Raw genomic sequence first — 54,983 nt, 5'->3', positions numbered from 1 at the left:
GTCGAGGTTGTTCAGGAGAACATCCATGCTGCGTGCCCTTTCATCGGGGAGGTGGAAGCGGTCGCCGGTGCGGCGCGGGGCAGAGGAGGTCCCGGGGCGAGGCGCGACGCGCCGCCCCGGGACTCCTCAGGGGTGTCGGCCTAGTACGCGTCGACTGCGGGCTGCTCGACCGTGGTGCCGGACTGGCCGAGGGTCTCGTCGTAGATCGCGCTCCAGGTGTCACCGCCGTCGGTCAGCATCTCGTTGATGAAGCCGCGCAGTGCGGTGTCGTCCTTCGCGAGGCCGATGCCGTAGAGCTCGGTGCTGAAGGGCTCGCCGACGACCTTCAGGTCGTCCGGGCGCTGGGCGGCGTAGCCGATCAGGATCGCGCCGTCGGTGGTGACCGCGTCGACCTGGCCGTCGGCCAGGGCGTCGACGCACTGCGAGTAGGTGTCGAACTCCTCGGTCGGGACCTCGGGGTAGTTGGTGCGGATGTTCTGGATCGGGGTGGAGCCGGTCGCGGAGCACACGGTGGTGTCGGCCGAGAGGTCGTCCGGACCCGTGATGGTGTCGTTGTCCGCCGCGACCAGCAGCTGCTGCCCGGTCTCGAAGTACGGTCCGGCGAAGCCGACCTGCTCCTTGCGCTTGTCGGTGATCGAGTAGGTGCCGACGTAGTAGTCGATGTCGCCGTTCACGATCGACGCCTCGCGGTTGGCCGAGGGGATCGGCTGGTACTCGATCTTGTCCTCGGAGAAGCCGAGGGAGGCGGCGATCCACTTCGCGATCTCGATGTCGAAGCCGGAGCGCTCGCCGGTCGCGGCGTCGAGGTAGCCCAGACCGGGCTGGTCCTCCTTGACGCCGATGGTGACCGTGCCGTCCTCCGTCATGGCGTCGAAGGTCGGGCTGCCCTCGAGGGTGACGTCGGTCGCGACCTCGTAGGCCGCTCCGCTCCCCTCGGAGCCGGAGTCCGAGCCGCCGCCGGTGCCGGAGTCACCGGCGCAGCCGGCGAGGGTGAGGGCCGCTGCGGCGAGTCCCGCGGTCATGAACATGAGCTTGGTGCGCATGATCGTCCTTCCTGGGGTGTGGCCCGCTGGAGCGGGCGATGTCCGGTCGCTCCCGGGGGTTCGGGGGGCGACCTGTCGAACGGCGGCCGAGGCGGAGTCCGTCCGCGGCGCCGGAGACCTAGTGGGTGATCAGCTTCGAGAGGAAGTCCTTGGCGCGGTCGGTCCGGGGGGCGGTGAAGAACGACTCGGGGTCGGTGTCCTCGAGGATCTCGCCGTCGGACATGAAGACGACCCGGTGCGCGGCCTTCCGGGCGAAGCCCATCTCGTGGGTGACGACGATCATCGTCATGCCCTCTTCGGCGAGGCCGACCATGACGTCGAGGACCTCGTTGATCATCTCGGGGTCGAGCGCCGAGGTCGGCTCGTCGAAGAGCATCACCTTCGGCTTCATCGCGAGGGCGCGGGCGATGGCCACGCGCTGCTGCTGACCGCCGGAGAGCTGGGCGGGCGTCTTGCCCGCCTGGTGCCCGACGCCGACGCGGTCGAGCAGCGCCTGCGCCTCCGCCTCGGCCGCCTTCCGCGAGAGCTTGCGGACCTTGATCGGCCCGAGCGTGACGTTCTCGAGGATCGTCTTGTGCGCGAAGAGGTTGAAGGACTGGAAGACCATGCCGACGTCGGCGCGCAGGGCGGCGAGCCCCTTGCCCTCCTCCGGCAGCGTCTGACCGTCGATCGAGATCGTGCCGCCGGAGATGGTCTCCAGGCGGTTGATCGTGCGGCAGAGCGTGGACTTGCCCGACCCGGAGGGACCGAGGACCACGACCACCTCACCGCGGTTGATCGCCAGATCGATGTCCTTCAGCGCCTGGAACTCGCCGTAGTGCTTCTGGACCCCGTCGAGGACGACGAGGGGCTCGCGGGCGGCAGCGGACGATCGCCCGGCCTGGGAGGGTGCTTCCATTCCGTCAGAGAATCACACGGGCATGGGTGGGTCAAATCATGAGCGGATTCTTAACCAGAGCGCAACAACCGAGGCTCGCTCCCAGCCTCATACCATGCCGAGGTGGTCTTCTCTCAGTTCTGGCGTGAAACGTCTCAGGTCGACTGCGCGTCGGGTCGTCAGGAGCGGAGCGCGAAGGCGCTCTCGTAGAGGCAGACCGAGGCGGCGGTGGCGAGGTTCAGCGACTCCGCGGCGCCGTAGATCGGCACGGCCACGACGCCGTCCATCAGCTCGAGCGACTCGTCCTCGAGGCCGCGGGCCTCGTTGCCGAACACCCAGACCGTCGGCTGCGCGAGGTCGCCCCGGGCGCGCACGTCGAGCAGGCCCTCGCCCTTGACGTCGGCGGCGACGGCGCGAAGGCCCGCGGAGCGCAGCCGCTGCAGCACGTCGGGCAGCTCGGCGCCGACCGCGACGGGGAGGTGGAACAGCGAGCCCGTGGTCGAGCGGACGACCTTGGGGTTGTAGAGGTCGACCGAGCGGCCCGTCAGCACGACGGCGTCGGCGCCCGCGGCGTCGGCCGCGCGGATGATCGTGCCGAGGTTCCCGGGGTCGCGGACCTCCTCCAGCACGGCGACGAGGCGCGGCTCGGAGGCGACGACGTCCTTGAGCGAGGTCGGGAACTGCCGGCAGACGGCCACGAAGCCCTGCGGCGTGACGGTGTCGGCCATCGAGTCGAGGACGTCCTCGGTCACGTACTCGATCTCGACCTCGGCCTCCTCGGCCGCGGCGACGATCTCGGGGTGGCGCTCGAGCGCCGTGGGCGTCGCGAACGACTCCATCAGCAGCTCGGGCCGGTAGCGCAGCGCCTCGGACATCGCCTGCGGGCCCTCGAGGAGGAAGAGCCCCGACTCCTGCCGTGCCGGACGCCGGGTGAGCTTGGCGACGGAGCGGACACGGGGAGAACGGGGGTTGTCGAGCATGCGGCGAGCCTATCGGCGCACCGTCGCGGGGCCCGGTCGACACGTCGCCCGCGGGGAAGGCCGACCCGCGGGAACGCGGTCCTGCGAGAACCGGGTCCTGCGGGAACGACGAAGGGGGCCACGACTCTCGTCGTGACCCCCTCCGGGGAAGTGCTGCGGACTACGCGGCCTTCGGGGCCGAGGTGTCGGCGGGCAGTGCGGCCTTCGCGCTCGCCACGAGGGCGGTGAAGGTCGCGGGCTCGGTGATCGCGAGGTCAGCGAGGATGCGGCGGTCGACCTGGATGCCGGCCAGGGCGAGGCCCTGGATGAAGCGGTTGTAGGTCAGGCCGTTGGCGCGGGACGCGGCGTTGATGCGCTGGATCCAGAGGCGGCGGAACTCGCCCTTCTTCGCGCGGCGGTCGCGGTACGAGTAGACGAGGGAGTGGGTGACCTGCTCCTTGGCCTTGCGGTACAGACGCGAGCGCTGGCCGCGGTAGCCCTTGGCGCGCTCGAGGATGACGCGACGCTTCTTGTGGGCGTTGACCGCCCTCTTGACTCTTGCCATTTCTCTTTCTTCCTTACGATCCGGGTCGGTTGTCGAGGACTACGGCGGCAGCGGGCTGCCGCGGTGGTCGACTACAGGCCGAGAAGCTTCTTGGCGACCTTGGCGTCCTGCGGGGCGAGGACCTGGTCCTGGTTCAGGCGGCGGGTGCGCACGCTGGACTTCGACTCCAGGTTGTGACGCATGCCGGCCTGCTGCTTCATAAGCTTGCCGGAGCCCGTGACCTTGAAACGCTTCTTGGCACCCGAGTGGGTCTTCATCTTGGGCATGTTCTCTCCTTGTCGACGTCGCACGCGCACTCGGCGGGCGAAACTGGTGCCCCGCGAGCGGGGCGTCCACCGGCCCCGAGGACGGGGCGGCGAAGTATCAGACGGATTCGGACTCGGCCGATTCCTCTTCGGGGGTGTTGGCCTCGCGACGAGCGGCGCGGACGGCGTTCGCCTCGGCCTTCGCCTCGGACTTGTTCTTCAGCGGGCCGATGACCATCACCATGTTGCGACCGTCGATGGTCGGGGTGGACTCGACCTGGCCGAACTCGGACACGTCCTCCGCGAAGCGCTGCAGGAGCCGCACGCCCATCTCGGGGCGGGACTGCTCGCGACCGCGGAACAGGATCATGGCCTTGACCTTGTCACCGGCCTTCAGGAAGCCCTCGGCGCGCTTGCGCTTGGTCTCGTAGTCGTGCTTGTCGATCTTCAGGCGGAAACGGACCTCCTTGAGGATCGTGTTCGCCTGGTTGCGACGGGCTTCCTTCAGCTTCTGGGCCTGCTCGTACTTGAACTTCCCGTAGTCCATGATCTTGGCGACGGGAGGCTTGGAGTTGGGAGCAACCTCGACCAGATCCAGGTCTGCGTCCTGCGCGAGTCGCAGGGCGACCTCGATTTTCACGACGCCGACCTGTTCTCCGGCGGGACCCACGAGGCGGACCTCGGGGACGCGGATTCGGTCGTTGGTACGGGGATCGCTGATTGCGTTTCTCCTCTGATCTCGGTGAGTTGCTGCTCTGCGGCCGGATTCTTCGTCCGGCGCATCCCGAGAGAGGTGATTCCCTGTGCGAAGCGCGTCTACTGCGCTGCGCTGCACCCTACGACGCGCTCCCCGAGACGTGTCTCGAGGACCGCAGCCCTGCCCCCGTTGCCGGAGGCGGAGTGCTTCTGACCCGGTAACCTAGTGAAGCGGTCAAGCGCGGGTGGGAGAATCTCCACTTTCGAACCGAGGACATGCCTCGGAGCCCGCATCACCATAGCAGACTTCCGGCCGGAAGGGCAGCGGGCGGCGCCCGCCACTCGCCCTCCCCCGCGAGCGCCCCCTCGAGCACCGCCTCGGGGTCCTCGCGAGCGCCGGACTCACCGAACGAGGGACCCATGGCTCAGCACGACGACGACTACGCCCGACGGTTCGGCGACGACTCCGACGTGGGGGCGGCCCGCGACATCGCCGAGGTGCCGGCGGTCGAGATCATCACGACCGCCGCGGTGCACCTGATGAGCGCCGCCGCGGTGAAGTGCGGTCTGGCCGACGAGCCGGGCGCGCAGGTCGACCTCGACGAGGCGCGCAAGCTGATCAACGCCCTGGCCGGACTGGTCACGGCCGGTGCCCCCGACATCAGCGACATGCACGCGCGCAGCCTGCGCGACGGACTCCGGACGCTGCAGCTCGCCTTCCGCGAGGCCTCCCCGATCGCCGACCCGATCGGCAAGGGCCCCGGCGAGAAGTGGACCGGCCCGGTCACCTGAGTCGGGAGGCCCCGCGTCAGCTCGGAGGAGCGGACGCCAGCTGGAGGGTCATCGAGTCGACTCGGGCGGCGACGATCTCGTCGGCGGCCCAGCGCTCGCCCAGTCGCGCGACCAGCTCGCCGAGCGCCGCGCGGTCGAGGCCGGGCCGCAGCTCCAGCACGATGACGAGCTCCGGTCCCGTCAGCCGCTGACGGGCGTCGCCCGGCCGCACGGCGAGCGAGACGACGGCGTCCTCCCCCTCGGCGCTCGCCCGCAGCGCGGCGAGGACCTCCGGATCGGCCGGGCTCGACCGCCACGGCGAGCCCTCGGCGATCGCCCAGAGCGCGGGGCGCCGGACGGCGAACTCGTGCGGCGAGGCGGGGTCGAGGACCATCAGCTCGGTCTCCTCCGCCACTGCGGCCAGCGCCGCGCGCCGGCCGTCGACCGGGACGGGGCGTGCGAGGCGGTCCCAGCGCCGCATCGCCTCGACGTCGCTGAAGACCGGGAGCACGGTGCGGCCGTCCGGACCGGCGACCGTCACGATCGAGAGCTCCTGCGACTTGTCGGCACGCAGGCCGTCGACACCCTCGGCCTCCTCGCCGAGCTTTGCGACCAGCGGGATGAGCAGGCGCGAGACGCGCAGCGCGTCGACCACCTCCTCCGGGCCCGCGTCGCCGGCGCCGAACGAGCGAAGGGCCCGGACCAGGGCCTCGGGCGCGCTGCCGTCGTCGTCCGTCGAGGCGCTCTGCTCGAAGTGGCGGCCGGCCCACGGGGTCCCGGCCGAGTCGGTCAGGTGCGCGGGGAGCGCCCGGCCATCACCCGAGGGCGATCCGGTCACTCGGAGGCGACGTCGAGCGCCTCGGCGAGCGTGAACGCTCCGGCGTAGAGCGCCTTGCCGACGATCGCGCCCTCGAGGCCCTGCGGCACGAGGTCGCGGAGCGCGGCGATGTCGTCGAGGTTGGAGATGCCGCCCGAGGCGATGACGGGGCGGTGGGTGCGCGCCATGACCTGCTCGAGCAGCTCGAGGTTCGGGCCCTTGAGGGTGCCGTCCTTGGTGACGTCGGTGACGACGTAGCGGGTGCAGCCGGCCTCCTCGAGGCGCTCGAGGACCTGCCAGAGGTCGCCGCCCTCCTTGGTCCAGCCGCGGGCCGCGAGGGTGGTGCCGCGCACGTCGAGGCCGACGGCGATCTGGTCGCCGTACTGCGCGATGACGCTGGCGGCCCACTCCGGGTTCTCCAGGGCGGCGGTGCCGAGGTTGATGCGCTTCGCCCCGGCGTTGAGCGCGGACTCCAGGCTGCGGTCATCGCGGATGCCGCCGGAGAGCTCGACGTTGACGCCCTTGACCTGGCGGATGACCTTCTTCATGATGCCGTGGTTGTCACCGCGGCCGAAGGCGGCGTCGAGGTCGACGAGGTGGATCCACTCCGCGCCCTGGTCGGCCCAGTCGCCGGCCGCGTCGATCGGGTCGCCGTAGTTCGTCTCGGTACCCGCCTCGCCCTGCGTCAGGCGGACGGCCTTGCCGCCGGCCACGTCGATCGCGGGGAGAAGGACCAGGCCCGGGGCCTTGGTGAACTCGCTCATCGTCATCCTCAGTCTCGGAGCTGGTGCGGCCGCGGCTCCACCGGAGCCGCCGACCACCGGCCGATCCTAGTTCGTGCGGAGCCCGCCCAGCCAATTCGAGAGCAGGCGCAGGCCCGCGGCGCCGGACTTCTCGGGGTGGAACTGCGTCGCCGAGAGCGGGCCGTTCTCCACCGCGGCGATGAAGGGGCCGCCGTGGTCGGCCCAGGTGACGGCCGGACGCTGGAACGGCGGCATGACGTCCAGCGTCCACTCCCGGGCGCCGTACGAGTGCACGAAGTAGAAGCGCTCGTCCTCGATGCCGTCGAACAGCCGCGAGCCGGTCGGCACCGCGACGGTGTTCCAGCCCATGTGCGGCACGACCTCGGCGGGGAGCAGGTCGACCGTCCCCGGCCACTCCCCCAGGCCCTCGCTCTCGACGCCGCGCTCGACGCCGCGCTCGAAGAGCACCTGCATCCCGACGCAGATGCCGAGCACCGGGCGACCGCCGGCGAGGCGCTTCTCGATGATCTCGCCACCGCGCGCCGCGGTCAGCGCCGACATCACCGCACTGAACGCGCCGACCCCCGGGACCAGCAGGCCGTCGGCCTCGAGGGCGCGGGTGCGGTCGGAGGTCAGCTCGACGTCGGCGCCGGCGAGCTCGAGCGCCTTGACGGCCGAGTGGACGTTGCCGGAGCCGTAGTCGTAGACGACGACGGACGGCCGGGCGCCGCTCACAGCGCGCCCTTCGTCGACGGCACCCCGGCGACCAGCGGGTCGAAGGCCTTGGCCTGGCGGAACGCCCGCGCGAACGCCTTGAACTCGGCCTCGGCGATGTGGTGCGGGTCGCGCCCGCCGAGCACGGTGACGTGCACGGTCAGGCCGGCGTTGAAGGCGATCGCCTCGAAGACGTGGCGGACCATCGATCCGGTGAAGTGGCCGCCGATCAGGTGCAGCGCGAAGCCCTCCGGCTCGCCGCCGTGCACGAGGTAGGGGCGGCCGGAGATGTCGACCACGGCCTGGACGAGCGCCTCGTCGAGCGGCACGAGGGCGTCGCCGAAGCGGGAGATGCCGGCCTTGTCGCCGAGCGCCTGCTTGATCGCGGTGCCGAGCACGATGCCGATGTCCTCGGCGGTGTGGTGGATGTCGATCTCGATGTCGCCGGTGGCGCGGACGGTCAGGTCGGTCAGCGAGTGCTTCGCGAACGCCGTCAGCAGGTGGTCGAAGAAGGGCACGCCGGTGGAGAGGTCCGCGACACCGGTGCCGTCGAGGTCGATCGACAGCTCGATGCTCGACTCGCTGGTGGCACGACGGAGGGAGGCGGTGCGCCCGGGAGCGGCGCTCGAGGAGGTCATGGTCTCCAGTGTATTCGGGGGCCGCCGACCCTCCGGGCGGCTACTCGCGGGCCAGGGCGACCGCGGGGTCCACCGACGGGGCGGGCAGCGCGGCGACCGCCTCGAGGAAGGCGGTGGTCTCGGCCTCGGTGCCCGCGCTCACCCGCAGGTGGTTCGGGATGCCGACGTCGCGGATCAGGATGCCGCGGGCGAGGAGCGCCTCGAACATCGCGCCGGGGTCGGCGACGCCGCCGAAGAGGACGAAGTTGCTTCCGGTCTCGTGCGGGGTGTAGCCGCGCTCGCGCAGTCCGTCGATCATCCGGTCGCGCTGGACGATGATCTCGCCGACCATCGCGAGCATCTCGTCCGCGTGGGCGAGCGCCGCGGTCGCGGCCGCCTGGGTCAGCGCGGAGAGGTGGTACGGCAGGCGCACCAGGCGGAGAGCGTCGACGACGGCGGGGTCCGCGGCGAGGTAGCCGAGGCGGACGCCGGCGAAGGCGAAGGCCTTGCTCATCGTGCGGGAGACGAGCAGGCGCGGGCGGCCCTCGAGCAGGCTGAGGGCGGTCGGCGCGTCGCGTCCGGCGAACTCGGCGTAGGCCTCGTCGACGACGACGATGCCGTCGGTCGCGTCGTAGACGGCGGCGATCGTCTCGAGGTCGAGCGGGGTTCCGGTGGGGTTGTTCGGCGCGCAGAGGAAGACGATGTCGGGGCTCTCGCGGCGCACCGCGGCGGCGGCGTACGAAGCCGACACGCGGAAGTCGGCCTCGCGCTCGACGCCGATCCAGCGCGTGCCGCTGCCCGAGGCGAGGATCGAGTACATCGAGTAGGTCGGCGAGAAGCCGAGCAGCGACCGTCCGGGGCCGCCGAAGGCCTGCAGGATGTGCTGGAGCACCTCGTTCGAGCCGTTGGCGGCCCAGATCGAGTCGGCGGTCAGGCCGTGGCCGAGGTAGCCGGCCAGGGAGTCGCGCAGCTCCCGGAACTCGCGATCGGGGTAGCGGTTCACCGTGCGGAGGGCGACGGACACCCGCTCGACGATTTCGGCGATGACGTCGTCGGGAACGGGGTGGGTGTTCTCGTTGACGTTGAGGGCCACGGGCACGACGGCCTGCGGAGCGCCGTAGGGCTGCTGACCGCGCAGGCCGTCGCGGAGGGGGAGATCGTCGAGAGTCGTCACCCCGGAATGGTACCGGGGCACTCGATGCGCTCGATCAGTCCGCGAGGTCGTACTGCGCCGGGATCGCGAGGCGCTGCCCGGGCTCGAGGCCGGCGTTCGCCAGCTGGTTGAGCGACTGGATGTCGTAGACGACGTCGCGCGGGTCGGAGTCCGGTGCGAGCTCCTCCGCGAGGGACCAGAGGGACTCGCCGGCGCGGACGGTGACGTACTGGAACTCGACGTCGGCGCTCTCGCCCGAGGCGACGGCTCCGCCGCCGTTGAGTCCGAAGACGAAGGCGCCCGCGACGAGGGGCAGGGCGCCGAGCGTCGCGAGGACGGCGCGGCCACGACGGGTCAGGCGCAAGCGGGTGCGCGCACCGGGCTGCTCGGCAGCGGTGACGTGCTGTGCGGAGCTCTGGTGCTGCGCGATGGTGGAGGGCTGTGCGGTCATGGTGATCGCTCCTTTCAGCAGGGGTTCGGGCCGGGTCCTCGGCCGGGAGGACCCGGTCCGAACCTCTGTTCCGAATATATCTTCGAATACCGCGCCGGGCAAGACCCGGTCGCGTCGCATCCGTTGCCGGATCGCGCGACACACTCGAACGAATGTTTCGAACGCGGACCCCCGCCGGATACAGTTTCGAGAGTCCGCAGTCAGTACAGCAGCGACCACCGACATCGGTGCTCGACGCGGACGGAGAGGGCGCGCACGCGGCGTGCGCACCGAGAGAGGGACGATCGTGAGCGACGCGCAGACGGCCGGGGCGAAGGCGGCCAGGACGACGACTCCGGCGCCGAAGGCGAAGGCGGCGAAGCCCGCGGCGGGCCGCCGCCGGAAGAACCTCAGCGCGAAGCAGCTCGCGATCCTCGACGCCATCCAGCGCTCGGTGTCCAGCCGCGGCTATCCGCCGAGCATGCGCGAGATCGGCGACGCCGTCGGGCTCGCCTCGCTCTCCAGCGTGACCCACCAGCTCAACCAGCTCGAGCTGAGCGGCTACCTGCGCCGCGATCCCAACCGCCCCCGGGCGCTCGAGATCCTCATCGACGTGCCGAGCTCGACCGAGGACGACGGCTCGTTCGAGTCGACGGCGACGGTCGCCGACGCGGCGATGGTGCCGCTGGTGGGCCGGATCGCGGCCGGCGTGCCGATCATGGCGGACCAGCAGATCGACGAGGTCTTCCCGCTCCCCCGCCAGCTGGTCGGCAAGGGCGAGCTGTTCATGCTCAAGGTGGTCGGCGAGTCGATGATCGACGCCGCCATCTGCGACGGCGACTGGGTCGTCGTCCGCTCGCAGCGCACCGCGGAGAACGGCGAGATCGTCGCCGCGATGCTCGACGGCGAGGCGACCGTCAAGGTCCTCCGCCAGCGCGACGGCCACACCTGGCTGCTCCCCCGCAACTCCAACTTCGAGCCGATCCTCGGCGACGAGGCCGAGGTCCTCGGCAAGATCGTCGCGGTGCTCCGCTCCGTCTGACGCGGCGGCGCACACGCGCAGGAGGGGCGGACGGCATCGAGCCGTCCGCCCCTCCTGCATTCACCGGGACGCACGGCGAGCAGCTCGCGCAGCGTGACGACGAAGCGCCCGCGACCGCGGAGGTGATCCGTGGTCGCGGGCGCTTCGGGCGCGGGTGCCGGCTCCGCCGCTACGCCTCGACGGCGGCGACGGGGGCCGCGAACTCACCCAGCGAGCCGGCCAGGTCCTCGTGCACGAGCGCGTGGACGTGCGTGCCGCCCTCGACGTACTGCGTCGAGAGGATCCGGCCGTTGCGGTGCAGCGCGGAGACCACGTCGCCGCGGTCGTAGGGCACGAGCAGGTCGATCTCGATCTGCGGCTCCGGCAGGATCTCGGCGATCTTCGCCTGGAGCTCGTCCATCCCCTCGCCGGTGCGCGCCGACACGAAGACGGCGCCGGGGGCGAGACCGCGCAGCACGAGCCGCTGGCCCTCGTCGACGAGATCGGACTTGTTGAACGCGATGATCTCGGGGATGCTCCGTGCGCCCACCTCGCCGATGACGTCGCGGACCGTCGCGATCTGCCCCGCGGGGTCCGGGTGCGAGGCGTCGACGACGTGGACGATGATGTCCGAGTCGGCGACCTCCTCCAGGGTCGAGCGGAACGCCTCCACCAGCTGGTGCGGCAGGGCGCGCACGAAGCCGACGGTGTCGGCGAGCGTGTAGCCGCGCCCGTCCGGGGTCTCGGACTTGCGGATCGTCGCGTCGAGGGTCGCGAAGAGCGAGTTCTCGACGAGCACGCCCGCGTGCGTCATCCGGTTGAGCAGGCTGGACTTGCCGGCGTTGGTGTAGCCAGCGATGGCGACCGACGGCACCGCGTTGCGCTTGCGGTTGGCGCGCTTCGCCTCCCGGGCGGGCTTCATCGCGGTGATCTGCTTGCGCAGGCGCGCCATGCGGGTGTGGATGCGGCGGCGGTCGAGCTCGATCTTCGTCTCACCCGGGCCACGCGAGCCCATGCCGGCGCCGGCGCCGACCTGGCCGCCGGCCTGGCGGGACATCGACTCGCCCCAGCCGCGCAGGCGCGGCAGCAGGTACTCGAGCTGCGCGAGCTCGACCTGCGCCTTGCCCTCGCGGCTCGTGGCGTGCTGGCTGAAGATGTCGAGGATGACGGCCGTGCGGTCGATGACCTTGACCTTCACCACGTCCTCCAGCGAGCGGCGCTGGCTCGGAGCCAGCTCGGTGTCGGCGACGACCGTGTCGGCGCCGAGGGCGGCGACGAGCCCGGCGAGCTCCTCCGCCTTGCCCTTGCCCAGGTAGGTGCTCGGGTCGGGGTGCGGCCGGCGCTGCAGCAGGCCGTCGAGGACGGTCGCTCCCGCGGTCTCGGCCAGGGCGGCGAGCTCGTGCAGCGAGTTCTCCGCGTCCTCGATCGAGCCCTGCGAGTAGACGCCGATCAGCACCACGTTCTCGAGGCGCAGCTGGCGGTACTCGACCTCGGTGACGTCCTCGAGCTCGGTCGAGAGGCCGGCCACGCGCCGCAGCGCCTGCCGGTCCTCGCGATCGAACTGATCGCCGTCGCTGGTCTGCTCGGCGTCGCGCTCGACGTCGCCTCCGGCGCTCTGCAGCGCCTGGGCTCCGCCCGCGACGAACCGCGAATATCCCGACGAGCGCGACTGCGCGTTCGCCAGGACCCGCGAGACGACGTCCACGGCCTCGGTCGTGTCGGTCTCGTTCAGGTCTTCCGTCATCCGGATAACACTAACTCCTCAGCTGTTGATAAGTTCACTTCTCATGGCCGCCGAGCACTACTTCACCAGCACTCCCGACGGCGACCTCCGACCCCGGAGGATCAGCGCCCGGATCGCCGGCCGCGACCTCGAGGTCACGACCGCCGGCGGGGTGTTCAGCCCCGGCCACGTCGATCTCGGCACCCGGGTCCTGCTGGACGCGGTCCCCGACGCCCCCGCGAGCGGGGACCTCCTGGATCTCGGCTGCGGCTGGGGACCGATCTCGCTCGCCCTGGCGCTCGGCTCCCCCGACGCCCGGGTGTGGGCGGTCGACGTCAACCAGCGGGCGCTCGAGCTCGTCCGCCGCAACTGCGCAGAACTCGGTGTCTCCAACGTCAACGCCGTGCTGCCCGAGGATGTTCCCGAGGACGTCCGCTTCGCCGCCGTCTGGTCGAACCCGCCGATCCGGGTCGGCAAGGCCGAGCTGCACGCGCTGCTCGAGCGCTGGCTGCCGCGCCTCGAGCCCGATGCGGAGGGCTGGCTCGTCGTGCAGCGCAACCTCGGCGCCGACTCGCTGCTGACCTGGCTGACCGAGACGTTCGAGGGCCGGCTCGAGGTCGATCGGATCTCCTCGGCCAAGGGCTTCCGCGTCATCCGCACCACGCGCACCGCCTGATCGCAGGAGTCGGCCGCGCGCGCCGGAACGGATCGGTGCCGCGCCGGTCGATCGATCGCTCGACCGGCCGATCCCGAGCTAGTCGATCCGGATCGTGCCGGTGTAGACGAGGTCGGCCGGGCCGGACAGGCCGACGTGCTCGCCCTCCTCGGTCGGGAACATCGTGACGCCCAGCGTGCCGCCGGGGACCTCCACGCGCCAGGACTGCGGAGCGCGCGCTCCGGCCCAGTAGCGCACGGCGAGGGCCGCCGCGGCGGCGCCCGTACCGCAGCTGAGCGTCTCGCCGCTGCCGCGCTCGTGGACGCGCATCCGGATCCGGCCGATGCCGTCGTGCACCAGCGGCTCGCCCGGCACGACGAACTCGACGTTCGCCCCGTCGGCCGGCTCCGGCTCGATCTGCGGGATGTAGCTGAGGTCGGCCTCGTCGAGCTCCTCGTCGTTGCTCAGCGCGACGACGATGTGCGGGTTGCCGAGGTCGAGCCCGAGACCGGGACGCGGCACCTTCAGCTCCTTGGCCCGCACGAGCGGCTCGCCGCCGGCCAGCTCCCAGCGGCCGAGGTCGACCTGGAAGCCGGCGCCGCTGCGGGTGACGTCGCGGACCCCGGCGCGCGTGCCGATGGGGAGGGTGTCGCCCTGCTCGAGGGCCGCGAGACCGCCGGCGAGCAGGAACGCCGCGTAGACGCGGATGCCGTTGCCGCACATCTCGGCGATCGAGCCGTCGGCGTTGCGGTAGTCCATGAACCACTCCGCCTCCGGCTCCTGCTCGAGGGCGGCGGCACCGTCGGCGAGGGACCGGGAGCGGACCGCGCGGATGATGCCGTCGGCACCGACGCCGAAGTGCCGGTCGCAGATCATCGCGATCTGCGCGGGCGAGAGGTCGACCTCACCGTCCGGGTCGCTGAAGAGCACGAAGTCGTTGCCGGTGCCCTGGCCCTTGGTGAAGTGCAGCTCGATCGTCATGGCGCTCAGCCTACCGAGGCGCTCGAGCCCCGACCTGGGCGAGGGCGAGCGCCTGCTCGAGGAGGTCCGGAGCGTCGAACGGGAGCCAGTGCGCCGCCTGGTAGCGGCGGAACCAGCTGTTCTGCCGGCGGGCGTAGCGGCGGGTGAGCGCCTGGGTGGAGGCGACGGCCTCCGCTTCGGTCAGCTCCCCCGAGCGCTGTGCGAGCGCCTGGGCGTAGCCGATGGCGCGGCTGGCGGTGACGCCCCGCTCGATGCCGAGCGGCACGAGGCGCTCGACCTCGTCGAGCATGCCGCCCGCCCACATCCGCTCGACGCGGCGGTCGAGCCGCTCGACGAGCACGTCCCGCGGCGCGGCCAGCGCGAGGACCGTGCTCGGGCGCCACGGGACGGGGGTGTCCGACATCAGCGCGCTGTTCGGCGAGCCGGTGAGCTCGGTGATCTCGAGAGCACGCACGATCCGTCGGACGTTGTGCGGGCCGATCCGGGCGGCGACCTCGGCGTCGACGGCGCGGAGCCGCTCGAAGAGCACCGCGGACCCCTCGCGCTCGGCCGTCTCCTCGAGGGACCGCCGGAGCGCGGGGTCGGTGCCGGCGAAGGAGAACTCGAAGATCACGCTCGAGACGTACAGACCGGACCCGCCGACGAGGATCGGGGTCGCGCCGCGCGCGAGGACACCGTCGATCACCGCGCGGGCCTCGCGCTGGTACCGGGCGACGGAGGCGTCCTCGGTGACGTCGAGGACGTCGAGCAGGTGGTGCGGAACGCCCTGGCGTTCCTCCGGCGGGAGCTTCGCGGTCCCGATGTCCATGCCGCGGTAGAGCTGCATCGCGTCGGCGTTGACGACCTCCGCGGCACCGCCGGACGCGCGGATCGAGCCGGCGAGGGCGAGCGAGAGGTCGGACTTGCCGGTGCCCGTGGCGCCGACGACGGTGAGGAGGGCGGGCGCCGCCCGCTCAGCGCTCGCCATCGAGAACGTCGTAGATCGGCGTGGTCAGTGTCTCCGGCGCGACCGGCGTGATCGGGCGGAGGCGGAGCGACGGCAGGCCGAGCGAGACCTTCGGTGCGCCGCTGGCGCCCGGAGCCGCAGGGACTCCGCACGACTCCGCCTGCGCGCGGTCCCAGGCGTCGCCGGCGCGAGTGCGGCGGACCTGCAGCGGAGCACCGTCGGTCGAGTCGGCGATCAGGTAGAAGGGTGCGGCGCGGGTGACCTCGACGCTGACGACGTCGCCCGGGCGCGGCTGCTCGGAGCCGGCGGGCACATCGAAGTGCACCAGGCGGCTGTCCTCGGCGCGGCCGCTGAGGCGGTGCGTCGTGCTGTCGCGGCGGCCTTCGCCGGTCGCGACGAGCACCTCCACCCGGCGCCCGACGACCGTGCGGTTCTCGCTCTCGCTGATCGAGTCCTGCAGCGCGGCCAGGCGCTCGAAGCGCTCCTGGACGACCGCCTTCGGGATCTGGTCGGGCAGCGTCGCCGCGGGCGTCCCCGGGCGGATGGAGTACTGGAAGGTGAAGGCGGAGGCGAAGCGGGCCGCCTCGACCACACGGAGGGTCTCCTGGAAGTCGGCCTCGGTCTCACCGGGGAAGCCGACGATGATGTCGGTGCTGATCGCCGCGTGCGGGATCCGGCCGCGGACGCGGTCGAGGATCCCGAGGAAGCGCTCGGAGCGGTAGGAGCGGCGCATCGCCTTGAGGATGCGGTCGGAGCCGGACTGCAGCGGCATGTGCAGCTGCGGCATGACGGCCGGCGTCTCGGCCATCGCGTCGATGACGTCGTCGGTGAAGGCGGCCGGGTGCGGGCTGGTGAAGCGGATCCGCTCGAGGCCCTGGATCGTGCCCGCGGCGCGGAGCAGCTTCGAGAACGCCTGCCGGTCGCCGAACTCGACGCCGTAGGAGTTCACGTTCTGGCCGAGGAGGGTCACCTCGATCGCGCCGTCGTCGACGAGCGCCTGGATCTCGGCGAGCACGTCGCCGGGACGGCGGTCCTTCTCCTTGCCGCGCAGGGCGGGGACGATGCAGAAGGTGCAGGTGTTGTTGCAGCCGACGGAGATGGAGACCCAGCCGCTGTACGTCGAGTCGCGCTTGGTCGGCAGCGTCGAGGGGAAGACGTCGAGCGACTCGAGGATCTCGAGCTGGGCCTCGTCGTTGTGCCGGGCCCGCTCGAGCAGTCTCGGCAGCGCCCCCATGTTGTGCGTCCCGAAGACGACGTCGACCCACGGAGCCTTCTCGAGGATGACGTTCTTGTCCTTCTGCGCGAGGCAGCCGCCGACGGCGATCTGCATCCCCTCGTGCCGGCGCTTGACCGAGGCGAGGTGGCCGAGGTTGCCGTAGAGCTTGTTGTCCGCGTTCTCGCGGACCGCGCAGGTGTTGATGACGACGATGTCGGCCTCGGCGCCGTCGGCCGAGACGTAGCCGGCCGCCTCGAGCGAGCCGCTGAGCCGCTCGGAGTCGTGGACGTTCATCTGGCAGCCGAAGGTGCGGACCTCGTAGGTCCTCGGCCGCGCATCGACGAGGGGGGAGGTCACCGGACCGAGCGTGCTCATGGTGTGCGATTCTACGCGCCGCTCCGGCCGCCTCTCGGCGACCGGGCGGCGCGGTCGTTCAGCGGAAGCGGACGCTCGAGCCGGGCTTGCGCACCGTCTCGCGGACGACGCGCTGGACCAGTGCGCCGGCGTAGCCGCGACGCGCGAGGAACCCGGAGAGGCGGCGCTCCGCGACCTCGTCGGAGAGCGACCGCAGGCTCGGCAGGCGCTTGCGCGCGAGCTCCATCGCCGTGCGGTACTCGTCGTCGCCGTCGAACTCGTCCAGCGCGGTCGCGATCGCGTCGGGGTCGAGCTTGCGGGCGCGCAGCTCCTGCATGATCGACGAGCGCCCGAGCTTCTTGCGCTCGCGCAGCTGGATCACCAGCGACTCCGCCATCTTGTAGTCGTCGAGGTAGCCGAAGCGGGTGAAGCGCTCGAGGATGTCGATCGCGTCCTTCTCGGCGACGCCCTCGGTGTAGAGGCGCGCCTCGACCTCGGCGACCGAGAGGCTCTTGCGCGACAGGCCGCGGACGATGCGGTCGGCGATCTGCTCGGGGTCGGGCTCCTCGGGGAGATCCTCCGCGAAGGAGTCCTCCTCCGGGGAGTCGTCCTCTGCGACGTCCGCCGCGGAGTCGTCCGATCGGGACGACCGGCCCGGAGCCCTCGAGGGCGCGGCGTCCCGCCGCGCGACGTGCGCCGAGAGCTCCGCGATCGCGTCGACGGCGGGCTCGACCGCCTCGGCGGCCGCCCCGTCGTCCTTGACCCAGGGGAGGAAGGCCACGGGCCGACCCTGTGCCCCCTCCGCAGCCTTCTCCCCCACGGGCTAGGCGCCCTTGCGGACGGGCGGCTTGGTCTCGCGGACCGGCTGCTTCGTCTCGATCGCGACCGGGGCGGCGTCGACCACGGCGTTCGGGTCGGCGACGACGCCGAGCTTGATCAGGATGCGCTTCTCGATCTCCGCCGCGATGTCCGGGTTGTCGATGAGGAACTGGCGCGCCTTCTCCTTGCCCTGGCCGAGCTGGTCGCCGTCGTAGGTGTACCAGGCGCCCGACTTGCGGACGATCTCGTGCTCGACACCGAAGTCGATCAGGCTGCCCTCGCGGGAGATACCGATGCCGTAGAGGATGTCGAACTCGGCCTGCTTGAACGGCGGCGCCATCTTGTTCTTGACGACCTTGACGCGAGTGCGGTTTCCGACCGCGTCGGTGCCGTCCTTCAGCGTCTCGATGCGGCGGATGTCGAGGCGGACCGACGCGTAGAACTTCAGCGCCTTGCCGCCCGCGGTGGTCTCGGGGCTGCCGAAGAAGACGCCGATCTTCTCGCGGAGCTGGTTGATGAAGATCATCGTGGTGTTCGTGGTGTTCAGGCCACCGGTAAGCTTGCGGAGGGCCTGCGACATCAGGCGGGCCTGGAGGCCGACGTGCGAGTCGCCCATCTCGCCCTCGATCTCGGCGCGGGGCACGAGCGCTGCGACGGAGTCGATGACGATGAGGTCGATGGAGCCGGAGCGCACGAGCATGTCGGCGATCTCGAGCGCCTGCTCGCCCGTGTCCGGCTGCGAGACGAGGAGCGAGTCGATGTCGACGCCGAGCTTCTTGGCGTACTCGGGGTCGAGCGCGTGCTCCGCATCGATGAAGGCCGCGATGCCGCCGTTGCGCTGGGCGTTGGCGATCGCGTGCAGGGTCAGCGTGGTCTTTCCCGAGGACTCGGGGCCGTAGATCTCGACGATGCGGCCGCGCGGGAGTCCGCCGATCCCGAGCGCGACGTCGAGCGCGATCGAGCCGGTCTGGATCACCTCGACGGGGGCGCGGTCGTCGCTGCCGAGGCGCATGACGGCGCCCTTGCCGAACTGGCGGTCGATCTGGGCGAGTGCGGTCTCGAGGGACTTCTCGCGGTCTGAGGAACTGGGCATGGCCGTCTCGCTCTCGTGTCGTGGTGGTATCGCCTACAGGCTGTCGTGTCGTACCGGAGCCGTTCGCGGGCGAGTGCCCCTGAATGCGGTCCCGGCCGGTTGCGACAAGGCGGTGAAGCAGTCCGTGTGACTGATGTCGACGGTAGGCCCGACCACCGACATCGGCGCCGAGCCGGACCGCTTCTGTGGAGACGGAGGCGATCCTGCTTCTGGTGAGGAGCTTAGACCCGTTCGAACAGGGATTCGATGGTGGCGCGCCCGGCGTGTCGAACACGACTTCGGGCGGCGGGCGACAGCGCGAGCCGCCCGGCGTCAGTGCCGGCGCTTCGCCGGGTCGATCCCGTGCCAGCGGCCCTCGGGGACGTCGTTGGCGCGGCACAGCGCGATCCAGACCTCTCGGGGCTCCGCGCCGTCGCGGAGGGCCTTCTGCGCGGTCCTCCCGCCGAGCTCGGTCAGCACGAGGTCGGAGACGAGGACGCGCGCGTACGCGTCGCCGAACTCGTCATCGACCAGCTGCTGGAACTCGCTCAGGCGCATGCGTCCACGGTAACAAGCCGAACCGGGGCGGAAGCCTGGAGGGTTCGGGCGGGTGCGTCTCCGGGAACGATGAAGGGCGCCGGAGCCGGAGCTCGGGCGCCCTTCGCGAGGTGCGGTGCGGTGGGTGGGAAGAGGACGGATCCGCTACTGCGAGACGAGGTCCGCGTCGAATCCGGCGACCATGTCGGCCGGGATGGTGTCGGGGATCGTGTCGATCCCCTCGATGACCGCGAGACGGTCGCCGACCTCGCGCATGATCACCGAGATCGGAGTGTCGAGCGCATCGGCCACCGAAGCGAGGATCTCGGACGACGCCTCCTTCTGACCGCGCTCGACCTCGCTGAGGTAGCCGAGAGCGACACTCGCCTTGCTCGCCACCTGGCGCAGGGTGCGACCTTTCTGCAGGCGAAAGTCCCTGAGGACATCGCCGATCTCCTGACGAACTAGAACCACTGGACCCTCCTTCTCCACGTCAACCGCTTCTCGCGCACCGCTTCGAGGAATGCCGGAGCATCGGATTCGAAGGGGATGTGTACGAGAGAGCCGGATAGCTGTTCACTACCCGGCTCGTGTGAGTCGACTCTAATACCGGATGACTGGACTTTGCGTGTGAGCGACGTCAGATGTAACCCGGCCGAAACCCTGCGCATTCCACGATTCCGAGGCGGTTCGGGGACTCTCGGACGTCACACGGCCGAGGCCGCGAGCTCGCCGGCCAGATCGAGTGCCGCGGCGACGGACGCGGCGCGGATCTCGGGCCGCCCGCCGTCGAAGCGGTGCTCGCGCACGAGCTCGGCCTCGCCCAGGACCGCCGCGACGAACACGGTGCCGACGGCCGCTCCGCCCTGCGGCTCCGGGCCCGCGACCCCCGTCGTCGCGACGCCGACGGTCCTCGCGCCTGCCTCGCCGAGCTGCCGGGCGGCGCCGCGCGCCATCTGCACGGCGACCACGGGGTGGACGGGTCCCTCCTGCGCCAGGAGGTCCGCGTCGACCCCGAGCAGGCGGTGCTTCAGATCAGTGGCGTAGGACACCACTCCCCCGCGGTAGACGGCGGAGGCGCCGGGCACCTCGACCAGGGCGGAGCTCAGCGCCCCGCCCGTCAGCGACTCCGCGACCGCCAGCGCGAGACCGCGCTCCGCGAGTGCCTGCAGCAGCTCCTCGGCGCTCATCGGCGCCCGCGGGCCGCGCGACTCTGGCGCGCCGCGTCGGCCAGGTAGTCGATGCCGGTCACGACGGTGAGGACGACCGCGGCCGTCATCGTGATGCCGTTCAGCCAGTGCACCCACTCGCCCAGGAAGGTCCAGAGCGGAAGGAGCGCGAGCGAGATCGCGACGGACTGCACGATCGTCTTCAGCTTGCCGCCGCGGGAGGCGGGGATCACCCGGTCCGAGAGGACGGCCATCCGGAACACGGTGATGCCGATCTCGCGGACGAGGATGACGATCGTGACCCACCAGGGCAGCTCGGCGAGGATCGAGAGGCCGACCAGCGCGGCGCCGGTGAGCACCTTGTCCGCGATCGGGTCGAGCAGCTTGCCGAGGTCGGTGACCAGCCCGCGGCTGCGCGCGATGTGGCCGTCGATCCCGTCGGTCGCGATCGCGACGATGAAGAGCAGCGCGGCCGCGATGCGCACGCCGCCGTCCTCGCCGTTGTCGGCCAGGAGCAGCCAGAAGAACACCGGGGCGAGCAGGATGCGCACCACGGTGATCGCGTTGGGCAGGTTCCAGTTGCTCGGGGCGGCGTCGGCGTGCGCGGTGGGGCTGGTCATCGGTCTGAGCCGTTCCTCGTGATCGGTCGATTCGGCGGCGTGGTCATCGCTCAGTCGCGCCCCGTGAGCGCCCAGGCGTCGTCATCGGAGCCCTCGTCGTCGTCGTGGTAGTCGGTCGCGACCGGGCCCGAGGGCTCCGCCAGCGGATCGGCGTAGGCGTCGGGTGCGGTAGGCGACGGCGCGGCGGAGTGCTCGCCGGGCTCCTCGCCGCGCATCCGCGAGAGGACCCCCGGCAGCTGCTCGGCGGTCACCAGCACGTCGCGCGCCTTCGACCCCTCGGAGGGGCCGACGACCTCGCGGGACTCGAGCAGGTCCATCAGGCGGCCCGCCTTCGCGAAGCCGACGCGGAGCTTGCGCTGCAGCATCGAGGTCGAGCCGAACTGCGTGCTGACCACGAGCTCGGCCGCAGCCATCAGCAGCTCGAGGTCGTCGCCGATGTCGGAGTCGATCTCCTTGCGCTGCGCCTGGACCGTGATGTCCTGGCGGTACTCCGGCTGGGCCTGCCGCGTGACGTGCTCGACGACCTTGGCGATCTCCTCCTCGCGGACCCAGGCGCCCTGGACACGCATCGGCTTGTTCGTGCCCATCGGCAGGAACAGGCCGTCGCCCTGGCCGATGAGCTTGTCGGCGCCGGGCTGGTCGAGGATGACCCGCGAGTCGGTGACGCTCGTCACGGCGAAGGCCAGGCGGCTGGGCACGTTGGCCTTGATCAGGCCGGTGACGACGTCGACGCTCGGCCGCTGGGTGGCGAGCACGAGGTGGATGCCGGAGGCCCGGGCGAGCTGGGTGATGCGGACGATCGAGTCCTCGACGTCGCGCGGGGCGACCATCATCAGGTCGGCGAGCTCGTCGACGACCACCAGGAGGTAGGGGTAGGGCCGGAGGACGCGGTTGCTGCCCGCGGGGAGCTTGATCTCGCCGCTGCGCACCGCCGCGTTGAAGTCGTCGATGTGCCGGTAGCCGAACGACGCGAGGTCGTCGTACCGCATGTCCATCTCCTTCACGACCCACTGCAGCGCCTCGGCGGCCTTCTTGGGGTTCGTGATGATGGGCGTGATCAGGTGCGGGACCCCGCCGTAGATCGTGAGCTCGACGCGCTTGGGGTCGATCAGCACCATCCGGACGTCCTGCGGGCTCGCGCGCATCAGCAGGCTCGTGATCATCGAGTTCACGAAGCTGGACTTGCCGGAGCCGGTGGAGCCGGCGACGAGGAGGTGCGGCATCTTGGCGAGGTTGGCCACGACGTAGCCGCCCTCGACGTCCTTGCCGACGCCGATCGTCATCGGGTGGGTCGACGTCGTCGACGCGGCGGAGCGCAGGACGTCGCCGAGCGAGACGATCTCGCGGTCGGTGTTCGGGATCTCGACGCCGATCGCGCTCTTGCCCGGGATCGGCGAGAGGATCCGGACCTCGTTGCTGGCGACCGCGTAGGAGAGGTTCTTGCTCAGCGCCGTGACGCGCTCGACCTTGACGCCCGGGCCGAGCTCGATCTCGTAGCGGGTGACCGTCGGGCCCCGGGAGAAGCCGGTGACCGTCGCGTCCACGTTGAACTGCTGGAGCACCTCGGTGAGCGCACGGACCATCTCGTCGTTCGCCGCCGAGCGCGCCTTCGACGGCGTGCCGGTGGAGAGGGCGGAGGCGGACGGCAGGCGGTACGGGGTCTCCTCCTCGAAGGAGGAGTCGAAGTCGGCGGTGGGGTCGGCGGCGATCGGCGCGATCGGACCGGTCTCGATCACCGGCGGGAGCGGGACCGCAGGGGCGACGTCGAGGTCGTCGAGCGCGATGACGCCGGTCGCGTCGTCGTCCACCACGCCCAGCGGGATGCGGGTGGTCGCGCTCTGATCGTGGCGGGCCAGGGCGGCCTCGGCCGACTCGGCCTCGGAGATCACCTCGGTCGCGTAGGAGCGGGTGGGCGGGTCGGCCGGCTCGTCACGCTCGGCGGACGCCGGCTCCTCGAGCGCGGTGTCAAAGCCCTTCGCGCGGCCGCGGCCCTTCCGGCCCTTCGGCGCCTCGTCGTCGTCGCCGAGCGCGTCGATCGGCAGCTCGGCCTGGACGGTCGGCTCGTCCTCGCGACCGGAGTCCGTGCGGCGCCACCAGGGCAGCTCGCCGCCGTCCTCCTGCTCGTCCTCGGCCTTCTCGCTCTCGGCCTTCGCGGCGGCCTTGCTCGCCGCCCTCTCCGCCTTGAGGCGCGCGCGCTCCTCGTCGTCGAGGACGGGGGCGCCGAAGAGGTAGCCGTAGAGCTCGCGCGAGCGGGCGGCGATCCGGTTCGGCGGGGTCTTGGTGATGATGAAGAGGGAGAGCAGGACGACCAGGGAGAGGAGCACCGTGGCGCCCGGCACGGTCGCGATCGCCACGAGCGGCGCACCGACGAGCCAGCCGAGGACACCGCCGGCGGCGGCCATCTGGTCGATGCCCGAGCCCGGCTGCGGCGCGCCGAGGTGCGCGTGGCAGAGCCCGGCGGAGGAGATCAGCAGGACGGCGAGGCCGACGCCGATGCGGCCGTTGTCGTCGACCGAGCGCGGGTGACGGAACAGCCAGAGCGAGAAGAGCAGCAGCACCACGGGGAGGACGTAGGCGACGCGGCCGAACAGGCCGCCGAAGCTCCAGGCGTCGAGCACGAGGGCGACCGGGTCGGTCGCGAGGAACCACTCCACCACCGCGCCGGTGATCGCGAGCAGCAGGAGCAGGAAGGGGACGCCGTCGCGGCGCTCCTCCTTCGCCAGGCGCTCCGGACCGAGTGCGCGGGCGGCACCGCCGGCCAGGTGCGCCAGCGCCATCCAGACGGTGACGAGCGGATTCGTGCGCGGGGTCGAGCTGAACGCGACCGTGCTCTTCTCGGACGATCCCCGCCCGGAGCCGCGGCCGGAGCGCGGAGTGCTCGAGCGCGCGGGGGCGCTCGCCTTCGCGCGGGAGGTCGTCTTCGGAGTCGTCGCCATAGGGCCACCGTACCCGCCGCCTCCGTCATCGCCGCGGACCCGCGCCGGGGGGCGGCGGCCGCGCGGCCCGGACCTCGTGCGGTCAGCGCAGCGTCGCGACCATCGTCTCCGCGTCGCCGCGGTCGGCCACCGCGCTGAAGCCCTCGCTCCGGTAGAGCCGTCGGGCGAAGTTGTCCGTCGACACGTTGAGCGAGACCCGCGCGTAGCCGGCGGTGCGTGCCTGGTCCAGAGCGGCGCGCAGCAGCCCGCGGCCGATGCCCTGCGCGCGCCAGACCGGCCGCACCCCGAGGGTCAGCTCGGGCACGCCCGCGGCGACGAACCCGCGGCCGGGTGCGGCGGCGCTGAAGAGGCGGAACCAGCAGGCGCCGATCCGCTCGCCGTCGGCGGTCTCGGCGACCGAGCCGAGATCGCCGGGCCGGGGCCAGCCGGCGACGTAGCGGCGGGTCGACTCCTCCTCGAGGACGTCGATGCGGGTGCGGGCCGCCGTCCAGTTCCAGTTCGCCGCGTCGACGAGCATGTCGGCGAGGAAGGGGGCGTCCTCGCGGCGGGCGGGGCGGATCGAGTGGTCCATGCGCGGTCTCCGTGGGGGATCGGGTCTGGCATGAGGTGCGGACGGGTGCCCGGGGGCGGGTGACGGTGCGGGAACGGGCCGGAGCGTCGGGGGCACTCCGTCCGGGGTCAGGCCTCGATGACCAGGGGGACGATCATCGGGCGGCGGCGATAGGTGGTGTTCACCCAGCGGCCGACGACGCGGCGGATGCTCTGCGAGAGCGCGTGCTGATCGCTGACTCCGCTCTGCACCGCCTCCTCGAGGGCCTTCGCGATGCGCGGCTTCACGTCGTCGAAGACGCTGTCGTCCTCCGCGAAGCCCTTGGCGTGGATCTCGGGACCGACCACGATCCGGCCGGTGCCCGCCTCCACGACGACGATGATCGAGATGAAGCCCTCCTCGCTGAGGATGCGGCGGTCCTTGAGGTCGGCGTCGGTGATCTCGCCGACCGACGAGCCGTCGACGTAGACGAAGCCGAGGTCGAGCTGGCCGGCCACGGTCACGACGCCGGCGCGGAGATCGAGCACCGTGCCGTCCTCGGCGATGATCGTGTTCTCCTCCGCGATGCCGGTGGCCTGCGCGAGCTTCGCGTTGGCGACGAGGTGGCGGTACTCGCCGTGCACCGGCAGGACGTTGAGCGGCTTGAGGATGTTGTAGCAGTAGATGAGCTCGCCGGCGGCGGCGTGACCCGAGACGTGCACCTTCGCGTTGCCCTTGTGCACGACGGTGGCGCCGAGCCTGGTCAGGCCGTTGATCACGCGGTAGACCGCGTTCTCGTTGCCGGGGATGAGGCTCGACGCGAGGATGACGGTGTCGCCCTCGCCGGGCTGGATCTGGTGGTCGAGGTTCGCCATCCGGCTGAGCACCGCCATCGGCTCGCCCTGCGAGCCGGTGGACATGTAGACGATCCTGTCCTCCGGGATGTCGCCCGCCTTCTTGACGTCGATCAGCACACCCTCCGGCACCTTGAGGTATCCCAGGGTGGCCGCGATGCCCATGTTGCGCACCATCGAGCGGCCGAGCAGCGCCACGCGGCGCCCGTTCGCGTGCGCAGCGTCGAGCACCTGCTGCACCCGGTGCACGTGGCTGGAGAAGCTCGCCACGATGACCCGGCGGGTCGCCTTCGCGATCACGCTCTCGATGACCGGGCCGATGTCGCGCTCGTTCGGCGTGAAGCCGGGCACGTCGGCGTTGGTCGAGTCGACCATGAACAGGTCGATGCCCTCCTCGCCGAGGCGGGCGAAGGCGCGGAGATCGGTGATGCGCCCGTCGAGCGGGAGCTGGTCCATCTTGAAGTCGCCGGTGTGCAGCACGGAGCCCGCGTCGGTGATGATCGCGACGGCGAGCGCGTCCGGGATGGAGTGGTTGACCGCCACGAACTCGAGCTCGAAGGGACCGAGGTTCTCGACGTCGCCCTCCTTCACCGTCAGCGTGTAGGGCTTGATCCGGTGCTCCTTCAGCTTCGCCTCGACCAGCGCGAGCGTCAGGGTCGAGCCGATCAGCGGGATGTCCCGCTCGAGCTTGAGGAGGTAGGGGACAGCACCGATGTGGTCCTCGTGGCCGTGGGTCAGCACGACGCCGACGATGTCCTCGAGGCGGTCCTTGATCGGGGTGAAGTCGGGCAGGATCAGGTCCACGCCCGGCTGGTTCTCCTCCGGGAAGAGCACGCCGCAGTCGACCACGAGGATCTTGCCGTCGATCTCGAAGACCGTCATGTTGCGGCCGATCTCGCCGAGGCCGCCGAGCGGGATGATCCGCAGCGTGCCCGCCTCGAGCGCGGCAGGAGTGATCACGGGACTGGGCATGCGCCCTCCTCTTCCTCGGTCGGGAGTCGTCCGTGCCGCTCGTGCGGCGTCAGCGTGTGGTGCCGGCGACCTTCGGCAGCGCGCCGCCCGCGGCGGCGTTGCGGTCGGGCCGGAAGTTGCGGAAGTCGACACCGGGGATGTCGCGGACGAGGCCGAGCTCGTCCTCGATCAGGGCGGCCTCCGACTCCTCGGGGCCGACCAGCGGCAGGCGCACGCGGGGCGAGGAGATGCGGCCGAGGCCGTGCAGGATGTACTTCGCCGCGACGGTGCCGGGCACGTGCGTCATCACCGCGCGCACGAGCGGCTCGAGCTGCTGGTGCGCGAGGGTGGCGGCCCTGAGGTCGCCGGAGTTCACGGCGTCGACGATGGTGCGGTAGGGCGAGGCGGCGATGTTGGCGGTGACGCCGATCAGGCCGGTGGCGCCGATGGCCAGCTCGGGCAGGACGTTGGCGTCGTCGCCGCAGAAGTACATCAGGTCGGTCTGGTTGAGGACGCGGCTGACCTCGGAGAGATCGCCCTTGGCGTCCTTCACGGCGAGGATGTTGGGGTGCTTGGCCGCGCGGAGGATCGTCTCGTAGCGGATGGGCACGCCGGTGCGGCCGGGGATGTCGTAGAGGATGACCGGGAGGTCGGTCGCGTCGGCGATCATCCGGAAGTGCGTGAGGATGCCGGCCTGGGTGGGCTTGTTGTAGTACGGCGTGACGATCATGTTGCCGTCGGCGCCGGCCTTCTCGCTCTGGCGGGCGAGCTGCATCGCGTGCGCGGTCTCGTTCGAGCCGCCGCCGGTGATGATCTTCGCGCGTCCCGCGGCGACGGACTTGCCGACCTCGACGAGCCGGATCTTCTCCGGGTCGGTGAGGGTGCTGGTCTCGCCGGTGGTGCCGGTGACGACGATGCCGTCGGCGCCCTTCGCGATGCAGTCGTCGATGTGCTTCTCGACACCGGGCCAGTCGACCTCGCCGTCGGCGGTGAACGGGGTGACCAGGGCGACCAGGACCTGGCCGAAAGGATTCTCCGGAGTTGACACGAGCCCAGGGTAACGGGTCGGTGGCCGCGGGCTCGTGGCGTTCTGATCCGCGGATGCCGGCCGGGTCTGCACGCTCTCGTTTGATCTGCAGGACTCGCCGAGCCGAACGGGCTTTCAGCCGCGCCGGAGACCTCGACGGGGCTCGAACACCTGCAGATCGAACGGATCCCCGCCGTGCGCCGACGGAGGGAGTCAGGTGCGGACGTGATCCCCGCGGGAGAGGGCGGCGAGGATGTCGGCCTCGACGAGGGGCCGGTCGTCGAGGACGAGGGAGGTGCGGTAGTGGCGGACGCGGTAGCCGAGCAGGCCGAGCTCGACATCGCGCCGGTTGTCGTGCTCGGCATCGTGGAACGCAGCACCGTCCACCTCGAGGGCGAGCACCTCGCCGAGCAGGAAGTCGATGCGCCGGCGGTCGATGCGCACCTGCTGGCGGAAGGCGATCCCGAGAGTCCGCAGCCGGAAGGCGACCATCGACTCCAGCCCGCTCTCGGAGGACGAACCGGCCCAGCGGAGGAGCCGCCGATGGGGAGCCGGCAGCCGCGCGAGGAGCCGCGCTCGACCTGCAGAGTCGAGGAGCCGCCTGTGCAGCGCCGATTCCAGGAGGACGAAGGCGAACTCGGCGCCCTGGCAGGCCGCCGCCTCGACGACGCAGTCCTCGAGCGCCTGGACCAGAGCGGAGGGCCGCGGTGCCTCCTTCGACCAGTGGACGACGACGCCGGGATCGTGGGAGAGCCGGACGGCGTGACGGTCGGGATCCCGGAGTCGGGAGGCGTGGGCGCGGACGGCGATGTGCAGGCCACGGAAGCGCGGCACCCAGAGCCCGTGCGCGACGGCGGCGTTCGCGCAGGCGAGGACCCCGCCGACGCGGAAGGCGCGCTCGATTCCGGTGTCGACTCCGGGAGGGGCGTACCAGCCCTTCCGGACGCGAAGGAGCGCTCCGGTCTTCACCGCCTCGCGGAGCTCGCGTGCGGAGGAGCCCTCGCGGAGGAACTGCTCGGTCTTCACCAGGCCTCCGGCGCGGAGGACGGAGCCGGAGGACGCGCGCACAGGGAGAGCGTGGCCGCGCAGGAAGGGCGCGCGGGGGCGCGGGCTCCGATCGGTGGAGAATCCGACGCCACGGCTCCTGTGGAGGGGGATGCCTCCGCGGGGAGTGGTGCGGTGTGCAGGCGATCCCGGCCCGCCCGGGCCTACTCGCGCGGCTCCAGGCGGCTTCGTCCTCGGATCGCCTGCAGATCGGACAGATGCCTGCACAACGGACAGGCACCTGCACAACGGCGGGGCACCTGCAGAGCGGATGCGGTGCGGGCAGGGACGCTGCTAGGGGGCGACGCGGCCGTTCGCGGTGAAGGCGGCGGCGGTGAGGGGCATGAGCTGCTCGAAGTGCTGCTCCATCTGCTCGGCGGCCATCTCGATCTCGCGCTGCGGGAAGGAGGGGAACGTCGAGTCCTCGCGCTTGGTGCGGAGGGAGAGGAAGTTCATCAGCGAGCGGGCGTTCAGCGTCACGTACATCGAGGAGTAGATGTTCAGCGGCAGGACGATGCGGGCGACCTCGCGGGCAACGCCCTCCTGGAGCATCCGCTGGTACGCCTCGAAGGCCTGGGTGCTGGCGCGTCGCGTCTCGGCGACCACGAGCTCGGTCTGCTCGGGGGTGCCGGGCTCGAAGGAGTAGGCGCCGGGCTTGCCGACCTGGACGAGGTTGCGCTGCGGGCCGGGCACGTAGAAGACGGGGCGGAGCTCGCGGTAGCGGCCCGACTCCTCGTTGTAGGAGGCGATGCGGTGCCGCATGAACTCGCGGAAGACGAAGATCGGCGCCTGCACGTAGAAGGTCATCGAGTTGTGCTCGAAGGGCGAGCCGTGGCGGTCGCGCATCAGGTAGTTGATCAGGCCGCGGTCGCGCTTGCCCTGCAGCTCGCTGTCGGCCGACTCCTCGTCGAGGGCGCCGGCGAGGGTCTTCTCGCCCTGCGTCGAGACGCGGGCGGCGAAGAGGACATCGGAGTCGTGGGCGCTGGAGCGGACGAGCTCGACGACCACATCGGAGCGGAAGATCGGGGTGCTGTCGGAGGCGCTCTGGTCGGTCACGGCTTCGACGATAGACCCTCGGCGCGGGGGCCGAGCGACGCAGGGTCGGCCGCGCGGGTGCACGCGCGCGGCCGGCGCACACCGGATGCCGATCGCGACGCCCTAGGCTGAATCCCGCTTCGCGGGCGGCCCGCGACGGGCCTCGGGAGGCACCATGAGCGAATCGACCGCACGGCACTCGGACCAGGACGGCACCGGCAGCGCCGGCGACTCCCCCCGGCGCTCCACCCGCACGGCGGCACCGCGGCCGGCCGTGCCGCCCGGCGAGGCGCCGGACACGGCGACCCACGCGCAGGAGGAGCCCGCGGCTCCGAAGCGGCTGCGGGTCCTGATCTCCGGGGCGAGCGGCATGATCGGCTCGGAGCTCGTGCGCCAGCTGCGCTCGGACGGGCACGAGATCTTCCGCCTTGTCCGCCACGCCCCGACCAGCCCGGACGAGTTCCACTGGGCGCCCGCCTCGCACATGCTCGACTTCAGCGTGCTCGACCGGGTCGACGCCGTGGTCAACCTCTCGGGCGCCTCGATCAGCCGCCTCCCGTGGACCTCCTCGTACAAGCGCGAGATCCTCGATTCGCGGGTGCAGGCCACGCAGACCATCACCGACGCGATGCGGATGGCGTCCACTCCCCCGTCGATCCTGCTGAACGCCTCTGCCGTCGGCTACTACGGCGACCGGCCGGGCGAGGAGCTGACCGAGGAGTCCCCCCGCGGCGAGGGCTTCCTCGCCGACGTCGTCGAGCGCTGGGAGCAGGCGGCGCTGCTCGCTCCCGAGACCGCGCGCGTCGTGACGGTGCGCACCGGGCTCGTGCTCGGGAACGGCGGCGCACTCAAGCCGCTGCTGCCGCTGACGAAGCTGGGACTGAGCGGCCCGCTGGGCGGCGGACAGCAGTACTGGCCGTGGATCAGCCACTACGACGAGGCCGCCGCGATCCGGCACCTGCTGACCTCGTCGCTGTCCGGCCCGGTCAACCTCGCGGGGCCCGAGGCCGCGACGGCGAACGAGGTCATGAGCACCCTGGCCGAGCTGCTGCACCGGCCGTTCAAGCTGCCCGTCCCGGAGAAGATCATCGAGCTCGCACTGCGCGACGCGGGGCACGAGCTGCTGCTCTCGAGCCAGCGGCTGGTGCCGCAGCGGCTGCTCGACGACGGCTTCGTCTTCCGGCACCGCACGGTGGCCGAGGCGCTGCAGGCGGTGCTGGCGGACTGAGCGCCGCCGATCAGGCGGGCCGCTCGCGCTCCAGGGCGATCGAGCGGCGGATCGCCCCGCGGGCGCGCTTGCGGTCGCCGCTCGCGTCGTAGGCGAGGCCGAGCCGGTACCAGGCGCGCCAGCTGCCGGGGTCCTCGTCGACGTCGGCCGCGTAGCGCGGGAAGAGCGCGTCGGCCTCGGTCCGGTCGAGTCGGCCGGTCGCGCTGGATTCGAGGACCTCGGAGGGCAGGGCGTCCTCGGACTCGAGGCGCCGGGCCAGCTTCTCGGCGCGGACGCCGAAGGAGATCTCGCGCACGAGCCCCCAGACGCCGACCCCGCCGAGGACGAGCAGGCCGACGCCCATCACGATGCCCGGCACCGTCCCGGCGGCGAAGGCGACGTACGAGTACTGCAGGCAGACGAAGAGGTAGAGCGCGAGGAGGACGGCCATCAGGCCGACGCCGATGCGGGTCCTCACGGGGTGCTCGTGGCGGCCGCGGCCTGGCCGGAGGGGACGTCGTCGCTGATCGCCGGCTCGTCGCGGACCTGCTCGGCCAGGGGTGCGGCGTCGAAGGCGGCGCGGAGGTCGATCAGCGCGTCGAGGCCGACGACCACGCCGGTGGTGCTGCGCACGGCGTCGAGGGCGCGGAGGATGCCGGCCTCGTAGGACGCGGAGGACGTGGTGTCGTGGCGGATCGTGACCGTCTCGCCGGTGCCGCCGAAGACCACCTCCTGACGCGCCTCGACTCCGGGCAGGCGCAGGCTGTGCACCGGGATGCTCGCCACCTGCTGGCCGCGGGCACGCTGGTCGGTGTGCGGCGCCTGGACGGGGCCCAGCTCGGCGCGCGCGCGGAGCAGCAGCTCGGCGGTGCGCACGGCGGTGCCGGAGGGCGAGTCGACCTTGCGGGCGCCGTGGGTCTCGACGATCTCGACCGCGTCGAAGAAGCGCGCCGCGACCGTGGACAGCGCGGTGGCGAGGACCGAGCCGAGCGAGAAGTTGGGGATGATCACCACGCCGGCGCCGGGCTGCGCGTCGACGCTGCGGCGGAGCGCCGCGATGCGGTCGCCGGTCCAGCCGGAGGTGCCGACGAGCACCTTCCTGCCGTTCGCGACGGCGAGGTCGACGATCTGCTGGCTGACCGCCGGGAGCGTCATGTCCACGACGACGTCCGCCGCGAGCATCTCGCGCGGGTCGCTGCGCGAGCCGAGCCGGGCGACGAGGTCGAACTCCTCCGAGGCCTCGAGGAGCGAGCAGGTGAGGGAGCCGAGTTTGCCGGTTGCACCGACGACGGCGACGGAGGTGGTCACCCGGCCAGCCTAACGACCGCGGGCGTGGTGGGACTGCGGGCGGAGCGGGATCTCGATACGCCCGCTGCGCGAGCTACTCGATCAGCATGCAGCGCGACCCCTGCTGGTCGAGCAGTCCCGGAGGGGCCACTTTCCCTGCTGGTCGAGTAGCCCCGGAGGGGCGTATCGAGACCGACGTCCTTGGGGGCGAGCAGCGCAGCTTCCTCGCCGCCGTCGCGGGGGTCAGTAGGACTGCGCCTCGGGGAGGCCGGTGCGCAGCTCGACGGGGAGGTGGGCGAGGTCGTTGTGGACGACGAGGACCGGGGGCTTGCGGGAGCGGACGCGGATGATCGTCAGGCCGCAGTTCGCCTGGTTCACGCCGAGCCAGCGCCAGTCCGGGGCGTCGAACACGTGCCGGACGAACCAGCCGATGACGAAGTTGTGCGTGATGAGCAGGTCGTGGCGGTCCTCGCGGGACGGGGCGAGGAACTCGGCCACGGCGTCCTGCATCTGCGCGTGCCCGGCGTCGATCTCGGCCGGGGTGACGCTGCCGAAGAACGGCTCGAAGGCGCGCGGCATGTCCGGGGTCGGGCCGGAGGGGATGCAGTCGAACAGCAGCGAGGACGGCTCGATCGACAGCCCGGGCAGGACCGCCTGGAAGCGTGCGGCGGTCTCCTCCGCCCGGCGCAGCGGCGAGTGCCACGCCCCGGTGAAGGGGACGCCGCCGAGCCGCTCGGCGATGAGCCGGGCCTGGCGCTCGCCGCGGGCCGACAGCGGCCCGTCGGGCATGCCGTGCTCGGCGTCCTGCTGCTCGCCGTGGCGGACGAGGTAGATGTAGTGGGACACGGAGGTCCTCCCTGGTGCGGCGCGACGGTGCGCGGTCAGCGGGTGTTCTCGGAGCGGGTCAGGCCGCGGGAGTGGTCTCGATCTCGGCGATGCCGGCGAAGGTCGACTCGTCGACCGCTCCGACGGCCGAGATCGACGACGGCCCCCGGGCCAAGTCTGCCGCGAGTGCCTGGACGTCCTCCGCGCCGACGAGGGCGAGTCGGCGCAGGCTCTCGTCGAGGTCGACGAACTCGCCGAAGGTCAGCTCGGAGCGGCCGAGCCGCGACATCCGGGTGTCCGAGTCCTCCAGGGCGAGCGCTGCCGCGCCGGACAGCTGGCCGCGGGCGCGGGCGAGCTCCTCGGCGGTGACGCCGTGCTCGGCCAGGCGGGTGAACTCGGCCAGCAGCAGCTCGGCGACGGTACCCGCCTTCGACGGCGTGCAGGCCGCGTAGAGGCCGAAGAGCCCCGCGTCGGAGTAGGACGGGGCGAACGAGTAGACGGAGTAGGCCAGGCCGCGCTTCTCGCGCACCTCCTGGAAGAGGCGCGAGGACATGCCGCCGCCGAGGATCGAGTTCAGCACGCCCATCGTCATCCGCCGGTCGTCCGCGGCGGCCAGGCCGGGGAAGCCGATCAGCAGGTTCGCCTGCTCGGTCGGGCGGTGGGTGATCGAGAGGGCGGTGCCGCGGGTGAAGACGGCCGAGCCGCCGACGCGGCGCTCGACCGGCGCGGCCGGCGTGCTGAGGTCCCAGCCGTCGGCGGCGAGGACGCGCTCGAGCTGCGCGACGAGCACCTCGTGGTCAACCGCTCCCGCGACCGTGACGACGAGGTCGCGCGGGCGGTAGGCGGCGCGGTAGTGCGCCCAGACGGCGTCGCGGGTGGCCTCGCCGATGATGGCGGGGGTGCCGCCGATCGGGCGCCCGAGCGGGTGCTCGCCGAAGACGGCCTCGAAGAGCCGCTCGCTGGCGACGTCGGCCGGGTCGTCGTCGGCCATCGCGAGCTCCTCGAGGATGACGCCCCGCTCGGTCTCGAACTCGGCCGGGTCGAGCAGGCTCGACGTGACCATGTCGCCGATGACCTCGACCGCCATCGGCAGATCGCGGTCCTGCACCTTGGCGTAGTAGCACGTGTACTCCTTGGCGGTCAGCGCGTTGTGCTCGCCGCCGACCGAGTCGAAGGCGACCGCGATGTCGAGCGCCGACCGGGTGCCCGTGCCCTTGAAGAGCAGGTGCTCGAGGAAGTGCGTGGAGCCGAAGTTGGACGGCACGGCGGGACGGCCGTCGACCGCGGGCAGGGCGGGCGCCTCGTCGCGGGAGCCGGCTGCGACCCAGAAGCCGATCGTCGCGCTGCGGGCCCCGGGCATCGCCTCGCTGAGGATGCGGACACCGCTCGAGAGGACGGTCCGGCGGACGAGCGAGCCGCCGGCGGCCCCGATGGTCGTCTCCGGCTGTTCGAGAGGGAGTGCGACGCCGTGGTTCATCCGGCACAGCTTAGGCCACCTGCACCGGGTGATCCCTGCGCGACCCGTCAGCGGCGGGCGCGCTCCAGGGCCGCCAGGTGCCCGGCGTCGAGCTCGAGCGAGACGGCGCGCACCACGGCGTCGACGTCGGCCGGAGAGCGCGGAGCGACCGCAGCCGCGGTCACTCCCGGCCGGGAGAGCAGCCAGGCCAGTGCGACGGCGGCCGGGGTGGCCGAGAGCTCGGCGCCGATGGCGTCGAGGGCGACCAGCACGCGCCGCCCGCGCCGCCCGACGTGGGCGGCGGCGAGGACGCCGTCGGGGAGCCGGCCGAGCTGCCGGCGTCCGCGCTCGACGCCGTCGAGGAAGCCGTGCGCGAGCGGCGCCGTGCAGAGCAGCGAGAGACCCTGGCCGGCCGCGACCAGACCGAGGTCGCCGTCCGCCCGGGTGCTGTCGAGCAGGCTGTAGGGCAGCTCGACGCCGGCGAACCGCGGGTGGCCGTGGCCGGCGAGCACGCGCGCCTCGAAGAGCTCCTCGGCGGCGAACCCCGAGGCGACGGCGGTGCCGACGAGCCCGCGGGCGAGCAGCACCTCGACGGCGCTGAGCAGCTGGTCGAGCCGTCCGGCACCGTCGGGGCGGACCGCCAGGACGTCGAGTCGCTCGGCTCCGAGCCGCCGGAGCGACTCCTCGACGCGGGTCACCAGGGCGCGCGGGGAGGCGACGGCGGACGGGGAGCCGCCGAAGCGGCCGAGCAGCCGGAACCGATCGCGGTCGCGGTGCCCGGCGAGCCAGGCGCCGACCCGCTCCTCCCCCGTCGCGGTTCCGACCGTGTCCGCGACGACGACGCCGTCGCCGCCCCAGGCCGCGAAGCGCTCGAGCAGGTCGGGGCCGCCGACCTCGCGCCGCGCGAGCGCTGCGGCGTCGAGGACGAGCGGGAAGAGGACCTCGGCCGTGTCGCCGAGAGAGCGCCGGAGGGCGGCGGGGGCCACGACGGGCCCGCTGTCCGCGAGGGGCGGATGCGCCGCGGTGCCGCGCATCGTCCGAGCGCCGGAGCCGGCCTTCACCCTCGCCACTCGCCCACTCCCCCGCGGCGGTCGGGTCCGCCGAGACCGAGGGTATCCGAGCGCGGCGGGCGCCTCGCGGGGCGCTCGGGAACGCTTAATCCGATCGTTACACGGTGTTCTCCGGCGGTCTCGCGAGGGTGCCCGGCGACGGTGCGGCGACCCCGCCGGCGTCGGTGGTGGCGGCTAGATTCGGGCCATGGAGCCCCTCACCCCGACCCCCGCGACGCCCTGGTGGACGAGCGCGGTCGTCTACCAGATCTACCCCCGCTCGTTCGCCGACTCGAACGGCGACGGGTTCGGCGACCTCGGCGGCATCCGCGCGCATCTCGACCACCTCGCCGACCTCGGCGTGAACGTCGTCTGGCTGTCGCCGGTCTACCCGTCGCCCCAGCACGACAACGGCTACGACATCTCGGACTACCAGGACATCGACCCGCTGTTCGGCTCGCTCGAGGAGTTCGACCTGCTCCTCGCCGAGGCGCACGAGCGCGGCATCAAGCTGGTGATGGACCTCGTGGTGAACCACACCAGCGACGAGCACGCCTGGTTCGTGCAGTCGCGCTCCTCGCAGGAGGACGCGAAGCGCGACTGGTACTGGTGGCGGCAGGGGCGCGAGAACGCGGCTCGGGAGGCGGTGCTCGCGCCGGACGCCGAGCTCGAGGCGACCGCGGAGGCGGGCCTCGACGTCGCCGAGCCCAACGGCTGGCGCTCCTACTTCTCCGGCCCGGCCTGGACCCTCGATCCGGCGACCGACGAGTACTTCCTGCACCTCTTCGCGGTGCAGCAGCCCGACCTCAACTGGGAGAACCCGGAGGTCCGGCACGCGGTGCACGCGATGATGAACTGGTGGCTCGACCGCGGGGTCGACGGCTTCCGGATGGACGTCATCAACCTGGTCTCCAAGAACGTCGAGGAGATCGACGGGCTTGGCGGCGGCTCCGGGATCGTCGGCGGGGTGGGCCCCCGGCTGCACGAGTACCTCCGCGAGATGAACGAGGCGGTGTTCGCCGGGCGCGACGCCGCGCTGATGACGGTCGGCGAGATGCCGGGCGTCACCCTCGAGGAGGCGGTGCTCGTCACCGACCCGGAGCGGCGCGAGCTCGACATGGTCTTCCAGTTCGAGCACGTCGGGATCGACCACGGCGTCGACAAGTTCCACCCGGTCCCGCTCGATCTCGTCGCCCTCAAGGCGAATCTCGCCCGCTGGCAGGACGGGCTCGCCGAGCGCGGCTGGAACAGCCTCTACCTCGGCAACCACGACCAGCCCCGGCTGGTGTCCCGCTTCGGCGACGACGCCGCCTGGCGCTACGAGTCGGCCACGCTCTGGGCGACGCTCCTGCACCTGCAGCGCGGCACGCCGTACATCTACCAGGGCGACGAGATCGGCATGACCAACGTGCCGTTCGCCGGCATCGAGGACTTCCGCGACGTCGAGTCGCTGAACTACTACGCCGAGGCGGTGGAGGAGCGCGGCGAGGACCCGGAGCAGGTGCTCGCGGGCCTGCGCGCGCAGAGCCGCGACAACGCGCGGACGCCGGTGCAGTGGGACGGCGGACCGCAGGCCGGCTTCACGACGGGCGAGCCGTGGATCCCGGTCAACCCGAACCACGTCGAGGTGAACGTCGCGGCCGACCGTGCGGCGGAGCGCTCCGTCTTCGAGTACTACCGCGCGCTGATCGCGCTGCGGCACGAGGACGAGACGGTGCAGCTGGGCCGCTTCGCCCTGCTCGAGGCCGAGCATCCGACGCTCTTCGCGTTCACCCGCACCGGGGCGAGCGAGCTGCTCGTGGTCGGCAACGTCTCCGGCGAGCCGCTCGAGGTCGCGCTGCTCGAGGAGTGGGCCGGAGCCGAGACGGTGCTGGGCAACGTCGCGGGCGCGTCGGGCTCGACGCTCGGGCCGTGGGAGGCGCGCATCCTGCGTCGCTGACCGCCGGCCGACCCGTGGGGGCGCCGCTCAGGCGGAGGCGCGGTCGAGCTGGGCGATCTCGCTCCGGGTGATCGGCAGCGTGGCGGCTCCGAAGATCGACGCCACCTCCTCGGCGCCGCGGGCGCGCACGATGACGGCCGAGACCTCCTGGTGCGCGAGGACCCAGGCGAGCGCGGCGGTGCCGGGGTTGCTGCCGTGCGCCTCCGCGACCTCGTCGAGCGCCGCGAGCACCTTGTTGCCGTGCCGGCCGACGTAGTCGAGCGCGGCCTCGAACATGACCGACTCCGGCTCGTCGGAGCGGTGGCGCAGCCGACCCGTCAGGTAGCCGCTCGCGAGCGGCAGGCGGGCGAGGGTGCCGAGACCCTGGCGGAGCACCTCGGGGGCGACGTCCGCCTCGTAGTGCTTGCGCTCCATCAGGTTGTACTCGGCGATCACCGCGGTGAAGGCGGGCAGGCCGAGGTCGCGGGCGGCCGCCTCCGCCTCGGCCAGGGCGGCGCCGCTGAAGTGCGCCGCGCCCAGGGCGCCGACCGAGCCGTTCTCGATGAACGGGGCGACGGCGGCGAGGCTCTCGGCGATCGGGACCTCCGGGTCCTCGCTGTCGAAGGAGAGCAGGTCGATCCGGGTGCCGAGCCGCTCCAGGCAGCCCTCGATCGCGACCCGCACGTCCTCGGCCGCGAGGCCCGGGGCGTCGGGGTGGCGGCCGACCTTGGTGGCGACGAGCAGCTCGTCGCGCCGGGTGGACTGCTCGAGCCAGCGGCCGATCATGTACTCGCTGCGCCCGGTGGCGTAGTGGTCGGCGGTCGAGATCAGCGTCCCGCCGAGCTCGGCGAACGCGTCGAGGACCTCGGTGGTCTCGTCGATGCTCGCGGCCCAGCCGAAGACGGAGCCGTCGAGGGCGACCGGGTGCACGGGCAGACCGGTGGCTCCGAGGAGGCGGGGCGGAAGGGGCGTCTCCGGCGCGAGGGCCGGGGGCGTCGAGTCGGTCACGGGGTCCTCCGGTCGGGGCGGTGCGACGGCACGGTCCCGCCACCGTACCCCACGGACGACGGGCCGCCGGCCCACCGGGGTGCGGCCGCACCCCGGGAACGACGGACGCCCGCCCCGCACGAGTGGGACGGCCACCACTCCTGGGAACGACGGACGCCCGCCCCACCGGAGTGGGACGGCCACCACCCCGGGAACGACGGACGCCCGCCCCACGCGAGTGGGACGGGCGTCGGTCGTGCGGGAGGGATCAGCTCTCGGCGGGGACCTCGACGGGCGCCTCGGCGTCCTCGGCCACGACGGGCGCGAGGGACAGCTTGCCGCGGTCGTCGATCTTGGTGATCGAGACGAGCAGCTTCTGGCCGACTCTGAGGACGTCCTCGACGTTCTCGACGCGCTTGCCACCGGCGAGCTTGCGGACCTCGCTGATGTGCAGCAGGCCGTCCTTGCCGGGCAGGAGCGAGACGAACGCACCGAAGGTCGCGATCTTGACGACGGTTCCGAGGAACTGCTCGCCGACCTCGGGGTTGGTCGGGTTCGCGATGGCGTTGACCTGGGCGCGAGCGGCCTCGGCCGACGGTCCGTCGACGGCGCCGATGTAGACGGTGCCGTCCTCCTCGATGGAGATGTCGGCGCCGGTCTCGTCCTGGATCGCGTTGATCGTCTTGCCCTTGGGGCCGATCAGCTCGCCGATCTTGTCGACGGGGATCTGGACCGAGATCACGCGGGGCGCGGTCGGGGCCATCTCGTCGGGCTGGTCGATGGCCGCCGTGAGCACCGCGAGGATCGTGGTGCGGGCGTCCTTGGCCTGCTTGAGCGCGGCGTCGAGGACCGAGGACGGGATGCCGTCGAGCTTCGTGTCGAGCTGGATGGCCGTGACGTACTCGGAGGTGCCGGCGACCTTGAAGTCCATGTCGCCGAGCGCGTCCTCGGCGCCCAGGATGTCGGTCAGCGCCGCGTAGCGGGTGTGACCGTCGACCACGTCGGAGACGAGGCCCATCGCGATGCCCGCGACCGGGGCGCGCAGCGGCACACCGGCGTTGAGGAGCGACAGGGTCGACGCGCAGACGGAGCCCATCGAGGTGGAGCCGTTGGAGCTGAGCGCCTCGGACACCTGGCGGATCGCGTAGGGGAACTCCTCGCGGCTCGGCAGCACCGGCACGAGGGCGCGCTCGGCGAGGAAGCCGTGCCCGATCTCGCGACGCTTCGGCGACCCGACGCGGCCGGTCTCACCGGTCGAGTAGGGCGGGAAGTTGTAGTGGTGCAGGTAGCGCTTCTTCGTGACGGGCGACAGCGAGTCGATCTGCTGCTCCATCTTGAGCATGTTCAGCGTGGTGACGCCCAGGATCTGGGTCTCGCCGCGCTGGAAGATCGCCGAGCCGTGGACGCGCGGGATGACCTGCACCTCGGCGTCGAGCGGTCGGATGTCGGCCAGGCCGCGGCCGTCGATGCGGACGCCGTCGCGGAGGATGCGGCCGCGGACGACCACCTTCGTGACGGACTTGTACGCGGCGCCGACCTGCGCGAAGGCCTCGGCGGAGAGGCGGCCGGAGGCGATGCGCTCGGCGATCTGCTCCTTGACCTTCGCCTTGAGGGCGTCGTCGGCGTCCTGACGCTCGACCTTGTCGGCGATCTGGTAGACGCGGACGAGCTCGTCGTAGCTGAGCTCGGCGACGTTGTCGTAGGTCTCCTGCGCGTAGGGCAGGAAGACCGGGTAGTCCTTGACCGGCTTCGCGGTCTCGGCGGCCAGCTTCGACTGCGCCTCGACGAGCGCACGGAGGAAGGGCTTGGCGGCCTCGAGGCCCTGGGCGACGACGGCCTCGTCGGGCTTGGTGGCGCCCGCCTTGATGAGGTTCCACGAGACGTCGGTGGCCTCGGCCTCGACCATCATGATGGCGACGTCCGAGGAGCCGTCCTCGTTGGTGACGACGCGGCCCGCGACGGTGAGGTCGAAGACGGCGTTCTCGAGCTGCGAGGCCTTGGGGAAGGCGACCCACTGGTCGTTGCCGGAGCCGTCGGACATGAGCGCGAGGCGCACACCGGCGACCGGGCCCGAGAAGGGCAGGCCGGAGATCTGGGTCGAGGCGCTCGCGGCGTTGATCGCGAGGGCGTCGTAGAACTCGTCCGGGGCGATGCTGAGGACCGTGATGACGATCTGGACCTCGTTGCGCAGGCCCTCGACGAACGAGGGGCGCAGCGGCCGGTCGATCAGACGGCAGACCAGGATCGCCTCGGTGGAGGGGCGGCCCTCGCGGCGGAAGAACGAGCCGGGGATCTTGCCGGCGGCGTAGGAGCGCTCCTCGACGTCGACGGTCAGCGGGAAGAAGTCGAAGTTGTCCTTCGGGTTCTTCGACGCCGAGGTGGCGGAGAGGAGCATGGTGTCCTCGTCGAGGTACGCGGCGACCGCGCCCTGAGCCTGCTGCGCGAGGCGGCCGGTCTCGAAGCGGACGGTGCGGGTGCCGTACGAGCCGTTGTCGAGAACGGCTTCGGCGAATGTGATTTCAGGACCTTCCAAGAGGTCTGTCTCCTTAACGTCTGCAGCGGCACCCCTCTGGGCGCCGGCGTTCGTCGGAGCGGCATGACGGTCAGGAATCGCACGCGATCCCACGGCAGGGCTTCGTGCCGTGCCGTCGTGTGGAGGGCGTTCGTGCTGGCCACCAGTAGAAGGGCTCCGGGTCTGCCCGACATCGTCCACTGCGCTGCAGCAGCGCGTGATGTCGCGAACCGGGACTCCACCACCGAGGACCAGCTTCCTGCCGGCCTGCTCCGTGGTTCGAACCCGACGGCGACCGGCGGTCGCTTCCGGATTCGGAACCGGTTCATGCTATCAGTGCGGGGCCCGATCGACCAGGAACCGCGCGAGTGCCGCGCGGCTCCGCCCCGGGGTCACCGCCGCACGGCTACCAGATCGTGCCGGCCCCGACGGTGATCGCCGCGAGCATCAGCGCGCCGAGGACGAGTCCGACCACCGCGCGGGTCACGCCCGCGCCCCGCCGCGCGCCGCCCTTGACGAGGCCGACGACGCCGAAGACGACCGCGAGCACGTCGAGCGGGCCGCCGAGCAGCAGGCCGATGAACAGCGGGATCGGGGTCAGGAGCACGCCCAGGATCCCGAGCACGAGAGACGCGGTCGCAGCGGCGTTGCCGAGCGGGGCCGCGGGCGGTGCGAGCGGAGCGAGGTCGCCGGTCCACGCGCGGCCGTCCCAGTAGCGCTGCGTGTTCACCTGCGCCGGGTCCGGGTACCAGCCGGCCGGCGGACCCGCGGCGGCCGGCTCGTCCCAGAAGCCGGCCGCCGAGCGGTCGGCGCCGGCCGGGCCCTCCGCGTCAGCCACGGGTCTCGTGCATCAGCAGCTGGACCCGGAGACCGCCCTTGCCCTTCACGATGCGGGCGGGGATGCGCGGCTGCTTGCCGGCCTCCGTGAGCCGGGCCAGCGCGGCCTCGACGACGTTCTCGAGCCCGCGGGGCACGTAGCCGACGAGGTCGGTCGGCCGGTGGTTCGCGAAGAGCCGGACCGGCATCGGCGCATCGGTGCGCTCCTCCTCGATCGTGCGGCGCGGGATGACCGCCGTGATCTCCTCCTCGCCGAGGGCGTGCACGCGGGCCAGCTCGTCCTGGTGCGGCAGGGAGTCGGCGATGCCCAGGAGGGTGTCGCCGCGCTTGGACTTCGGCCGCAGCTCGTAGTCGTAGTCGTCGAGCTTGCCCGAGCCGCGGTCGCCGGCGGGCAGGGGGTCGGAGTCGGAGCGGCCGAACGAGAAGAGCTTCATGCCTCCATCATGGAGCGCCGGGGCCACCCCTGTCGCGGGCCGCGCCCGCCTCCCGCGGCAGGCGTCCTCAGACGGCCGAGCGCAGCATCCGCGCGATGGCCACCAGCACGAGCGCGAGCACGATCGCCACGAAGCCGACCAGCACCGGAACCGCGGGGAGGACGGCGAGCGCCGCGCCGATCAGGAGCACCGGGACGGCGAGCCCGATGTAGGAGGCGAGGAACATCCCGGCGAGGACCTCGCCGCGGGTCTCGTCGGAGGCGAGCGAGCCGGCGACCCCGAGCGCCAGGCGGAAGATCAGGCCGACGCCGGCCCCGGCGATCACGCCGCCGCCGATGAAGGCGGGCAGCACCACGGCGACGGCGCCCCAGGCGACGAGCGCGAGCCCGACGGTGAGGGCCGCGGCGGAGAGGAGCAGCGCGCGGCGGACGGGCAGGCGCGCGGCGGTCAGCTGGGCGACGGCGCCGGCGGCGAAGACGCCGAAGGAGACGACGCCCGCCAGCAGGTGCGAGGTCTCGCCGAAGCGGCCGGCCAGGAAGGTCGGTGCGAGCGAGGTGAAGAGGCCGAAGACGGCGAAGCCGGCGAACGCGCCGACCGCGGCCGACAGGAAGGTGCCGCGCGAGGCGGCGGGGACGGCGAGCCGCTGCGGGCGGTAGGCGGGCAGCTCCTCGCGGCGCTCGACGGTCTCGGGGACGAGGGCGACCGCGATGCCGAGCACGACGAGCAGCACCAGGAAGACCTCGTAGGGCACGACGAGGGGGCGGTCGACGGTCACCGCGAGGACGCCGCCGATCAGCGGGCCGAGGGCGAGGCCGCCGACGTTGACGAGGGTCGAGACGGCGCGCGAGGCACCGGGTCCCTCCTCCGGCCGGGCGATCGCGCGGAGCTCGGAGAGGTGCGCGGTCGCGGTCGCCGTGAGCGCGCCGACGCCGATGCCGGTCAGCAGGCGGGCGACGATCAGGCCCGGCACGTCCGGCCAGAGCAGGAAGACGATGCTCGCCAGCACCTCGACGAGGATCGCGGCGAGCAGGATGCGGCGCCGGCCGAGCCAGTCGCTGACGTGGCCGGCGAGGAAGAGGCTGGCCACCACTCCGACGGCGTAGGCCGCGAAGATCACCGTCACGACGAAGGCGGGGAAGCCGTCGCGCTGCTGGTAGATCGCGTAGAGCGGGGTCGGCACGGTGGAGAAGGCCATCACGGAGAGGAAGGCGACCGCGATCACCCAGAAGCCGAGGTGGTGCCCGAGCTCGGGGCGGCGTGCGGCGGAGGAGGCGGTGCGGGCGGTCGTGCGCTCGGCGGGGGTTCCGGTGGTCGGCATGCGCCCAGACTGCTCCTCCTGATCGTCCACGTCCAACGGAGGATCGTGGACGCATTGATCGACGATCCTGCATGATTCTCGGATGGACGATCGTCAGCTCGCCGCCTTCGTCGCCGTCGCGGAGGAGCTCAGCTTCACCCGCGCGGCCGCCCGCCTCTACGTGGTGCAGTCGACGCTGTCGGCGACCGTCCGCGCGCTCGAGCAGGACCTGGGGGCGCCGCTGTTCACCCGCTCGACGCGGCGCGTGGCGCTGACGGCCGTCGGCGAGGCGCTGCTGCCCTCGGCCCGCGCGGCGATCGACAGCGTCGACCGGATGCGCTCGCTCGCGGCGGAGGACGCGGCGGGGCTCCGCGGCCGGGTCCGGGTCGGCACCTTCTCGGCGCTCGACATCCTCGACCTGCCGGGTGTCCTCGGCGCGTTCCGGCGCCGGCATCCGCTGGTGGACCTGCTCCTGCGCACCTCGCCGAGCGGATCGACCGGGCTGGCGGAGGACCTGCGCCGTGGCCGGCTCGACGTGGCGCTGCTCGCGCTGCCGGTCGCCGAGCTGGACGATCTCGCCGTGACGACCGTCGTCCGCGACCGCTACGTGCTGCTGGTCGACAGCGCGGACCCGCTGGCGGGGCTGGTGCGGCCCTCCCCCGCGGACCTCGAGGGCGCGGCGTTCATCGACACCCCGTCCGGGTTCGGCAACCGCGTCAGCGTGGACCGGGCCTTCCGCGCGGCGGGAGCGACGCGACGGGTCGCGACCGAGGTCGCCGATCTGCCCGCCATCCCGCTCTTCGTGCAGGCCGGTCTGGGACCCGCGGTGGTCCCCCGATCGGGCATCGCGCCGCTGGAGGGGGTGACCGCGATCGAGCTCGACTGGCCCGGGCTGGTCTGGGAGGTCTCGGTCTGCAGTGCGCAGCGTCCCTCCGCGGCCGTGCAGGCCCTCACCGCGCTGCTGGCGGAGCGGACCGGGGCGGTCTGACGTCTCGGCCGGTCCGGCCCGGCGGGCGCTCAGCCCTCGCGAAGGGGCCCGCGGACGATCGAGTCGCCCGAGTGCTGCGGGTCGCCGTCGTCGGGCTCCTCGGAGATGTCGACGAGCGAGTACTCGGAGAGGTCGATGTCGGCGGGGACCGTGAAGCGGCCGTCCGTGCCGTCCAGCACCCCGAGCCCCACCAGTCCGGTGGCGTCGGCGGCGATCAGCCAGACCTCGCGGTAGGAGTCGGTCGCGCCGGCCGCGTCGAGGTGCACGACCAGCCGGCGCTCGCCGTCGGCGTCCTCGAGCTCGGCGCTGCCGCTCGCGCCCTGCCAGTCGGGGAAGGCGGCGAGATCGGCGCGGGCGACCACGACCGCGTCGGTGCCCTGCGAGGCCTGCAGCCAGAAGCCGCCGACGACGCCGATCGCCAGGGCCGCGAGGGCGGCGAGCGCCGCGGGGAGCAGTCGGCGAGCGCGCGGTCGGCGATGCGCGGGCGTGTGGCGGCCCACCGGCAGCGCGGTGACCGGGGCGATCGGCGCATCCGCGGTCCCCAGCGCGAGCTCGCCGCGGATCCGGTCCCAGACCTCCGCCGGCGGCGCCTCGAGGGTCAGCGAGCGGCTCTGCCGGCCGAGACCGGCGGCGTGGCCGAGCTCGACCAGCTGCTGAGCGCACTCGGGGCACGCCTCGAGGTGGGCGGCGGCGTCGGCGGAGGAGTCCTCGCCGAGAGCGAGGAGGGCGAGCTCGTCGGGATCGAGGTGGGTCATGTGCTGCTCACCTCCAATCGGGAGCGGAGTCTGTCGAGACTGCGGCGGATGTGGCTCTTGACGGTGCCGAGCGGCAGGCCTGTCCGCTCGGCGATCTCGGTGTGGGTCAGGTCGTCGTAGAAGGCGAGGCTCATCACCCGCCGCGGGACCGGATCGAGGCGGGCGAGCTCGTCGGCCACCAGGACCCGCTCCTCGAGGTCGACCGCCGGCTCGCCCTCGTCCACCGGGGCGACCGCGACCAGGGCGGCGGTGAGCCGACGCTCCCGCGAGCGGTTCTCGTGGGCGTCCGCGATGCGCTTGCGCGAGATCCCGACCAGCCAGGCGCCGAGCGCCGCGCGGCCGGGGTCGAAGCTGCCGCGCCCGGTCCAGGCCGAGACGAAGACGCGCTGGACCACGTCCTCGGCGTCGCCGCGATCGCCGAGCGAGCGCAGGGCGAGGGTGAAGACGAGCGGGGACCAGCGGGAGTAGGCCTCGTCGAGCGCCGACTCCTCCCCCGCGGCGAACCGGAGGCCGAGGCGCTGCACGAGGGCGCGCTCATCGGCGGCCTCGTCGTCGGGCTCGCGGGTCTGGGCGTCGCTCAGGGGGGTCCTCCTGGACTGGGGGCGGCAGCGGGGCCCGGTCGCGAGTGGCTCGGCGGCCTGCGGCGCTGCGGTGAGGCTCATGCTACGGCTCGCTCACAGCGGGAGCACGGAAGCGGCCGGTCGGGGTCGTCGTCGGGCGGTCACGGCGAGGGGGTCGCGATGACGACCACGTTGCTGAGGTAGTGGCGGGTGTCGTAGTCGAAGTCGCCGCCGCAGGTGATCAGGACCAGGCGGGCGGCGCCGTCCTGGACGAAGACGCTCGAGAGGTCGACCGTGGTCTTCTCCGTGGTCTCGACGGTGTCCACCGTGTAGACGCGCTGGACGCCGTCCTCGCCCGTCAGGCCGATGTGCTGGCCGGGCTGCGCCTTCTTCAGCTCGGCGAACGGGCCGAGCCCGTAGGTGAGGGAGTCGACGTGGGCGGCGATCACGGTCGTCCCCTCGGCGGCGTCGAGCCCCCGGCCGTAGCGGTACCAGCCGGCCACGTCGGTGTCGGGGACCAGCTCCATCGTGCCGTCGTCGGCGACGCCGACCGGCTGCACCGACATGTCGATCGGCAGGCCGTCGACGACCAGGCGCGTCGGCGCGAGCACCACCGGCGCGGGAGTCGCACCGAGGCGGGCGTCCGCGACCGGGACGTCCGGCACCGTGGCGGCGGACGGGCCGGGAGTGCTGGAGGGGATCGCGGCCGGCGTCGACGTCGGGAGCGGCGCACTCGCGTCAGGGGCGGGCACGACCCCGACCGCCTGTGCCGAGCAGCCGCCGAGGCCGAGGCCGACCGCGATCGCGCCGACCACGAGGAGAGCGCGCGACCGGGTGGGGATCCTGCTCATCACGTCCTCCTCTCGTCGTGGTCGGCGGCCGGCCCGGGTGCGGGGGCGCACCGGGCCGGCGGTCTTCGGTGCCGGTCGGGGACCGGCGGTCGTCGGTGCCGGTCGGCGACCGCCGGTCGTCCTCGTCGGTCAGCGACCGGCGACGGCCTTGCGGCGGCCGACCAGCGCGGCGCCGATCAGCGCGAGCGAGGCGAGCGCGGCAGCGCCCCACCAGCCGGCGGCGGCGTCGGTGCGGTTGTCGGCCGCGAGGCCGGCCTCACCGGCGGGGACACCGGACGGCGACGAGTGCAGACCGCCGATGGTCTGCGTCGCGAGGGCGAGGTTGCCCTTCTCCAGGCTGCCCCAGGCGTAGACGATCGTGTTGACGCCCTCCTGGACCTGGACGTCCGCCGGGCCGATGACCGGAGTGGTGGTCCCGGTCGCGGCGACCACGGTCGAGATCGTGGCCGGAGCGAGGTTGAGGATGCCCTCGTTCGGGTTGGTCACGTTCGTCAGCACGGGCGAGCCGCCCGCGAGGATGTCCACGGCGGGCGCCGCGGCGATGTGGCGGACCGTGAGGCGTCCCTCTCCGGCCGCGGTGGCGGAGATGTCGTTCGGGAACAGCGTCGCGGTGGGGGTGTTGTCGGGCGTGAGGTGCGCGGCGACGGTGTAGCTCTTGCCGGCCTCGAGCGCGAGGTCGACCGGGCCGATCACGGGGGCGCTCGCGTCGGCGGCGTCTGCAGCGGTGATCGCGACGGTGTACGTCCCGGTGGGCAGGTCGAGCGGGCCGGCCAGCGAGCCGGGCGTGAAGTCGTCGAGCGTCAGTGCTCCGTTGACGTACACGTCGACCGGGGTGTCGGGGACCGCGTGCAGCACGTAGAGGTCGGCCGAGTCGGCGTCGGCCGCGCTCGCGGGGGCGGCGGCGAGACCGGCGACGGCGAGGGTGCCGAGGCAGGCTCCGGCGAGCAGGCGGTGGGTGAGGCGGGAGGTGGTCACGGTGTTCCTCTTTCACGACGGGACCCGCGGGCGGGTCGGTGGGTTCTCGAGAAGGGCCTTCACCACTACTTCCGGCCGAGGGGCCTCCGCGGATGCACCGGACCGGAGAATTCTCGAAGGAATTCCCGTCCCTTCCCCACCGGTCGCGCTCAGGGCCTGGTCAGGGCCCGGTTCCGGGTCTAGCCTCCGAGCAGAGGGAGTCCCGCATGGTGCGTCGAGGCACGGTGGCGTCCGCGCTCGATCGGGTGCGGCGGGGTGGAGTGCGGCCGAATCGCTCCGTCGCCGCCGTGCGTCGCCGCGACTCCCCCGGCCGGCTCCTCGGCGCGACCGCCGCCTCCGCCGCCGCGATCGCGGTGCTCGCTCTCGCCCTCGCCGCCCTCGCTCCCCTCGCCGGGCTGCCCTCCGCGGCCGGCGGGACGACCGGGCCGTGCGACGAGCCGCGCGAGCTGCTCGCCGCCTCCTCCGTGCTCGACCGCGAGGGCGAGGCACTGGCCGGGCATCTGCTGGCCTGCGTCGACGCCGACCACCGGAGTCTGACCATCCACAACGACACCCCCGTCGTCTGGGTGCTGAGCGATCCCGGGGTGCGCGGGGTGGTCGGTCAGAGCGACCCGCGCCGCGACGCCGGAGTCACCGGTCTGCTGAGCGCGTACTCCGCTCGGATCGGTCGCGGCCTGGTGCTCCCTCCGGGAGCGTCCGCCGCGATCTCGGCCGGTCCGGGCCGGCTGGCGCCGCGACCGGACGAGGAGGCGACCCGGCTGTTCCTCGCGCTGACGGCGATCGTCGGGGCCCAGGATCAGGTGCGGGCCACCGAGCCGGCGCGAGCGCCGCGGAGCGTGGTCCGGACGTCGGCGCTGACCTGCGCGCTCGCGCTCGTGCGGGACGGCGCCGCCCCCGGCGCCGCGTCGATCACCCGGGCGGCCGGCGAGCCCGCCTGCTCGGACGCCTGGCTGCGGGCGCAGGCGAAGGCCCTCGACGACCGGTGGACTCTGCCCGGTCTCGCCGAGGCCCTGGCGCTGCCCGGACGACCCGAGGCGGACGCCGCGCTCGCCCGGTCGGCGGCCGACTGGTTCGCGGCGTCGGCCGGCTTCTCCTGGGGCGGCGTCGACCGGCCGGAGCGCCTGGACTGAGCACGCCGCCGGGGCGCGCGATGCCGGGGAAGTCGGTGGCCGGGAACGCGGAACGGGCCGCCCTCCCGGAGGAGAGCGGCCCGTTCTGAAGAAGATCGCGGTGTCATCGAGACCCCGCGCTCGACCCGGTGAGGGGAGGAGCGGAGGGGACTATCGACGCAGGCCGAGACGCTCGATCAGCGAGCGGTAGCGGCTGATGTCCACGTCCGACAGGTAGCCGAGGAGTCGACGGCGCTGACCCACGAGCAGCAGCAGACCACGACGCGAGTGGTGGTCGTGCTTGTGCTCCTTGAGGTGCTCGGTGAGGTCCTTGATCCGCTTGGTCAGGACGGCCACCTGCACCTCGGGGGATCCGGTGTCACCGGGGTGGGTCGCGTACTCTTCGATGATCGCCTTCTTGACGTCTGCTTCGAGTGCCATGAATGGGATCCCCTCTCTCTCGTTGCGCGGTGCCCGGCGCCTGATGCGTGGGCTCTCTTGATCCGCGGCCGTTGGACGGCAACCTGAGGAGCCTACCAGAGCGCAGGGGCCGGTGGTCGAGCGGATCGGGAGCCGGCCGGCGGGGGCCGGCGGGGACCGGTGGGTCAGGCGCCGACGGCCCGGTTCCAGAGCTCGACGAGCCACGGCGAGACGAGCAGCTCCCAGAACAGGACGACGAGCACGTTGAGCACGACGCCGATCCAGCCGGCGATCGCTGGACGGCCCTCGCGGCGTCGCGCGCGGATCGAGGAGACGCCGAGCAGCACGCCGGCGAGCAGGAGCGCGTGGATGATCGCGGTGTAGAGGACGCCGACGAGCAGGTCGCTGACGGCCTGGTCGCCCGGGTAGGCGCCGAGCGAGATGATCGCGTACCAGACGAAGAACGCGATCGGGACGACGACGATCGCGAGGAGGATCGACGCCGTCGCGGCCCCGTAGCGTCGGCGGAGCGCGGCGAAGCGGCCTCCCGAGGCCGCGGCGCTCGGGCTCGCGGTGCGGGTCCGGGTGCGCGGAGCGGGGGCGGCGCGGCGCGCGGGGGCGGCGTCGGCGGCGCGCGGCGCGGTGGTGCGCGGGCGTCGGGGCGCGCCGTCGGATGACGTGCTCATGCTCCCCACCCTACGGGCTCCGTCCTGACGGCCCCGTGCGGCCGATCGCCGCGCAGCACCGCCGCCGTCGCCTCCGCACGGCCCCTGCGGCCAGGCACGAGAATGGAGCAGGTGAGCCAGCCCCCCTCCGCGCCCCGGCGCAGCCATGTCGTCGACCTCTCCCCCCTCCGCGAGTCCCCCGCCTTCGCCCGCCTCTGGGCGGGCAACGTGATCTCCGGCATCGGCGGGCAGATGACGATCGTCGCCGTCGGCCTGCACATCTACGAGCTGACCGGATCGACGCTCGCCGTCGCGATGGTCGGCGTGGTGGCGCTGGTGCCGACCGTGATCGCCGGCCTGTACGGCGGCATGCTCGCCGACGCCTTCGACCGGCGGCTGGTACTGCTGCTCTCCGCGATCGTCGCCTGGGGCTCGACCGCGGCGATCGCGGCGCTCGCCTGGTTCGGCGCGGAGACCCCGCTCACGCTCTACGCCCTGACGGCGGTCAACGCCGTGGCGACGACCATCATCGGCGCGACCCGGATGACGGTGGCGCCGCGGCTGCTGCGGCTCGAGCTGGTGCCGGCGGCGGCGGCGCTCGGCGGGATCGCCGGCGGCGTGGAGGTGACGGTCGGGCCGGCTCTCGCGGGCGTGCTGGTCGCCTCCTCCGGCTTCGCGGTGACCTACACGATCGACGTGGTGCTCTTCCTCGCGGCGTTCCTCGGCATCGCCGGGCTGCCCGCGCTGGTGCCCGAGGGCGAGCGGCAGCGGCCGGGGCTGGAGTCGCTGCGCTACGGGCTGCGGTTCCTCCGCGGGGCGCCGAACATCCGGCTGTCCTTCCTCGTCGACATCGTGGCGATGACGTTCGGGCAGCCGCGGGTCGTCTTCCCGGCGGCGGCGGCACTGCTGCTGGGCGGCGGTGCGGTGACGGTCGGCTTCCTCACCGCGGCGTACGCGGTCGGGGCGCTGCTGAGCAGCGTCTTCTCGGGGCGGCTGACCGGGGTGCGGCATCAGGGGCTCGCGATCAGCCGGTCGATCCAGGCCTACGGAGCGCTGATCCTCGGCTTCGGCGCGGTGCTGCTGGTCGCGGAGCTGACGGCGCACGACGCCTCCGAGCCGAACCTCGGCCTGATCGCGGCGGCGTCGGTCGCGCTCGCGGGAGCCGGTGCGGCCGACAACGTCAGCTCGATCTTCCGGCAGACGATGCTGCAGACCGCGGTGCCCGACAACATGCGCGGGCGGCTGCAGGGCGTCTTCATCGTGGTGGTCACGGGCGGGCCGCGGGTGGGCGACCTCTACACGGGGCTGCTCGCCTCGCTCGCACTGCTCTGGCTGCCGCCGCTGGCCGGCGGACTGGCGATCGTCCTGATCCTGGCGGCGGTGCTGCGGCTCAGCCCGGGCTTCCGGCGCTACGACGCGCTGCACCCGGTGGCCTGAGGCCCGGGGCGGGGCGACCGCGCCGCACCCCGCTGAACGGGCGTGCGACGCGGTCGAGGGGCTACTCGCCCGCGTAGGCGCCGGCAGCGTTGCCGTCGGTGAGGTCGTCGGAGACCTCGCCGCTGTCGTCGTCGCGTCCCTCGACGCGGACGGGGCGGTAGACGTGGAAGCCGTCGATCTCGCCGTCCAGCTCCCAGACGACCTCGACCTCCTCGCCGTCGATGTCGGCGACGCGGGTGAGGGAGCGCTGCGGGGAGCCGTCGATGAGTTCGAGGCGGATGCTCTCCTGCTCCGCGCCGCTGTCGAGCATGGCCGTGTACGTGGTGGTGTCCATCCCTCGACGCTAGCCAGGCCGTCGGCGCGCTCGCCACCCCTTGCGGCGGCCGTGCTTCCGCGTAGCGTCGGCAGCATGACCGACACCACCATCACCCCCGCCACGGACGACGACCGCGCTCAGATCACCGAGATCGTGAAGAGCGCGAAGATCGGACTCCTCACCACCGTCAACGAGACCGGGCAGCTCGTCAGCCGGCCGCTCGCCGCGCAGGACATCGACTTCGACGGCGACCTCTGGTTCTTCACCCAGGACCCGTCGGCGAAGGTCGACGACATCCGTGCCAACCCGAGCGTGAACGTCGCGTTCGAGTCGAAGAAGGGCTACCTCTCGGTGGCCGGCTCGGCGACCGTCGTGCACGACCCCGCCAAGGTGGACGAGCTGTGGTCGCCCTCGATCTCGGCCTGGTTCCCCGACGGCAAGGACGACCCGACCGTCGCGCTGCTGCGCGTCTCGGCCGAGACCGTCGAGCTCTGGGTGACCGACTCCCCCGCCCCCGTCGTGCTCTTCAAGGTCGCCAAGGCGGCCGTCACCGGCGGCCAGCCCGACATCGGCGAGAACCGCACCGTCTCCTTCGAGTAGCCGCGGCTCCTTCCCCTCCGCGAGATGCCACTTGTGCACGCTTTTCACGGCGTGTCGCGTGCACAAGTGGCATCTCGCGGGAGGGGGGCAGGGGTTAGGGGCCGCCGAAGCGCTCGGTGCGGACTCGGGCGGGGTCGTGGCCCTGGGCGACCAGGGCGGTGGCGACGGCCTCGACGAAGGCGGTGGGGCCGCAGACGTAGACCGTCGGCTCCTCGGAGGCGGGGATCGCCGTGGCGGCCAGCAGCTCGGGGGTGAGCCGGCCCGCGGGACGAGCGGCGCCGGGCGGGGCGACGCGGGTGTACACGAGCTCGGTCTCGACGCCGCCGCGGTCGGCGGGCAGCTCGCCGAGTGCGCGCAGGTCGTCGCGGTAGTAGGCGAAGACGCTGGAGCGCACGGAGTAGAGCAGGCGCATCGGTGCGGCGCTCCCGACGCGGCCGTGCTCGCGGGCCATCGCCATCAGCGGGACCAGCCCGCTGCCGCCGGCGATCAGCTGCACCGGCTCGGTCTGCTCGGGACGCCAGACGAACCAGCCGCCGATCGGACCGCGCACCTCGAGGCGGTCACCCGCCTCCAGTCCCTCGACCAGGTACGGCGAGACCTCGCCGTCGTCGAGGCGCTCGACGGCCAGCTCGACGCGCTCGCCGTCGGAGGGGGCGCCGATGGAGTAGGAGCGGCTCGCCTGGTAGCCGTCGGGCGCGGTCAGCCGCACGTCGAGGTGCTGTCCGGCGAGGTGCCCGGGCCAGCCGGGGACGCGGAGCATGATGAGGCGCGAGGTCGGAGTGAGCGGCAGGACCGATTCGGTCACCGCCTCCGTCCAGATCACCAGTAGCGCTCCTCCTTCCAGGGATCGCCGTGCATGTGGTAGCCGTTCTGCTCCCAGAAGCCGGGCTCGTCGCCGGGCATCAGGCGGAGGCTGCGGACCCACTTCGCGCTCTTCCAGAGGTAGAGGTGCGGCACGAGCAGCCGCGCGGGGCCGCCGTGCTCGGCCGCGAGCGGCGCACCCTCGAACTCGGTCGCGATCCAGGCCTTGCCGTCGCGGATCTCGGAGAGCGGCAGGTTGGTCGTGTAGCCGCCGTAGCTCTGCGCCATCACGAAGCCGGCGTCGCTCTCGATGCCGTCGAGCAGGAGGTCGACCGAGACTCCGCGCCAATTCGTCGCGAGCTTGGACCAGCGCGTGACGCAGTGGAGGTCGGTGTGGATGTCCTCGCGGGGCAGCGCGGCGAACTCGTCCGCCGTCCAGCGGCGCACCCCGGCGGGGCCGGCGTCGATCGAGAAGGCCCACTCGTGGATGTTCGGGGTCGGCCCGATCGAGAGGACGGGGAAGCCCTTCTCCAGGTACTGGCCCGGCGGGATGTCCGGGTTCTGCTCGCGCTTGCCGAAGAAGCCCCGCGTGATGATGCCCATGTCCGCCTCAAGTCCTCGGGTGCGCCCCGGTCCGTGGATGCCGCTCGTCGCTCGCCAGGCTAGCGCGCGGCGCCCCGCTACCGCATCGGGCCGCGAGCGGCGAGCCCGCGACCGTGTCGGGGGTGGGTGCGAGGATCGGGCCATGAGCAGAACAGTCGTGCCGCCGTATCTCCTCGTCCGCATCGCCCGACTCGACGACCCGGCGTTCGCCCGGGCCGCGCGGGCGGCCAGCCGCTCGCTCGAGCAGGACGTGCCCTTCCGTCGCGTCCGGCCGGGCGAGCCCTCCCCCGGTCGCTCGACCGCCACCGCGTCGCCGGTACCCCGCGCGGAGCGGGTCGCCGCCCTCCAGCGGACCATCTCGGACGCGCAGTCGACCGAGACCCTGCCCGGCACCGTCGTGCGCACCGAGGGCGCTCCCGCCACCGGCGACGCCGCGGCGGACGAGGCCTACGACGGGCTCGGCGCGATGTCCGAGTTCCTGCAGCAGGCCTTCGGCCGCGACTCGATCGACGACGCCTGGCTGCCGCTGGACGCGACGGTGCACTTCGGCGAGGACTACGACAACGCCTTCTGGGACGGCTCGCGGATGGTCTTCGGCGACGGCGACGGGCAGGTCTTCCGCCGGTTCACGGTCTCGCAGAGCGTGATCGGCCACGAGTTGGCGCACGGGATCACCGAGTACACCGCCAACCTGGTCTACCGCGGGCAGTCGGGGGCGCTCAACGAGTCGATCTCGGACGTGTTCGGCGCGATGCTCGAGCAGTTCGGCGCCGGCCAGAGCGCGGAGGACGCGAGCTGGCTGATCGGCGAGGGCCTCTTCACCGACGAGGTGCAGGGCACCGCGCTGCGCTCGATGATCGCGCCGGGCACCGCCTACGACGACGACGTGCTCGGGAAGGACCCGCAGCCCGGCTCGATGGCCGACTACGTCGACACCGAGGACGACAACGGCGGCGTGCACATCAACTCCGGCATCCCCAACCGCGCCTTCGCGGTCGCGGCGCTCGAGCTCGGCGGTCCCTCGTGGGAGCGCGCGGGGCAGGTCTGGTACGACGTGCTGACCGGCGGCGTGCTGACGGCGACGGCGGACTTCGAGGGCTTCGCGGCGCTCACCGTGACCGCGGCGGCCGAGCGCTTCGGCGCCGGCTCCGAGGTCGAGGCGGCGGTCCGCACCGGCTGGACGACGGTGGGGGTCGCGCTGCCGGAGTAGCGGCCTCCCCCTGCTGGTCGAGGAGCCCCGCAGGGGCGTATCGAGACCCACCACCGTCAGCAGTCCGGTCCGTGGACTCGCCTCTCGGCGGTGGTGGATCTACTTGGAAGAGACGCCCGCAGACATGCTGGTCGAGTAGCCCCGCAGGGGCGTATCGAGACCCACCCCCGCATGAACGTCAGTCTCTTCCCCGCCCTGCGCTGGCGCCGAAGGCGCCTCCTCCGCTCGATACGGCCGCTGCGCGGGCTACTCGATCAGCATGAGGCGAACACTGCGCGGACCACGCGGGTGGCAGGGGCGCCCGCTGCGCGGACCACGCGGGTGGCAGGGTCGCCCGCCGCGCGGGCTGCTCGACCAGCATGCTGTGGGGGCGGGCGCGTACGATCGCGGCCATGGATGTGATCGTGTCGCGCAGTGGCGGCTTCGCCGGGCTCCGCCGGGTCTGGCGGATCGATGTCGATCAGCAGCCGGACGAGGGCGCCTGGCACGCTCTGATCGGCTCGCTCGACTGGGACGACCGGCCGCGCGCCGCGGCGACTCCTGCCGGGCGGCCAGATCGCTTCGTCTACGAGATCCGGGTGCAGACGCACACGGTGCGGCTCGGTGAGACGGAGCTCGACGGGGCCTGGCGCGAGCTGGTCGACCGGGTGAAGAGGGCGCAGCCGCGCTGAGGGGCGGCTGCGGGGAACGACGAAGGCGCAGACCCCGGTGATCCGGGGGCTGCGCCTTCAGTGCTTGAGGGTGGGTCTCGATACGCCCCTTCGG

At 72.5% G+C, this 54,983-nt stretch carries 59 protein-coding genes (1 of these 59 cut by a window edge); 11 read left to right on the top strand and 48 right to left on the bottom strand.

The window, feature by feature from the left end; genetic code table 11:
- From MT351_RS13180 to infC, 7 genes are all read right to left on the bottom strand, one after another.
- On the bottom strand, positions 1-27 hold the beginning of the coding sequence (locus tag MT351_RS13180; protein ID WP_123444515.1) for an amino acid ABC transporter permease. 621 nt of this gene lie to the left of the window's left edge; only the first 27 of its 648 coding nucleotides appear in the window; the start codon lies at positions 25-27; its stop codon lies beyond the left edge, outside the window.
- A 113-nt stretch (positions 28-140) separates the two neighbouring features.
- Entirely contained in the window at positions 141-1,043 is a 903-nt protein-coding gene (locus MT351_RS13175; protein WP_132438237.1) for a glutamate ABC transporter substrate-binding protein, read from the bottom strand.
- 118 nt (positions 1,044-1,161) lie between these two features.
- The gene (locus MT351_RS13170) at positions 1,162-1,941 is read right to left on the bottom strand and encodes an amino acid ABC transporter ATP-binding protein (RefSeq protein WP_132438238.1); all 780 of its coding nucleotides are present in this window, start codon (positions 1,939-1,941) and stop codon (positions 1,162-1,164) included.
- 158 nt (positions 1,942-2,099) lie between these two features.
- Positions 2,100-2,900, bottom strand: coding sequence for an RNA methyltransferase (locus tag MT351_RS13165; RefSeq protein WP_123444518.1), 801 nt, complete (start codon positions 2,898-2,900; stop codon positions 2,100-2,102).
- 160 nt (positions 2,901-3,060) lie between these two features.
- On the bottom strand, positions 3,061-3,444 hold the full coding sequence (gene rplT / locus MT351_RS13160) for a 50S ribosomal protein L20 (protein ID WP_123444519.1): 384 nt from the start codon (positions 3,442-3,444) through the stop codon (positions 3,061-3,063).
- Between the two features lie 71 nt (positions 3,445-3,515).
- The gene (rpmI, locus tag MT351_RS13155) at positions 3,516-3,710 is read right to left on the bottom strand and encodes a 50S ribosomal protein L35 (protein ID WP_056042364.1); all 195 of its coding nucleotides are present in this window, start codon (positions 3,708-3,710) and stop codon (positions 3,516-3,518) included.
- A gap of 97 nt (positions 3,711-3,807) precedes the next feature.
- The gene (gene infC, locus MT351_RS13150) at positions 3,808-4,410 is read right to left on the bottom strand and encodes a translation initiation factor IF-3 (protein ID WP_123444546.1); all 603 of its coding nucleotides are present in this window, start codon (positions 4,408-4,410) and stop codon (positions 3,808-3,810) included.
- A 395-nt stretch (positions 4,411-4,805) separates the two neighbouring features.
- On the opposite strand from infC, the gene MT351_RS13145 reads away from it, so the two are divergent.
- Positions 4,806-5,177 (top strand): DUF1844 domain-containing protein, encoded by a 372-nt coding sequence (locus tag MT351_RS13145; RefSeq protein ID WP_132438239.1) that lies wholly within the window; start codon positions 4,806-4,808, stop codon positions 5,175-5,177.
- A 16-nt stretch (positions 5,178-5,193) separates the two neighbouring features.
- On the opposite strand, the gene MT351_RS13140 is transcribed toward MT351_RS13145, so the two are convergent.
- From MT351_RS13140 to MT351_RS13115, 6 genes are all read right to left on the bottom strand, one after another.
- Positions 5,194-5,994 (bottom strand): SseB family protein, encoded by an 801-nt coding sequence (locus MT351_RS13140; protein WP_243582382.1) that lies wholly within the window; start codon positions 5,992-5,994, stop codon positions 5,194-5,196.
- Positions 5,991-6,737 (bottom strand): bifunctional 1-(5-phosphoribosyl)-5-((5-phosphoribosylamino)methylideneamino)imidazole-4-carboxamide isomerase/phosphoribosylanthranilate isomerase PriA, encoded by a 747-nt coding sequence (priA, locus tag MT351_RS13135; RefSeq protein WP_123705565.1) that lies wholly within the window; start codon positions 6,735-6,737, stop codon positions 5,991-5,993. The genes MT351_RS13140 and priA overlap by 4 nt, the downstream gene beginning before the upstream one ends.
- A gap of 66 nt (positions 6,738-6,803) precedes the next feature.
- Positions 6,804-7,451 carry an imidazole glycerol phosphate synthase subunit HisH gene (gene hisH, locus MT351_RS13130; protein WP_243582381.1) on the bottom strand — a complete coding sequence of 216 codons (648 nt, stop codon included), beginning with the start codon at positions 7,449-7,451 and terminating at the stop codon, positions 6,804-6,806.
- Positions 7,448-8,068: an imidazoleglycerol-phosphate dehydratase HisB gene (hisB, locus tag MT351_RS13125; RefSeq protein ID WP_123444522.1), complete on the bottom strand. Its 621-nt coding sequence runs from the start codon at positions 8,066-8,068 to the stop codon at positions 7,448-7,450. The genes hisH and hisB overlap by 4 nt, the downstream gene beginning before the upstream one ends.
- Before the next feature lie 40 nt (positions 8,069-8,108).
- Positions 8,109-9,221 (bottom strand): histidinol-phosphate transaminase, encoded by a 1,113-nt coding sequence (locus tag MT351_RS13120; RefSeq protein WP_243582380.1) that lies wholly within the window; start codon positions 9,219-9,221, stop codon positions 8,109-8,111.
- 34 nt (positions 9,222-9,255) lie between these two features.
- A complete protein-coding gene (locus MT351_RS13115) occupies positions 9,256-9,651 on the bottom strand; it encodes a LysM peptidoglycan-binding domain-containing protein (RefSeq protein WP_132438242.1) in 396 nt (131 codons plus the stop codon).
- 409 nt (positions 9,652-10,060) lie between these two features.
- Here MT351_RS13115 and lexA point away from each other — a divergent pair, with 409 nt between their 5' ends.
- On the top strand, positions 10,061-10,672 hold the full coding sequence (gene lexA / locus MT351_RS13110) for a transcriptional repressor LexA (RefSeq protein WP_243582392.1): 612 nt from the start codon (positions 10,061-10,063) through the stop codon (positions 10,670-10,672).
- Positions 10,673-10,841: 169 nt separating this feature from the next.
- Here the strand turns inward: lexA and hflX are convergent, their stop codons facing one another.
- Positions 10,842-12,395, bottom strand: coding sequence for a GTPase HflX (gene hflX / locus MT351_RS13105; RefSeq protein WP_123737181.1), 1,554 nt, complete (start codon positions 12,393-12,395; stop codon positions 10,842-10,844).
- A 43-nt stretch (positions 12,396-12,438) separates the two neighbouring features.
- Between hflX and MT351_RS13100 the strand changes: the two genes are divergently transcribed.
- Positions 12,439-13,050, top strand: coding sequence for a class I SAM-dependent methyltransferase (locus tag MT351_RS13100; protein ID WP_132438245.1), 612 nt, complete (start codon positions 12,439-12,441; stop codon positions 13,048-13,050).
- A 78-nt stretch (positions 13,051-13,128) separates the two neighbouring features.
- Here the strand turns inward: MT351_RS13100 and dapF are convergent, their stop codons facing one another.
- The 15 genes from dapF to thyX all read right to left on the bottom strand — a co-directional run bounded on the left by dapF (position 13,129) and on the right by thyX (position 29,140).
- A complete protein-coding gene (gene dapF / locus MT351_RS13095) occupies positions 13,129-14,010 on the bottom strand; it encodes a diaminopimelate epimerase (protein ID WP_123733937.1) in 882 nt (293 codons plus the stop codon).
- A 10-nt stretch (positions 14,011-14,020) separates the two neighbouring features.
- Positions 14,021-14,977, bottom strand: a complete 957-nt coding sequence (gene miaA / locus MT351_RS13090) for a tRNA (adenosine(37)-N6)-dimethylallyltransferase MiaA (protein ID WP_132438246.1) — start codon at positions 14,975-14,977, stop codon at positions 14,021-14,023.
- On the bottom strand, positions 14,964-16,547 hold the full coding sequence (gene miaB / locus MT351_RS13085) for a tRNA (N6-isopentenyl adenosine(37)-C2)-methylthiotransferase MiaB (RefSeq protein WP_132438247.1): 1,584 nt from the start codon (positions 16,545-16,547) through the stop codon (positions 14,964-14,966). The genes miaA and miaB overlap by 14 nt, the downstream gene beginning before the upstream one ends.
- Before the next feature lie 58 nt (positions 16,548-16,605).
- Positions 16,606-17,307, bottom strand: coding sequence for a regulatory protein RecX (locus MT351_RS20330; RefSeq protein WP_165909214.1), 702 nt, complete (start codon positions 17,305-17,307; stop codon positions 16,606-16,608).
- 42 nt (positions 17,308-17,349) lie between these two features.
- Entirely contained in the window at positions 17,350-18,438 is a 1,089-nt protein-coding gene (gene recA, locus MT351_RS13075) for a recombinase RecA (RefSeq protein WP_123444530.1), read from the bottom strand.
- 312 nt (positions 18,439-18,750) lie between these two features.
- Positions 18,751-18,975, bottom strand: coding sequence for a DUF3046 domain-containing protein (locus MT351_RS13070; protein ID WP_123444531.1), 225 nt, complete (start codon positions 18,973-18,975; stop codon positions 18,751-18,753).
- A 144-nt stretch (positions 18,976-19,119) separates the two neighbouring features.
- The gene (locus MT351_RS13065) at positions 19,120-19,428 is read right to left on the bottom strand and encodes a helix-turn-helix domain-containing protein (protein WP_123704950.1); all 309 of its coding nucleotides are present in this window, start codon (positions 19,426-19,428) and stop codon (positions 19,120-19,122) included.
- Positions 19,429-19,661: 233 nt separating this feature from the next.
- Entirely contained in the window at positions 19,662-20,144 is a 483-nt protein-coding gene (locus tag MT351_RS13060; RefSeq protein ID WP_132438248.1) for a CinA family protein, read from the bottom strand.
- A complete protein-coding gene (gene pgsA, locus MT351_RS13055) occupies positions 20,141-20,743 on the bottom strand; it encodes a CDP-diacylglycerol--glycerol-3-phosphate 3-phosphatidyltransferase (RefSeq protein ID WP_123737189.1) in 603 nt (200 codons plus the stop codon). The genes MT351_RS13060 and pgsA overlap by 4 nt, the downstream gene beginning before the upstream one ends.
- A 50-nt stretch (positions 20,744-20,793) precedes the next feature.
- Positions 20,794-23,679, bottom strand: coding sequence for a DNA translocase FtsK (locus tag MT351_RS13050; protein ID WP_132438249.1), 2,886 nt, complete (start codon positions 23,677-23,679; stop codon positions 20,794-20,796).
- Between the two features lie 82 nt (positions 23,680-23,761).
- Positions 23,762-24,250 (bottom strand): GNAT family N-acetyltransferase, encoded by a 489-nt coding sequence (locus MT351_RS13045; protein WP_123444536.1) that lies wholly within the window; start codon positions 24,248-24,250, stop codon positions 23,762-23,764.
- 107 nt (positions 24,251-24,357) lie between these two features.
- Positions 24,358-26,034: a ribonuclease J gene (locus tag MT351_RS13040; protein ID WP_243582379.1), complete on the bottom strand. Its 1,677-nt coding sequence runs from the start codon at positions 26,032-26,034 to the stop codon at positions 24,358-24,360.
- A gap of 49 nt (positions 26,035-26,083) precedes the next feature.
- Positions 26,084-27,061, bottom strand: a complete 978-nt coding sequence (dapA, locus tag MT351_RS13035) for a 4-hydroxy-tetrahydrodipicolinate synthase (protein ID WP_123704963.1) — start codon at positions 27,059-27,061, stop codon at positions 26,084-26,086.
- Positions 27,062-27,253: 192 nt separating this feature from the next.
- Complete coding sequence (locus tag MT351_RS13030) at positions 27,254-28,108, bottom strand: DUF559 domain-containing protein (protein ID WP_243582378.1); 855 nt, start codon at positions 28,106-28,108, stop codon at positions 27,254-27,256.
- Between the two features lie 270 nt (positions 28,109-28,378).
- On the bottom strand, positions 28,379-29,140 hold the full coding sequence (gene thyX, locus MT351_RS13025) for an FAD-dependent thymidylate synthase (RefSeq protein ID WP_123737194.1): 762 nt from the start codon (positions 29,138-29,140) through the stop codon (positions 28,379-28,381).
- A gap of 154 nt (positions 29,141-29,294) precedes the next feature.
- Between thyX and MT351_RS13020 the strand changes: the two genes are divergently transcribed.
- Positions 29,295-30,347, top strand: a complete 1,053-nt coding sequence (locus MT351_RS13020; RefSeq protein ID WP_132438252.1) for a TIGR01777 family oxidoreductase — start codon at positions 29,295-29,297, stop codon at positions 30,345-30,347.
- A gap of 10 nt (positions 30,348-30,357) precedes the next feature.
- On the opposite strand, the gene MT351_RS13015 is transcribed toward MT351_RS13020, so the two are convergent.
- The 5 genes from MT351_RS13015 to MT351_RS12995 all read right to left on the bottom strand — a co-directional run bounded on the left by MT351_RS13015 (position 30,358) and on the right by MT351_RS12995 (position 34,964).
- A complete protein-coding gene (locus MT351_RS13015; RefSeq protein ID WP_123737196.1) occupies positions 30,358-30,804 on the bottom strand; it encodes a hypothetical protein in 447 nt (148 codons plus the stop codon).
- Positions 30,801-31,634 carry a 4-hydroxy-tetrahydrodipicolinate reductase gene (gene dapB / locus MT351_RS13010; protein ID WP_132438253.1) on the bottom strand — a complete coding sequence of 278 codons (834 nt, stop codon included), beginning with the start codon at positions 31,632-31,634 and terminating at the stop codon, positions 30,801-30,803. Before dapB ends, MT351_RS13015 begins: the two co-directional genes overlap by 4 nt.
- Positions 31,635-31,856: 222 nt before the next feature.
- The gene (locus MT351_RS13005) at positions 31,857-32,459 is read right to left on the bottom strand and encodes a histidine phosphatase family protein (RefSeq protein WP_123447881.1); all 603 of its coding nucleotides are present in this window, start codon (positions 32,457-32,459) and stop codon (positions 31,857-31,859) included.
- Between the two features lie 58 nt (positions 32,460-32,517).
- Positions 32,518-33,915 carry a pitrilysin family protein gene (locus MT351_RS13000; RefSeq protein ID WP_123737198.1) on the bottom strand — a complete coding sequence of 466 codons (1,398 nt, stop codon included), beginning with the start codon at positions 33,913-33,915 and terminating at the stop codon, positions 32,518-32,520.
- Positions 33,916-33,962: 47 nt separating this feature from the next.
- On the bottom strand, positions 33,963-34,964 hold the full coding sequence (locus MT351_RS12995) for an aldo/keto reductase (protein WP_132438254.1): 1,002 nt from the start codon (positions 34,962-34,964) through the stop codon (positions 33,963-33,965).
- 187 nt (positions 34,965-35,151) lie between these two features.
- On the opposite strand from MT351_RS12995, the gene MT351_RS12990 reads away from it, so the two are divergent.
- Positions 35,152-36,882 carry an alpha-glucosidase gene (locus tag MT351_RS12990; RefSeq protein WP_132438255.1) on the top strand — a complete coding sequence of 577 codons (1,731 nt, stop codon included), beginning with the start codon at positions 35,152-35,154 and terminating at the stop codon, positions 36,880-36,882.
- A gap of 27 nt (positions 36,883-36,909) precedes the next feature.
- Here the strand turns inward: MT351_RS12990 and MT351_RS12985 are convergent, their stop codons facing one another.
- The 5 genes from MT351_RS12985 to MT351_RS12965 all read right to left on the bottom strand — a co-directional run bounded on the left by MT351_RS12985 (position 36,910) and on the right by MT351_RS12965 (position 42,949).
- Positions 36,910-37,869 (bottom strand): aldo/keto reductase, encoded by a 960-nt coding sequence (locus MT351_RS12985; protein WP_165909215.1) that lies wholly within the window; start codon positions 37,867-37,869, stop codon positions 36,910-36,912.
- 247 nt (positions 37,870-38,116) lie between these two features.
- Positions 38,117-40,381, bottom strand: coding sequence for a polyribonucleotide nucleotidyltransferase (locus MT351_RS12980; RefSeq protein ID WP_243582377.1), 2,265 nt, complete (start codon positions 40,379-40,381; stop codon positions 38,117-38,119).
- Positions 40,382-40,766: 385 nt separating this feature from the next.
- Positions 40,767-41,198: a DUF2510 domain-containing protein gene (locus MT351_RS12975; protein WP_123737202.1), complete on the bottom strand. Its 432-nt coding sequence runs from the start codon at positions 41,196-41,198 to the stop codon at positions 40,767-40,769.
- Positions 41,191-41,631, bottom strand: coding sequence for a hypothetical protein (locus tag MT351_RS12970; RefSeq protein ID WP_123447888.1), 441 nt, complete (start codon positions 41,629-41,631; stop codon positions 41,191-41,193). The genes MT351_RS12975 and MT351_RS12970 overlap by 8 nt, the downstream gene beginning before the upstream one ends.
- A 67-nt stretch (positions 41,632-41,698) precedes the next feature.
- Entirely contained in the window at positions 41,699-42,949 is a 1,251-nt protein-coding gene (locus MT351_RS12965; RefSeq protein ID WP_243582376.1) for an MFS transporter, read from the bottom strand.
- Positions 42,950-43,031: 82 nt separating this feature from the next.
- On the opposite strand from MT351_RS12965, the gene MT351_RS12960 reads away from it, so the two are divergent.
- Positions 43,032-43,916 carry a LysR family transcriptional regulator gene (locus MT351_RS12960; protein WP_123447890.1) on the top strand — a complete coding sequence of 295 codons (885 nt, stop codon included), beginning with the start codon at positions 43,032-43,034 and terminating at the stop codon, positions 43,914-43,916.
- Positions 43,917-43,945: 29 nt separating this feature from the next.
- Here the strand turns inward: MT351_RS12960 and MT351_RS12955 are convergent, their stop codons facing one another.
- The 4 genes from MT351_RS12955 to MT351_RS12940 all read right to left on the bottom strand — a co-directional run bounded on the left by MT351_RS12955 (position 43,946) and on the right by MT351_RS12940 (position 47,057).
- Positions 43,946-44,671 carry an anti-sigma factor gene (locus MT351_RS12955; RefSeq protein ID WP_243582375.1) on the bottom strand — a complete coding sequence of 242 codons (726 nt, stop codon included), beginning with the start codon at positions 44,669-44,671 and terminating at the stop codon, positions 43,946-43,948.
- Positions 44,668-45,333 (bottom strand): RNA polymerase sigma factor, encoded by a 666-nt coding sequence (locus tag MT351_RS12950; RefSeq protein WP_123737206.1) that lies wholly within the window; start codon positions 45,331-45,333, stop codon positions 44,668-44,670. Before MT351_RS12950 ends, MT351_RS12955 begins: the two co-directional genes overlap by 4 nt.
- A 59-nt stretch (positions 45,334-45,392) precedes the next feature.
- Positions 45,393-46,082 carry a class F sortase gene (locus MT351_RS12945; protein ID WP_243582374.1) on the bottom strand — a complete coding sequence of 230 codons (690 nt, stop codon included), beginning with the start codon at positions 46,080-46,082 and terminating at the stop codon, positions 45,393-45,395.
- Positions 46,083-46,211: 129 nt separating this feature from the next.
- Positions 46,212-47,057 (bottom strand): DUF4397 domain-containing protein, encoded by an 846-nt coding sequence (locus MT351_RS12940; RefSeq protein ID WP_243582373.1) that lies wholly within the window; start codon positions 47,055-47,057, stop codon positions 46,212-46,214.
- Between the two features lie 206 nt (positions 47,058-47,263).
- Between MT351_RS12940 and MT351_RS12935 the strand changes: the two genes are divergently transcribed.
- Entirely contained in the window at positions 47,264-48,187 is a 924-nt protein-coding gene (locus tag MT351_RS12935; protein ID WP_243582372.1) for a hypothetical protein, read from the top strand.
- Positions 48,188-48,337: 150 nt separating this feature from the next.
- Here the strand turns inward: MT351_RS12935 and rpsO are convergent, their stop codons facing one another.
- Both rpsO and MT351_RS12925 read right to left on the bottom strand, forming a co-directional pair.
- The gene (gene rpsO, locus MT351_RS12930; RefSeq protein ID WP_123447896.1) at positions 48,338-48,607 is read right to left on the bottom strand and encodes a 30S ribosomal protein S15; all 270 of its coding nucleotides are present in this window, start codon (positions 48,605-48,607) and stop codon (positions 48,338-48,340) included.
- A 164-nt stretch (positions 48,608-48,771) separates the two neighbouring features.
- Positions 48,772-49,272 carry a hypothetical protein gene (locus MT351_RS12925; RefSeq protein ID WP_243582371.1) on the bottom strand — a complete coding sequence of 167 codons (501 nt, stop codon included), beginning with the start codon at positions 49,270-49,272 and terminating at the stop codon, positions 48,772-48,774.
- A 102-nt stretch (positions 49,273-49,374) separates the two neighbouring features.
- Between MT351_RS12925 and MT351_RS12920 the strand changes: the two genes are divergently transcribed.
- Entirely contained in the window at positions 49,375-50,688 is a 1,314-nt protein-coding gene (locus MT351_RS12920) for an MFS transporter (RefSeq protein WP_374204770.1), read from the top strand.
- A gap of 61 nt (positions 50,689-50,749) precedes the next feature.
- Here the strand turns inward: MT351_RS12920 and MT351_RS12915 are convergent, their stop codons facing one another.
- Positions 50,750-51,022 carry a hypothetical protein gene (locus tag MT351_RS12915; protein WP_123704987.1) on the bottom strand — a complete coding sequence of 91 codons (273 nt, stop codon included), beginning with the start codon at positions 51,020-51,022 and terminating at the stop codon, positions 50,750-50,752.
- 75 nt (positions 51,023-51,097) lie between these two features.
- Here MT351_RS12915 and MT351_RS12910 point away from each other — a divergent pair, with 75 nt between their 5' ends.
- Complete coding sequence (locus tag MT351_RS12910) at positions 51,098-51,604, top strand: pyridoxamine 5'-phosphate oxidase family protein (protein WP_243582369.1); 507 nt, start codon at positions 51,098-51,100, stop codon at positions 51,602-51,604.
- Positions 51,605-51,698: 94 nt separating this feature from the next.
- Here MT351_RS12910 and MT351_RS12905 read toward each other — a convergent pair whose 3' ends face one another.
- Positions 51,699-52,427: a ferredoxin reductase gene (locus MT351_RS12905; RefSeq protein WP_308197752.1), complete on the bottom strand. Its 729-nt coding sequence runs from the start codon at positions 52,425-52,427 to the stop codon at positions 51,699-51,701.
- Positions 52,424-53,008, bottom strand: coding sequence for a molybdopterin-dependent oxidoreductase (locus MT351_RS12900; protein ID WP_123447901.1), 585 nt, complete (start codon positions 53,006-53,008; stop codon positions 52,424-52,426). Before MT351_RS12900 ends, MT351_RS12905 begins: the two co-directional genes overlap by 4 nt.
- A gap of 142 nt (positions 53,009-53,150) precedes the next feature.
- Between MT351_RS12900 and MT351_RS12895 the strand changes: the two genes are divergently transcribed.
- Both MT351_RS12895 and MT351_RS12890 read left to right on the top strand, forming a co-directional pair.
- Positions 53,151-54,218, top strand: a complete 1,068-nt coding sequence (locus MT351_RS12895; RefSeq protein WP_123737213.1) for a M4 family metallopeptidase — start codon at positions 53,151-53,153, stop codon at positions 54,216-54,218.
- 392 nt (positions 54,219-54,610) lie between these two features.
- Entirely contained in the window at positions 54,611-54,889 is a 279-nt protein-coding gene (locus MT351_RS12890; protein ID WP_123447903.1) for a protealysin inhibitor emfourin, read from the top strand.
- Positions 54,890-54,983 lie beyond the last annotated feature (94 nt).

The sequence above is a fragment of the Rathayibacter sp. VKM Ac-2926 genome, assembly GCF_022815565.1.
Taxonomy (GTDB): Bacteria; Actinomycetota; Actinomycetes; order Actinomycetales; family Microbacteriaceae; genus Rathayibacter; species Rathayibacter festucae.
This window is presented reverse-complemented; position numbering and strand designations above follow the sequence as displayed.

Coding starts and splice junctions, on each gene's coding strand:
- MT351_RS12935 (WP_243582372.1), top strand. CDS start 47,264: ATGGTGCGTCGAGGCACGGTGGCGTCCGCGCTCGATCGGGTGCGGCGG.
- MT351_RS13145 (WP_132438239.1), top strand. CDS start 4,806: ATGGCTCAGCACGACGACGACTACGCCCGACGGTTCGGCGACGACTCC.
- MT351_RS12950 (WP_123737206.1), bottom strand. CDS start 45,333: ATGAGCCTCACCGCAGCGCCGCAGGCCGCCGAGCCACTCGCGACCGGG.
- MT351_RS12945 (WP_243582374.1), bottom strand. CDS start 46,082: ATGAGCAGGATCCCCACCCGGTCGCGCGCTCTCCTCGTGGTCGGCGCG.
- rpmI (WP_056042364.1), bottom strand. CDS start 3,710: ATGCCCAAGATGAAGACCCACTCGGGTGCCAAGAAGCGTTTCAAGGTC.
- MT351_RS13020 (WP_132438252.1), top strand. CDS start 29,295: ATGAGCGAATCGACCGCACGGCACTCGGACCAGGACGGCACCGGCAGC.
- priA (WP_123705565.1), bottom strand. CDS start 6,737: ATGAGCGAGTTCACCAAGGCCCCGGGCCTGGTCCTTCTCCCCGCGATC.
- MT351_RS12895 (WP_123737213.1), top strand. CDS start 53,151: ATGAGCAGAACAGTCGTGCCGCCGTATCTCCTCGTCCGCATCGCCCGA.
- MT351_RS13175 (WP_132438237.1), bottom strand. CDS start 1,043: ATGCGCACCAAGCTCATGTTCATGACCGCGGGACTCGCCGCAGCGGCC.
- hflX (WP_123737181.1), bottom strand. CDS start 12,395: ATGACGGAAGACCTGAACGAGACCGACACGACCGAGGCCGTGGACGTC.
- MT351_RS13045 (WP_123444536.1), bottom strand. CDS start 24,250: ATGGACCACTCGATCCGCCCCGCCCGCCGCGAGGACGCCCCCTTCCTC.
- MT351_RS13060 (WP_132438248.1), bottom strand. CDS start 20,144: ATGAGCGCCGAGGAGCTGCTGCAGGCACTCGCGGAGCGCGGTCTCGCG.
- MT351_RS13100 (WP_132438245.1), top strand. CDS start 12,439: ATGGCCGCCGAGCACTACTTCACCAGCACTCCCGACGGCGACCTCCGA.
- dapF (WP_123733937.1), bottom strand. CDS start 14,010: ATGACGATCGAGCTGCACTTCACCAAGGGCCAGGGCACCGGCAACGAC.
- MT351_RS12910 (WP_243582369.1), top strand. CDS start 51,098: ATGACCGACACCACCATCACCCCCGCCACGGACGACGACCGCGCTCAG.
- MT351_RS12920 (WP_374204770.1), top strand. CDS start 49,375: ATGGAGCAGGTGAGCCAGCCCCCCTCCGCGCCCCGGCGCAGCCATGTC.
- MT351_RS13115 (WP_132438242.1), bottom strand. CDS start 9,651: ATGACCGCACAGCCCTCCACCATCGCGCAGCACCAGAGCTCCGCACAG.
- MT351_RS12915 (WP_123704987.1), bottom strand. CDS start 51,022: ATGGACACCACCACGTACACGGCCATGCTCGACAGCGGCGCGGAGCAG.
- MT351_RS12925 (WP_243582371.1), bottom strand. CDS start 49,272: ATGAGCACGTCATCCGACGGCGCGCCCCGACGCCCGCGCACCACCGCG.
- MT351_RS12960 (WP_123447890.1), top strand. CDS start 43,032: ATGGACGATCGTCAGCTCGCCGCCTTCGTCGCCGTCGCGGAGGAGCTC.
- rpsO (WP_123447896.1), bottom strand. CDS start 48,607: ATGGCACTCGAAGCAGACGTCAAGAAGGCGATCATCGAAGAGTACGCG.
- MT351_RS13170 (WP_132438238.1), bottom strand. CDS start 1,941: ATGGAAGCACCCTCCCAGGCCGGGCGATCGTCCGCTGCCGCCCGCGAG.
- recA (WP_123444530.1), bottom strand. CDS start 18,438: ATGCCCAGTTCCTCAGACCGCGAGAAGTCCCTCGAGACCGCACTCGCC.
- pgsA (WP_123737189.1), bottom strand. CDS start 20,743: ATGACCAGCCCCACCGCGCACGCCGACGCCGCCCCGAGCAACTGGAAC.
- MT351_RS12970 (WP_123447888.1), bottom strand. CDS start 41,631: ATGAAGCTCTTCTCGTTCGGCCGCTCCGACTCCGACCCCCTGCCCGCC.
- miaB (WP_132438247.1), bottom strand. CDS start 16,547: ATGAGCACGCTCGGTCCGGTGACCTCCCCCCTCGTCGATGCGCGGCCG.
- MT351_RS12990 (WP_132438255.1), top strand. CDS start 35,152: ATGGAGCCCCTCACCCCGACCCCCGCGACGCCCTGGTGGACGAGCGCG.
- MT351_RS13070 (WP_123444531.1), bottom strand. CDS start 18,975: ATGCGCCTGAGCGAGTTCCAGCAGCTGGTCGATGACGAGTTCGGCGAC.
- MT351_RS12955 (WP_243582375.1), bottom strand. CDS start 44,671: ATGACCCACCTCGATCCCGACGAGCTCGCCCTCCTCGCTCTCGGCGAG.
- miaA (WP_132438246.1), bottom strand. CDS start 14,977: ATGGCGAGCGCTGAGCGGGCGGCGCCCGCCCTCCTCACCGTCGTCGGC.
- MT351_RS12965 (WP_243582376.1), bottom strand. CDS start 42,949: ATGCCGACCACCGGAACCCCCGCCGAGCGCACGACCGCCCGCACCGCC.
- MT351_RS13000 (WP_123737198.1), bottom strand. CDS start 33,915: ATGAACCACGGCGTCGCACTCCCTCTCGAACAGCCGGAGACGACCATC.
- MT351_RS13050 (WP_132438249.1), bottom strand. CDS start 23,679: ATGGCGACGACTCCGAAGACGACCTCCCGCGCGAAGGCGAGCGCCCCC.
- MT351_RS13165 (WP_123444518.1), bottom strand. CDS start 2,900: ATGCTCGACAACCCCCGTTCTCCCCGTGTCCGCTCCGTCGCCAAGCTC.
- MT351_RS12900 (WP_123447901.1), bottom strand. CDS start 53,008: ATGGGCATCATCACGCGGGGCTTCTTCGGCAAGCGCGAGCAGAACCCG.
- MT351_RS13040 (WP_243582379.1), bottom strand. CDS start 26,034: ATGCCCAGTCCCGTGATCACTCCTGCCGCGCTCGAGGCGGGCACGCTG.
- hisB (WP_123444522.1), bottom strand. CDS start 8,068: ATGACCTCCTCGAGCGCCGCTCCCGGGCGCACCGCCTCCCTCCGTCGT.
- rplT (WP_123444519.1), bottom strand. CDS start 3,444: ATGGCAAGAGTCAAGAGGGCGGTCAACGCCCACAAGAAGCGTCGCGTC.
- MT351_RS12890 (WP_123447903.1), top strand. CDS start 54,611: ATGGATGTGATCGTGTCGCGCAGTGGCGGCTTCGCCGGGCTCCGCCGG.